This is a genomic window from Brevibacterium daeguense, assembly GCF_021729135.1.
Taxonomy (GTDB): Bacteria; Actinomycetota; Actinomycetes; order Actinomycetales; family Brevibacteriaceae; genus Brevibacterium; species Brevibacterium daeguense.
Genome location: NZ_JAJTWW010000011.1, coordinates 1 through 56671, shown reverse-complemented (window position 1 = coordinate 56671; position 56671 = coordinate 1). Strand labels below are relative to the sequence as shown.

The following is a 56671-nucleotide window of genomic DNA, read 5'->3' as shown; positions in this document are numbered from 1 at the left end:
GATCGGGCCGTGCTTGAGCTCGCCGGCGGCGAAGCCCTCGGCGTGGATGTACGCGAGCTCCTTGAGCTTGAGCGCACCCTCCATCGCCACCGGATACCCGACGTGACGCCCCAGGAACAGCACCGACTGCGTGTCCTGCTGGGAGTGGGCGAGGTCGATGACCTGCTGCTTGTTCTCCAGCACTTTCGCCAGCTTGTCCGGGATCGCCTGCAGCTCCGTGAGGATGGCCTGCACCTCGTCGCTGAACTTGTTGCCGCGCAGCTGGGCGAGGTAGAGGCCCAGCAGGTAGCAGGCCACGATCTGGGACAGGAACGCCTTCGTGGAGGCGACTGCCACCTCGGGCCCGGCGTGGGTGTAGAGCGCCGCGTCGGACTCGCGCGGGATGGTGGAGCCGTAGGTGTTGCAGATCGCGATGACCTTGGCGCCCTGCTGGCGGGCGTGCCGCACCGCCATGATGGTGTCCATCGTCTCCCCCGACTGGGAGACGGCGACGACGAGGGTCTTCTCGTTGACGACGGGGTCGCGGTAGCGGAACTCGTGGGCGAGCTCGACCTCGGTGGGGATCCGGCACCAGTGCTCGATCGCGTACTTGGCGACCTGACCGGCGTAGGCGGCGGTGCCGCAGGCGACGACCACGATCTTGTCGATCGACTTGAGCACCGACTCGTCGACGTTCATCTCGTCGAGGACGAGCTTTCCCGAGGCGTCCATCCGGCCCAGCAGGGTGTCGGCGATGGCCTGCGGCTGGTCGTGGATCTCCTTGTCCATGAAGGAGTCGAAGCCGCCCTTCTCCGCGGCGGCGGTGTCCCAGTCGACCTCGAAGGGCTCTCCGGCGACCGCGGTGCCGTCGATGTCGATGATGTTCACGGAGTCGGCGGTGATGGTGACGATCTCGTCCTGGCCGATCTCCATCGCCTTGCGGGTGTAGTCGATGAAGGCGGCGACGTCGGAGCCGAGGAAGTTCTCCCCCTCGCCCAGCCCGATCACCAGGGGCGAATTGCGGCGGGCGGCGACGACCCGGCCCGGCAGGTCCTGGTGGACCGCGAGCAGGGTGAAGGCGCCCTCGAGTTCGCGGGCGGTCAGCCGCATCGCCTCCGTGAGATCGCCGACGGCGCGGTAGTTCTTCGCCAGCTGGTGCGCGGCGACCTCCGTGTCGGTCTCCGAGCTGAACTCGACGCCGGCGTCCAGCAGATCCGCCTTGAGCGCGGCGAAGTTCTCGATGATGCCGTTGTGGATGATCGCCAGGCGGCCCTCGTCGGCCAGGTGCGGGTGGGCGTTCTCGTCATTGGGCCGACCGTGGGTGGCCCAGCGGGTGTGGCCGATTCCGGTCATCGCCTCCGGCAGCGGGTTGGCCTGCAGCTCCTCGGTGAGGTTGGTGAGCTTGCCGGCCTTCTTGGCGCTGACCAGCGGGCCGTCCTCGGGGACCAGGGCGACGCCGGCGGAATCGTATCCGCGGTACTCCAGTCGCGAAAGTCCGGCCATCACCACGTCGAGCGCACTGTGTCCGGCGGTCTCCGGGGTGGACGACGATACAAATCCTACGATTCCGCACATGACCGCAACTTTACAGAGTGATGGACCCGCCGGTCATGTCGCCGCTCCGCGCGCGCTCCCGCGCAGCTGTTCGGCGACTTCCCCGGCCGCCCGCTGACCGGACCGGATGGCGCCGTCCATGTAGCCGTTCCACACCTCGGCGGTCTCCGCGCCGGCCCAGTGGATCACGCCGACGGGTGCGCGCAGCGTCTGCCCGAGGTGCGTCCACAGCCCGGTGCCCAGCCGTCCGCCGTAGCAGCCGCGGGTGAACCGCTCAGCACTCCAGTTCCGCTGGAGCAGGTCGACCGGGTGCCGGGCCTCCTCCCCGAAGAAGGCGGTGAGGTCGGCCAGCACCCGTTCGGCCCGGTCCGCCTCGGAGATCTCGTTGAAGGCCTTGGCGTGGTGGCCCTCGACGAAGGCGACGAGGATACCGGCGGTGGAGTCGGGGACGCAGTTGTCGTAGACGAGCGAGACGTCGTGGTCGAGGCTGAGCACGGTGCCGCTGAGGCCGGCCGCCCGCCAGAACGGGGTCTCGTACAGGACCTGGAACTTGTGCACATTGCCCGCGGGCAGCTGCGCGGTCAGCGCGTCGCGGTTGGCCGGCAGCGGCGGCTCGTAGCGCAGGCGGCCGGCCAGCACGGGCGGCAGCGTGACGATCACCCGGCGCGCCCGGTGACTGCCGGTGAGGGTGCGGACCGTCGCCTCCGCGGGCCCGTGGTCGATCGCGATGACCTCGCTGCCGAGGCGGACCCGGTCTCCCAGCCGAGCGGCCAGGCGTTCCGAGATCTGGTGGGTGCCGCCTCGGACGCGTGCTTCCTGGGCGCCGCCGATCGTGATCATCATCCGGTGCAGGCCGCCGCCGGAGGCGAGGTAGAACAGAAGGTGCAGTGCGGAGTACTCCTCGGATTCGGCGGCGAAGATCGAGGCGAGCATGACGCCGAGGAATTCGCGGGCCAGCGGGTCCCGGGCGTTCTCGTCGAGCCACTGGGCGGCTGTCATCCGATCGAGCCGCTCCGCCTCCGGAGAGGCCCAGGGCCGATCGAGCATGATGCCGGCGGCGACCTCGTCGATGTGCGTGACCAGCCGGGAGAACTCATGGGCGGATTCTGCGGGCAGGCCGAAGGTGTCCGGATCACCCGTGATGATCTCGCCGCGAGCGGCCAGCAGCGAGGCGCCCTCGTCGTGGACGGTGAAGGTCTGCAGGCCCAGTTCGGCGATGAGGCCCAGGACCTCGTCCTGCGTGGGACCCACCCACTGCCCGCCCAGCTCGATCGGCTGGCCGGTGGCGAACAGCCCGTTCTCATTGCGCCCGGCGACCCGGTCGCGGGCCTCCAGGACGACAACGTCGAGTCCCTGCTCGCCGAGGCGGGCGGCGGCGGTGAGCCCGGACAGGCCGGCGCCGACGACGATGACGTCGTGTGTCCGAGGTTCCGGTGACGTTCCTGATGCCATTGCCACTCCTGACGCTTCTGGGCGGGGTCGCCTCGCCGATGGCACACATCGTAGCCGCGTCCGCTTCCCGGACCCCCGCCGAGGCGCTCCGGTGATTCGTGACACAATGGCACCCATGTCGCAGGAGAAGTCGCAGGTCAAGGACGACCTGGAAACGGAGCGCCGGCTCGCCGGGCTCGAACCGGCCCGACGCCTGGCGGGGCTGCAGCCGCGCAGCAGGTCCGAGGAATCGTTCCCCTCGCCGTTCTGGGAGTTCGACCGCGAATCCTGGGCGATGCTCGCCGAGACGATGCCGCTGCCGCTGACGGCCCCCGACATCGAGCGCCTCCGCGGCTTGGGCGAGACGATCGATCTGCAGGAGGTCTCCACCGTCTACCTGCCCGTCTCCCGGCTCCTCAATCTCTATGTGTCCGCCCGCGGCCAGAAGCACGAGCTCACGCGCGAGTTCTTCGCCCCGCTGCGCGACGTCGGCCGCGATCCCGCCCCCAAGCGCACCCCGTTCGTCATCGGGGTGGCCGGCTCCGTCGCCGTCGGCAAATCCACCACCGCCCGCGTGCTGCGGGCGATGCTGGCACGCTGGCCCGACACCCCGCGCGTGGAGCTGCTGACCACCGACGGCTTCCTGTTCCCCAACGCCGAGCTCGAGCGCCGCGGGCTGATCGGCCGCAAGGGCTTCCCGGAGTCCTATGACCGGCGAGCGCTGCTGCGCTTCCTGTCGGCGGTGAAGTCGGGTGCTCCCGAGGTGCGCGCCCCCGTCTACTCCCACCTCACCTACGACATCGTCCCCGGGGCGGAGATCACCGTCCGCTCCCCCGATGTGCTCATCGTCGAGGGCCTCAATGTGCTCCAGCCGGCCCGGCCCCGCTCGGACGGCCGAGTGGGGATGTCCGTGAGCGACTACTTCGACTTCTCGATCTTCGTCGACGCCAAGACCCCGAACATCCGCGACTGGTACATCGAGCGGTTCATGAAGCTCAAGAACGGCGCCTTCCGGGATCCGGAGTCGTACTTCCACCGCTACAGCCGGCTCAGCGAACCGGAGGCCCGGACTCTCGCCGCGGAGATCTGGGACTCGATCAACGCCCCCAACCTGCGCGAGAACGTGCTGCCCAGCCGGGGACGGGCCGATCTCATCGTGCACAAGGCCGCCGACCACTCCATCCGCCGGATCCAGCTGCGCAAGCTCTGAGCGGGCAGCACCTGCTCACGCGCAGGGAATAAACCTCCTCCTCGCGGCGGTTGTACTCCTTCGGACCGATCACCCGCGCCGCAGGAGGCCACTATGAGCATGCCGTCACCCCACATGATCATGCGGCGAACCATGGTCTCGCAGAAGACCTCCGCCAAGGGCTCCGGCAAGATCTCCGGCGACACGATCCGGCGCATCTTCCGCTTCGCCAAGCGCCATCGCGCCAAGCTCACCGCGTTCATCATCGTTTCGGTGCTGGTGTCGGTGATCGGCGTCATCACCCCGGTGCTGGCCGGCGACGTCATCAACGCGATCACCGGCGGCGGGCCGATCTCCGTGATCGTCTGGATCGCTCTTGCGATGGCCGGGCTGGCGCTGCTCGATGCCGGCTTCGGCCTGGTCAACCGCTACCTGTCGTCGCGAGTGGGCGAAGGCCTGATCTTCGACCTGCGCACCGCGGTCTACGACCACGTGCAGACCATGCCGATCGCCTTCTTCAACCGCACTCGGACCGGCGCGCTCGTCTCCCGCCTCAATTCGGACGTGATCGGCGCTCAGCGCGCCTTCTCCAACACGCTCTCGGGTGTCGTGTCCAACTTCGTCTCCCTGCTGCTGACCGTCGGGGTGATGGTCACGATCTCGTGGCAGGTCACGGTGCTGTCGATCCTGCTGCTGCCGATCTTCCTGATCCCCGCCCGCCTGATGGGCGGCAGGCTGGCCGCCCTCCAGTACGAGGCGGCCGACCACAACGCGTCGATGTCCACCCGGATGACCGAGCGGTTCTCCGCCGGCGGCGCCACCCTGGTCAAGCTGTTCGGAAAACCGCAGCACGAGTCCGAGGAGTTCGCCGACCGCGCCGGTCGCGTGCGCGACATCGGCGTCAAGACGGCGATGCTGCAGACCACCTTCGTCACCGCCCTGACCCTGGTGTCGGCGCTGGCGCTGGCCCTGGTGTACGGGCTCGGCGGCGTGCAGGCGGTGCTCGGCAACCTCAACGCCGGTGACGTGGTGACGCTGGCGATGCTCCTCACGCGCCTCTACACGCCGCTGACCATGCTCGCGAACGCCCGGATGGACATCATGAGCGCGATCGTGAGCTTCGAGCGGGTCTTCGAGGTGCTCGACCTCGAGCCGCTGATCACCGAGTCGGAGAACCCGGAGCCGGTGCCGGCCGGGCCCGTCGACGTCAAGTACCGCAACGTGCGGTTCACCTACCCGTCCGCCTCCGAGGTGTCGCTGGCCAGTTTGGAGGACGTCGCCACCCTCGACCGACGAGCCGGCACCGAGGTGCTCCACGGCATCGACCTCCACATCGCACCCGGGCAGACGGTGGCGCTGGTCGGCAGCTCCGGAGCCGGCAAGTCGACGATCGCCTCTCTGCTCCCCCGCCTCTACGACACGACCGAGGGCCAGGTGCTCATCGGCGGGGTCGACGTCCGCGACATCAGCTTCGCCTCACTCAAGCAGACGGTCGGCATGGTCACCCAGGACGGCCACCTGTTCCACGAGTCGATCCGTGACAATCTCCTGCTCGCCAAGCCCGAGGCGACCGACGCCGAGCTCTACGACGCGATCCACCGCGCCCGGCTCGACGACGTCATCGACGCGCTGCCCGACGGTCTGGACACCGTGATCGGCGAACGCGGCTACCGCCTGTCCGGCGGTGAGCGGCAGCGGCTGACGATCGCCCGCCTGCTGCTGGCCGCCCCACCGGTGGTGGTCCTCGACGAGGCCACCTCGGCGCTGGACTCCACGAACGAGGCCGCCGTCCAGCAGGCGCTCAGCGAGGCGATGAGCGGCCGGACCGCGCTCGTCATCGCCCACCGGCTGTCCACGGTGCGAGGCGCCGACGAGATCCTCGTCATCGAGAACGGGCGGGTCGTCGAGCGCGGTTCACACCTCGCCCTGCTCGGGATGCACGGCCGCTACGCCGAGCTCTACGAGACCCAGTTCGCCACTCAGGAGTGAGCGGGCCGGACCCTGAGGAGAACCGGAACCGGCCGCCTCAGGGCCGGAAGAGGCGGGAGATCGGCAGCAGGAGCAGGGCGGCCGGGACACACACCAGCAGGAGCACGATGAGCAGCGCCAGCGCGTCGGAGGAGAAGACCGCGGTCGGCACGTAGACGCCCAGCGGCACGGCAAGGCCGACGAAGGCCACCAGCGGCCAGGTGCGCAGGCGGCGGTGCTCCCGCTCGGCGGCGGCGCGCTCGGTCCGCCACACCAGGATCCCGATCACCAGGTTGGCGAGCGTCGCGACCGCCCCGAGCACGAGGACCAGCCGGGTCGCGTCCGCGAACCACGTCAGCGCGTTCGGCAGCTCCTCGGCCAACCCGAGCAGCAGCGACGCACCGCCCAGCGCCAAGGCCGCGACCGCCGTGAGCGCCGCGCTGATCCGGCCCACCCGGAACGCGCTGAAGACCGGGCCGGCCGGATCCGGGCGGCCAGGACCGGGCTCGGGCGCCTCGGCGTCAGGCATCGACTGCCCGCTCAGAGGGAGAGCTCGGTGCGGACCACCGCGGAGAGCCGCTCGGCCTGGGTCTGGGCGATCTCCTGGGTCTCCGCCTCGACCATCACGCGGATCAGCGGCTCGGTTCCCGAGGCGCGCAGCAGCACCCGGCCGGTGCGCCCGAGCTCCTCCTCGACCGCGGCCACCTCCGCGGCCACGGCCCGGTGGCCCACCTGGGTCTTGTCGACGTCCTCGACATTGATGAGCACCTGCGGCAGCCGGGGGATCTCCGCGGCGAGGTCGGCCAGCGAGCGGCGGGTGCGAGCCATCCGGTCGAGCAGGTGCAGCGCGGTCTGCACGCCGTCGCCGGTGGTGCCGTTGTCGAGCATGAGGATGTGGCCCGACTGCTCACCCCCGAGGGTGTAGCCGTCGGCGAGCATCCGCTCGAGCACATATCGGTCGCCGACCTTGGTCTGCACGGTGGCGATGCCGGCCTTCTCCATCGCCAGGCGCAGGCCCAGGTTCGACATCACGGTGGTGACGAGGGTGTCGTGGGCGAGCTCCCCGGTCTCCTTGAGGCCGAGCGCGAGGATGCCCATGATCTGATCTCCGTCGACGACCCGGCCGAGCGAGTCCACGGCCAGGCAGCGGTCCGCATCGCCGTCGAAGGCGACTCCCACGTCCGCGTTGTTGGCCCTCACCGCGGCGGCGAGGTTGTCGACGTGGGTGGAGCCGACACCGTCGTTGATGTTGTAGCCGTTGGGTTCGGCGGCGACGACGATGACCTCCGCACCGGCCTGCCGCAGCGCCGCCGGGCCGACGACGCTGGCCGCCCCGTGGGCGCAGTCGGCGACGACGGTGATGCCCGACAACGGCGACTCCCGCCCGCCGTTGAGCCGCTCGACGAGGTATTCGATGTAGTCGTCGGCCGCGGCCGGGAAACGGCCGATGCGGCCGACCTGGTCACCGGTCGGGCGCTCCCAGTCCTCACCGAGCAGTCCCGCGATGCGGTCCTCGAGCTCGTCGGGCAGCTTGGTGCCGCCGCGGCCGAAGAACTTGATCCCGTTGTCCGGCATCGGATTGTGGGACGCCGAGAGCACCACGCCGAAGTCGGCCCCGGAGCTCTGCACGACGTGGGCGACGCCCGGGGTCGGCAGCTCGCCGACCAGCAGCACATCCACGCCGGCGGCGGCGATGCCCGCGGCGACGGCCGAGGACAGGAACTCGCCGGACACGCGGGTGTCACGGCCGACGACGGCGAAGGGCCGGTCGCGGCCGGACCGCGGTGAGTCGGCGAGCACGCGGGCGCCCGCCTCGGCGAGGTCGAGGGCGAGGCGTGCGGTGATGTCGGTGTTGGCCAGACCGCGGACGCCGTCGGTGCCGAAAAGTCGAGACATGGGATTCCTCGTTGAGTTGGGGGCGCGACACGACTCAAGCCCCCGAACTCGAAAGTCCGGGGGCTTGAGAGGTCATGCCGAAGCGGGCATGGGTGCAGCGGCTGCGATCAGCGCTTCGAGAACTGCGGAGCCTTGCGGGCCTTCTTGAGGCCGGCCTTCTTCCGCTCCGGGACGCGGGCGTCACGGGTCAGGAAGCCGGCCTTCTTGAGCTCGGCGCGGTTGTTCTCGCGGTCGATCTCGTTGAGCGAGCGCGCCACGCCGAGGCGAACGGCGCCGGCCTGACCGGACGGTCCGCCGCCGGCGATGCGCACATGCACGTCGAAGCGACCCTCGAGGTCGAGCAGGCGGAACGGCTCGTTCACCAGCTGCTGGTGCATCTTGTTCGGGAAGTAGGTCTCCAGGTCGCGGCCGTTGATCGTCCACGTGCCGGTGCCGGGCACCAGGCGGACGCGGGCGATGGCCTGCTTGCGGCGGCCCACAGCGGAACCGGGAGCGGTCAGCGACTGTCCACGGCCACCGGCCACGGCTTCGCCCAGACCGGCCGATGCCGGAGTCTCGGTGGAATAACTGGTCAGTTCGACGTCGTCTGCGTCGGGGGTGTTGGCGGTCTCAGCCACGGTTCTCCTCGGAAAGTTCGGTTCTGCCCCGGTCGCTTACTGCGCGACCTGGCTGATCTCGTACGGCTGCGGATTCTGCGAGGCGTGCGGGTGCTCAGCACCTGCGTACACCTTGAGCTTCCGCATCTGGGCGCGGCCGAGGCGGGTCTTGGGGATCATGCCCCGCACTGCCTTCTCGACAGCCCGCTCGGGATCCTTGGCGAGGAGCTCGGCGTAGCTGATGCTCTTGATGCCGCCGGGGTGGCCGGAGTGGCGCCATGCGAGCTTCTTCTGCAGCTTGGCGCCGGTGAGGGCAACCTTGTCGGCATTGATGATGACCACGAAATCACCCGAGTCGACATTCGGTGCAAAGGTCACCTTGTGCTTGCCGCGCAGCAGCTGAGCCGTCTGCGAGGCAAGCCGACCGAGGACGACGTCAGTGGCGTCGATGACGTGCCACTGGCGCTGAACTTCGCCGGGCTTGGGGGTGTACGTACGCAAGAGTAGCCTTCTTTTCGTCTATTGATGTCAGCTCGTGCCCGCATTCCCTTGGGTCGTGATCTTCCGGGAATGGCCACTGCCTTGTTCGGTGCACGGTACGTCGACCACGACTGACCCCACCACACAGTGCCTGCAACGCGAATAGAGGCCTCGAGAGGAGCGTGTACTGACGTACGCAACAACGGACAAATCTACCCCGACCGGTGCCGGTCGCGCAAATGCACAGGTTCGGGTCGGTAGGATCGGATGGTGATGCGGACAGTGCAGGCGACCCCGGCTCGTGCCCGCCGGGCAGTCGTGCAGGGCCGCCGGTGGGTGCTGATGCCGATCCTGCTGTTCCTCATCATCACCGGTTTTCCGCTCCCCGGCACGTCCCCGGCCGCCGCCGCGCCAGCCGGCTCAGCGGCAGCGGACCAGGCACCGGCCGGCTCGGACGGCGCGGCGCAGTCCCTCGTCGTGATCGGCGCCTCGGGGCTGTCGCTGGGCGATATCGACCCCGAGACGACTCCCCGCCTCCACGCCTTCGCCGAGCAGGCCGCGATGGCCAATCTCAGCGTCCGCAGCCTGACCTCGTCGACCTGCCCCGCCTCCGGATGGCTCACCCTCGGGGCGGGCGTCCGGGCCGGTGCAGTCGAGCTGCCGGATCCGGACGAGCCCGCATCGCCCAGCACCCCGCTGCCGCCGCCCGGCCCGGCCGGACAGCCGGTCGTGACCCCGGACGCCGAGGAGCCCGCGGCGCCGGAGTCGACGGCACAGCCGACCAACTACGTCCGCGTCCCGCCGCGGCCGGAGGCGTCGTGTCCGGAGATCCGGACGCCGGAGGAGTCCGGGGAGGACCTGTCGATCCCGGGCTTCGAGCGCATCACCACCGTCAACGCCGCCTCGGGGTACTCGCCCGAGCTCGGCACGATGGCCGCCGCTCCCTACCGCCTCGCGGAGACGGCCGGCGACACTGGCGAGGCGGACGCTCCCCCAGCGCCTGACGGCATCGACAGGTGCACGCAGGCGATCGGGCCGGGCGCCGCCTATGCCGCAGCATCCCCGGAAGGCAGCGTCCGGCAGTGGCAGCCCGGCCCCGCTGAACTCGGGCGCTGCCAGCTCGCCCTGGTCGACGTCGGGTCCGTGGGGTCGCGCAGCTGGCTGCCGGAGAAGGTTCCCCTCGACCATGAGCCGCAGCTGCGCCGGACCGACCGGCAGATCGGCCACTACCTCGACCAGATCGACCTCGCCACCACGGACGTGGTGATCGTCGGGCCCGGCGACACCATCGCCCCCTCACGGCTGCGCGCCCTGCTGGCCGCCGGTCCCAGCTACCAGCCGGGCATCCTGTCGAGCTCGTCGACCCGCCAGCACGGCGTGGCCCAGCTCACCGACATCGCCGCGGCGACCCTGACCCGGGTCGAGGGCTACGCTCGCCCGGCGGGCGCCTCGGAGGCGGTGTTCACCGTCGACGCCGAGGGCCAGACCGGCCGGGAGGCGCTGGCCACCCTGCAGGCGGCAGCGGCCGAGGCCGGCACCGTCCACGCCCAGGCGCAGACCTTCTCGGTCTTCCTCGACGTCGTCCACTACCTGCTGTTCGCCGTGCTCGGGGTCGGACTGCTGGGCTCGGTCCACCGCCGCGTCGGCTCCACCGGCAGCCGCAGGATCCACCGGGGCCTCGGCTGGGCGGGTCTCGTACTGTCCGTGATCCCGATGGGGTCCTTCCTGTCCGGGCTGTTCCCATGGGCGCGGCTGCCCGATCCCACGCTCGGCCTGTGGCTGGCGATCGCGGCCGGCTCCGCGCTGCTGCTGGCGGTCGCGTTCGTCGGCCCCTGGCGGCGGACGTTCCGCGGTCGGGTGGCGGCGATCTGCCTGACCAGCGCGGCGGTGCTCGCCATCGACATCGCGATCGGCTCGCAGCTGCAGTTCAACTCGCTCATGGGCTACAACCCGATCGTCGGCGGCCGGTTCTACGGGCTGGGCAACCAGGGGGCGGCGCTGTTCATCGTCGCGCTCTTCCTCGGGCTCGGACTCCTCGCCGGACACCTCGTGCGCTCGGGCAGGCGGGGCTGGGCGGTCGGGCTGATCTCCGCGGCGGGACTGCTGTCGGTCGGCACGCTGGGCAACCCCGCATGGGGTGCGAAGTTCGGCGGGACCATCGCGACCCTGGTCGGCTTCCTCGTGCTGCTGGCCCTCGTCCTCGGCATCCGGCTCAATCTGTGGCGGCTGCTGCTCATCGGCGCGATCTCGCTCGCGGCGATCCTCGGCATCGCCGGGATCGACTACCTCCGGCCGCCCGAGGTGCGCTCGCACTTCGGGATGTTCTTCGGCCAGCTGCTCGACGGGGAGCTGTTCGCGGTGATCGGGCGCAAGCTCAGCGCCAACCTCAACATCATGGTCATCAACCCGGCGCTGGCGCTGGTCGTGCCGCTGGCAGTCATCGCGACCCTGTTCTTCCTGGCATACCTGGCGAAATTCCCCCGCACAGCTCCGCTGGCCCGCCCCTGGGTCGGCCGGCTGCCCGCTGTGCTGGCCGACCCGACCCTGCACGCCGGCTTCCTCGCCGCCGCGATCGGACTCGCCGTCGGCCTCGTCATCACCGATTCCGGCATCGCGGTGCCTGCCAGCGGGGCGATGATGCTCGTGCCCCTGCTCCTCGCCCTCTGCGCCGATGAGACTCCGGCTGATCCGCATGGTTCGGAGGCTCCGCAGGCGTCGGCCGCGCCGGCTTCGGCTGCCGCGCAGAAGAGGCGACGCGAGCCATGAGACCGCTCATCGCCGTCCTGTTCGCCGGCCTCGTGCTGGTGCTCGGCCTGCCGACCTCGGCTGCCGCAACGCAGCCGGTCGGCGCGGCGTCGCTGCCAGCCGCCACCACCCAGCCGGTCGGCGCCGCAGCACCGGGAGCGCCGCCGAGCGGCGACTCCCATGGACCAGTCGTGTTCGTCGGGGTCAGCGGCCTGACGTTCGAGGATCTCGACCCCTACCGCACGCCGAACCTGTGGGCGCTGGTCGAGGACGGAACCATCGGCACCATCACCCCGCGCAGCGTCCGCGCCACGAGCTGCCCGGTCGACGGCTGGCTGGCCGTCGGCTCCGGCAGCCGGGCAGCCGACGAACCGCGCCCCACGTGCCGGCGACCCGCCTCGCCCGTGGAATCATGGGTCCCCGATTGGGCGGTCTACCGGCTGCAGGCCGAGGACGACAACTATGAGGCCCCGCTCGGGGCGCTGCGCGAGGCGATCCCCGACGTCCACGCGATCGGCCCCGGAGCCGCGATCGCCGCGGCCGAACCCCGTGGTCGAGTCGGCTCCTACGACTCCGCCGGGGAGGACCTCGCCGGGCAGGTCCGCGCCGCGACGGGCCCGCACTCGCTGACCATCGTCGACCTCGGCAACACCCGCGAATCCGGCTACTCGCTGGCCGAGCTCGACGAGCAGCTCGGTCAGATCCGCGCAGCCGTCGACTCCCTGCCGGACGCCGAGGGCGAGCCCACCCTGCTCGTCGCCTCGATCTCCGACGGCTGGAACGACTCCTCCGAGATGCAGTTCGCGGCCGCCGTCGGCCCGGAACACCAGGGCGGGGTCATGACCTCGGCCTCGACCAAGCAGCCCGGTCTGATCCAGACGACCGACATCCTTCCCACCCTCCTGTCCGCCACCGGCACCGGGCCGACCGGCAGCATGCCCGGGGCGCGCATCACGGCGACTGCCCCCGACAGCGAGGCGTCCACCCGGTACCAGCAGATGCTCGACCGGCAGGTGGCCGTCGCTACGCAGGCCGCCCTGTCCGCCTGGTTCTTCCCCGTCGTCGCGACGATCATGGCTGTCCTGCTCGTCGTCGCCTATGCCGTCGGGCGTCGTGACCGCAGTCGTGTCGCCGGGCCGGTGCGCTCAATCGGACTGTTCTTCGCCGCCGCACCGGTATCGACCTATCTGGTCAACCTGGTGCCGTGGGAGCGCTCGACGAGCCCGGACGTCGCGATGCTCGCCGCTTTGGCCGGCTGGGCCCTGGCGCTCACTCTCGTCGGGCTGCTCGGGCCGTGGCGGCGCCACCCGCTGGGTCCGATCACAGCGGTCGCAGCGATCACCGTCATCGTGCTCGCCGTCGACGTCATCACCGGCTCCCAGCTGCAGATGTCGACCCTGCTGGGCGAGCCGCTGCTCATCGCCTCGCGGTTCTACGGGATCGGCAACTCGGCACTCGCCCTCTACTGCACCGCGCTGGTGTTCGTCCTCGTCGCCGCCTGCAGCGCGGTCCGCGGACGGTGGTCCCGGCTGACCGTGGTGCTGGTGGGGCTGGTGCTGTCCTGCCTGCTGCTGGCCACGCCCGGATTGGGCACCAAGTTCGGCTCGGTTCCGACCCTCATCATCGGCCTGGCGGTGCTCGCGCTGGCGGCCGCCGGCATCCGGCTGTCCGTCAAGCGCCTCGTCCTCATCGTCGGCACCGCCGGCATGGTGATGCTCGCTGTGCTGGTGATCGACTGGCTCCGGCCCGCCGAGCAGCGCACCCACTTCGGCCGCTTCTTCGACTCGATCCTCAGCGGTGAGGCAGGAGCGGTGCTCGTGCGCAAGATCGGGATGAACATCGATATCCTGACGCAGAGCTGGCTGACGCTCCTGCTGCCGGTGATCATCGCCGGGGTCTTCTGGGTGATCCTCGACCCACACCGGTTCTCGGTGCCGCACCTGCCAGAGCTGTATCGCCGGTTCCCGCTGCTGCGCGCCGGCATGGTGTCGCTGCTGGTGCTGCTCACCGTCGGCACGATCATCAATGATTCGGGCATCGTGGTGCCCGCGGTCGGCATCCTGTTCGTCATTCCGGCCTTCGCCCACCTCGTCGGCCAGGCCGAGGTGCAGCGGGCCCGCACGGACCTGCGCGAATCGCCTCGGGAAGGCCGAGCTGCACAGGATCGCCGTGAAGAGGACCGCAGCGACGCAGCGACCTAGCGCTCGTCCCCGGTCGTCGACTCCGAGTAGGGAATGGAGAAGGCCCGCACGAAGTCCTCGAGCAGAGCCGGATCCCCGTCGATGACCACGATGCCCTGTGCAATCGCCGTCCGCGGATCGAGCTCTCCGGCCAGCAGGTCGCGGAAGCGCGGACCTCCGGAGATCACGAGGTCGGGATTCGGATGCGCCCCCGGCTCAACGGTGATCCCGGTGGGGGCGACGGTGGCCTGAACCGCGACGTCGCCGATCGTGACGGAGTAGTTCGTCTCCGCCCTCTCGTGGTCGGCCTCCGGTCTGCCGGCGGCATCTCCGGTGATCCCTGCGCGCAGCGCTGAGACCAGCGACGCCTCGGTGACGACCTCGCCCTCGCGAGGTGCGCGCATTCCCGCAGCGCCCCAGCGCGCGAGAGCCCCGAGGGCCGGGGCGATCTCCGCACCCCGCTGCGTCAGCCGATAGACGATCGCCCTGGTGGGCCCAGTCAGGGCCTCGCGCACCACCAGGCCGTCCTCCTCCATCTCCTTCAGCCGGGTGGCAAGCATATTCGTGGGAATGCCCGGCAGGCCGGAGCGCAGCTCGGAGTATCTGCGTGGGCCGACCAACAGGTCCCGGAGGATCAGCAGCGTCCATCGCTGCCCCACCACCTCGGCGGCTCGGGCAAGACCGCAGAACTGCCCGTACTCACGTTTCCGCATGGTTCGAATTTAGCACTTGACTTGCATTTTGCAAGTGCTAACGTGGGCGACGCATCGAGCACTCGGCTCAGCGCAACCTCTGCTCGGTGGCAGATTCACCGCTCAACGAAGAGAAGGAGGAAGACCGATGATCGACTCACCGAGGACGAGGTCACCGGAGCTGCTGGTGGACTTCATCGTCTCGCTCGACGGCTACGGCACCGCAGACGGCTGGCCGGGCTGGTGGGGCCTGGAAGGCCCGGAATACCTGAAGTGGCTCGAGGAGCAGCCCGAAGGGGCGTACACCCTTCTGCTGGGGGCGAACACATACAGGCAGATGTCGGAGATGTCCGGCGCAGCGGCCGGCGGTCAGTCGGAGTTCTCCGACGACGAGGAGGCGAGCCTGTCCGGACTCGCGGCGGTGCCGAAGATCGTCTGCTCATCGACCCTCACCACTCCCCTGGCCTGGCCCAACACCGAGCTGGTCAGCGGTGACGCAGTGGCGGCGGTCGCCGAGATGAAGCGCACCGGCACCCGCTCCCTGCGCACCCTCGGCAGCGTCAGCCTCTGCCGCTCGCTCATGGCCGCCGGCCTGGTGGACCGGTTCCGGCTGGTGATCTTCCCGGTGATCACCGGCAGCACCGGTCAGGATCGGATCTACGACGGCTATCAGGACTTCGCGCTGGAGATGATCGACAGCCGAACATTCGACGGGCGGCTGCAGCTGGTGGAATACACTCCGACCGTTCTCACCGGCCCCCATGCTCACGCCCCGGCATCCCTCGGATGAATGAATCCGGCCCCCGACGCATCTGCATCGGGGGCCGGTCTCGGCTGCGTTCTCAGCTCACTGTGGAGTCCTGCTCAGGGCTGTTCGCAGCTCGGCTCGGTGCGGCTCAGACGGAGGAGCCGGTCTTCCGCCGCACCGCGATCACCGCGGTCGTGCCCGCTGCCAGCAGCAGGAGCGCCGCGCCGAGGGCAGCCGTGATCTCGGAGCCGGTCCGCGGCAGGTCGCCGCCCCGGTCCGAACCGCCCGCGGCCTGATCGTCATCGCCGCGCTGATCGTCGTCCGCTCCGGTTCCGTCATCCGCTCCGCGGCCGTCGTCCGACCCCTGATTGTCGTCGTCCGAGCCCTGATCGTCGTCGTCCGCGCCGCGGCCGTCGTCGTCACCACCGGGCGTCGCGTCCTGGTCCTCGGCGATGGTGAAGGTCACCTCGGTCTCGTGGACGAGCGGCATCGGGTTGTCGTCCCACCATTCCGCATCCGGATCGGCGACCACCGAGGCGGTGAAGGTGTACTCACCCGGCTCGCCGGTCACGGTGAACGGCAGTGCCGCGCCGCCGGCCGGGAGGCTGTCGATGCGTGCGCCGCCGTCGACTGCGTACTCGCCGAAGTCCGCGGACAGACCCTCGGGCAGGTCCAGGCTCAGCAGGAACGGCCCGGTGATCTCGTCCTCGTTGGTGGTCTCGAAGGTGAACTCGCCCGAGTTGTCGTCCTCGGTCGAGATCGTCGCCTCGGTCGTGCCGCCCAGCACGATGTCGAGGGCGGCGTCGGCCTGCCGCTCGTCGGTGTCCGGGGAGACCGGGGTGTTCTCGTTGAAGTAGCGCTCCCAGACCTCGAAGTCGGTCATGCCCGACTGCTCGAAGTCACCGTTGGCGAAGGAGGCGAAGTTGTCTCCACCGGCGGCCAGGAAGCTCAGCGTGGCCACCCGGTACTCGGCGTTCGGATCGATCTCCTCGCCGTTGACCTCGACGGACAGCACTCGCTCGCCCGCCTCGGCCTCGGAGTCGTAGATCACTTCGAGCTCCTCGGAGATACCGAGGTGGAGGAAGGGGCGCGAGGCGCCTGCGGGCTGCCACTGCTCCTCGAACAGGCCGATGACGTCCGAGCCCAGCATCGTGACGACGCCGTGGTCGTTGGCGAACGGCAGCACCTGGTTGAGCTCGCCGATCGTGACCTCGCCGGGGGCTTCGTCGCCGAACTGCCCGTCGACCAGCAGGTCGGTGCGCAGGCCGCCCGGGTTGGTGATGCCGAAGTCGGCCTCGCCGAGCTGCGTGTAGCCCGCACCCTCCTTGAGCGCGTCGGCCACCAGGTTGCCCAGGGTGGACTCGCCGCCGCGGTTCTCGGACCCGTCCTCGTTGAAGGCGCGGGTGATGTCCTCGGTGATCTCACCGGCGACCTCGGAGCCGATCTCCTGCGAGGCGGCGACCGCCTCGTCGATGATGCGCTCGGCCTCGGCGACGACCGGGGAGTCGTAGGTGACGTCCTCGGTGTCGAGGGTCGTGGCCTCGTCGGTGGTCCAGGTGCCGTCGCCCTCCGAGCTCAGGATCACCTGGCCCACGCGGTCGCCGTAGTAGCCGGACTGCACGACGGGGCGGGTGCGGTCGGTGCCGGGCACCTCGGCCTCGAAGGCGAAGCCGGTGTGGGAGTGGCCGAAGAACATCGCGTCGATCGACTCGTCGGCCTCCGTGACGAGCGTGCCGAACTCGGCGTTGGAGTCGACGGCGGCGCTCAGTGAGGAGACATCGCTGGGGCCGAGGTGGGCCTGGACGACGGTGGCGTCCGGGCGCTCATCCTCGGGCAGCTCCTCGAGGTCCGCGGCGACTCGGTTGACCGCCTCGGTCGGGTCGCCGAAGTCGATGCTCGCGATGCCGTCCGGGCTCACCAGGGATTCGGTGTCCTCGGTGACGACGCCGATCACTGCGACGCGCACGCCGTCGACGTCGAGGATCGTGTACTCCTCGAGGCCTGCGGCGACGGTGGACGTGCCCTCTTCGTAGACGTTGGCGGCCAGGTGCGGGAAGTTCGCCGTGTCCGACACCCGGCCGACGAGATCGTCGTAGCCGCGGTCGTACTCGTGGTTCCCGGTGGCGGTGGCGTCCAGTCCGAGCGCGTTGAGGTACTCCAGCGTCGGGGTGTCCTCCTGCGAGGAGGACTCGTAGGTCGACGCGCCGATGTTGTCACCGGTCGACAGCAGGGCGGTGCCCATGGACGAGTTCTCGGCCCGCTCCCGCTCGACGACGGAGGCGAGGTTGACTCCGCTGTCGGCGAGGCGGCCGTGGAAGTCGGTGATGCCGAGCAGCTGGATCTGGGTGCCTTCCGGCGCGTCCGCCAGCGCGGGGGCGAGCCCCAGCGGCAGCATCAGCCCGGCAGCGGCGGTTGTTCCGACCGCATACCGAAGGGCGGTTCTCTTCATTTTCGAAAGTCTCCTGAGGCGAGTGATGAGTCCGCCTCAGCTTCGCGGGGACCCATTTCCCATCGGGAAAATCCACATGAACTGCCCATGAAGCTCCCAGCCGGGAGTGTGGGATGGAACACTGTCGGGTCAGGCATCGACGCCGAGGCGCCGCGCTCGGGTCCGCTCCGCCCGCTGCGCCCACTCCCCCGCATCCGGGTATCCCACCGCTTCCAGCACCAGGCCCTGAGGGGGCATCACGTGCATGGGACCGACGTCCGCGGCGCCTCCCTCGGCCAGCGCGATGAGCTCGGCGGGCCGGGAGACGGGCCACGAGCCGGCGCCGACCTTGACCAGACCGCCGATCGTGGCCCGGACCATGTGATGGCAGAACGCATCGGCGCGCAGGCGGAGCAGGATCGCCGCGTCGGCATCCCGGTCGACGTCGAGGACGAACAGGGTGCGGATCGTCGTGCCCTCCGGCCGCGGGCGGCAGAACGGCAGGAAGTCGTGCAGGCCCAGCAGCTCACCCGCCGCCTTCGCCATCGCGTCGTGGTCGAGCCTGCCGCGCTGGATCGTCGTGCGCTCGACGGCCAGGGGGTCGAGGAAGGTGTCGTCATCGGCCACCCGGTAGGTGTACTCGCGCCAAATCGCGGAGAACCGGGCATCGAAGTCTGCGGAGACGGTCTGAGCGGAGTGGATGACGATGTCGGGACATCCGAGATGGCGCAGCGCCCCGCGGAGGCGGCTCACCAGAGCGGCACCGGGCTCCCGGTCCGCGCGCCCGATGAGACGGGCGACCGCCTCGGCGGACAGGTCCAGGTGCACCACCTGACGCCGAGCATGGACCCCGGAGTCGGTGCGGCCGGCGACGATCGTGCGGATCGGCTCGCCGCACACGGTCTCCAGCGCGGACTCGAGGCAGCCCTGCACCGTGCGCAGGCCAGGCTGGACGGCCCAGCCGTGGAATCCGGTGCCGCGGTAGCCGAGGTCCACCCGGAACCGGGTCACGGGCCCTCGCTCAGGCGGCCGGGCCGGTAGTCCTCGGAGAGCGTCTCGAGCGCCTGCTCGGATGACACGGCCGGATCGAATTCGAGATCGGAGTACGGCACGGGCGCGTAGCGGGCGAAGACCGCGCGGAAGGGCACGCAGAAGATCTGGGCGCGCCGCTCCAGGTACCGTTCGACGTTCTGGTTGTAATACCGGATCGCGGAGGCGATGCGCCCCTCGATCACGCGGATCTGGACGTAGAGGTAGCGCGCGGTGACGCCGGTGTCCTGCCCGGGGTCCGGGTTCTGCCCACGCTCGGCATCCCGCTGCAGGTGACAGCGCATCGTCTCCGCCAGCTCCTCGACGGCGACGGTGAGGTTCTCCTCCGCCCGCCCGATCTCCTCGGCCGTGTCGGCCTGCCGCGCCGCGGTGAAGGCGTCGCCGAGCGCCTGCACCTCGTAGGTCATGCCGATCTGCTTGCCGCACAGCTCGAGGAAGGCCGGAAGCAGCAGATGCCGGTCGGCGATGTCCGCATCGACCTGCCTGCGGTTCTCGTCGCAGAGGTCGCGAGCAAGACTGAGCTGATTGAAGCGGGTCACCAGCCCCCCGAGGACGACCAGGGCGATCACCAGCGCGATCACCGCAAGCAGCCACACCAATCCGGTTCCTCCGTTGCATCACGGCAGTCCTGCAGACTGCCTCCAGCCTCGCCGACGTACAGGTGGCCTCGACCGGCACGCTGTCGTGCTCGGTCGAGGCCAGGCCGCCAACAGTTTACCCCGGGTTCAGCCGGATTTCCCACCGGCCGGGTCGCCCCTTCACCCGTGGGGGTGATTCTGGAGGCGTGAGAGTAGCAATAGTTGCTGAGTCTTTCCTGCCCCAGATGAACGGCGTGACCCACAGCCTCCTCCGCGTACTCGACCATCTGGCCGAGCGCGGGGACGAGGTGCTCGTGATCTCACCGGGTTCCCGCCACGATGCCCCCCGCGAGGTCGCCGGCGCCCGCGTCGTCCGCGTCCCGTCCTTCGCAATGCCGAAGTACCGCAAAGTCCGCGTCGCCCCCGGCGGGGTGTCCCGGATCCGCAACCTGCTGGCCGACTTCGATCCCGACGTCGTCCACCTCGCCTCGCCGTTCGTCCTCGGGTGGCGCGCCGTGCTCGCCTGCCAGGACCTCGGCATCCCGTCCGTCGCGGTGTACCAGACGGAAGTCCCCGCCTATGCCGCCCGCTACGGCATGCGCGGCATCGAGGCGATGCTGTGGACGCACGTCCGCAACATCCACCAGCACGCCTCCCTGACGCTGGCGCCGTCGAGCTACACGATCGACCAGCTGGCGGCCCAGGGAGTCCAGGACGTCCGTCTCTGGGCCCGCGGCGTCGACTCCACCCGCTTCGACCCCACCCGCAGATCCGATGAGTGGCGGGCACGGGTGGCCCCGCACGGGGAGAAGATCATCGGCTTCGTCGGTCGGCTGGCCGTGGAGAAGCAGGTCGAGGACCTCGCCGTGCTCCACGACATGCCCGGCTCCAGGCTCGTCATCGTCGGCGAGGGACCCCAGCGCCGCCGTCTCCAGCAGCTGCTGCCGAATGCGCACTTCACCGGCTTCCTGGGCGGGGATGCCCTGGCGCAGGCGGTCGCGAGCTTCGACGTCATGGTGTCTCCCGGGGAGCTGGAGACCTTCTGCCAGACGATCCAGGAGGCCATGGCCTCGGCGGTGCCGGTGGTGGCGCCGGCGCGCGGCGGCCCGCTCGATCTGGTGAGCTCGTCCCACACCGGCTGGCTCTACAAGCCCGGGGACCTGGAGTCGATGCGCAGCTACGTGCGCGACCTCACCGGCGACGAATCGAAGCGGCTCACCTTCGGAGCGACGGCCCGGGCGACGGTGCTCGGCCGCAGCTGGAAGAGCGTGTGCTCACAGCTCATCGGACACTACGCCGCGGCGATCGAGAATCCCGCGCCGCAGGTCATCGGCCGGTCCTACACCGGCGCGCCGCGCTGGGCCCAGGACCGGGTGAGCTGAGCGGCACCGGCCTCCACCCCCGGGCTCACCCGAAGTACACGTCCCAATGGAGGGAGCAGCCCGGGTTGAACGCCGATGCGCACCCGGGGCACTCCTGCGCGTCCCGGTACTCGTCGATCGTCAGCAGGCGGCCGCAGACTCCACACAGCACGGCTTCGGCACCCCGCTGTTCGGCGGGCCAGGGAGCGATCGGGTGATCTGAGTCCTCCCGATGACAGTGCAGGCACGGGTAGAAGCGATCGCAGCACCAGAAGCGAATGGCGACGATGTCCGCGGGGCTGGAGTAGTGCACGCATCCGGTGACGTCGTTGACGACTCTGCCGTGCACCTCCGGCCCGGTCCGTTCCGCCACGTCAGTCCCCCAGCCCGCGGGCGTCGAGCGCGCGACCGGTGTCGGTGGCGTACTTCACGGCTCCCAGCACCAGCGGCACGGTCCGCGCCCGAACGCTCCGCTCCAGTCCCCTCGCCCGCGCGGAATCCGCGGCGATGCCGGAGAGGTCGGCGATGAACGGCAGGCTGCGCACCATCAGAGCGGCGGTGAGGCCGACCCGCTCGGGCCGGACGCCAAGGATCCGCATCGGGGTTGCCAGCTTCTCGAACACGCCGAGCAGCTGACCCACGGTGGAGGTCAGCATGAGCAGACCTGCAGCCAGCACGCACACCAGCAGGGTGCTCACGATCCGGTAGGCGGTCCACGCGTCGGTGATGACGACGTGGAACGCGATGATGATCACGACGATGAGCCAGATCCGGCGCACCGGAGCGAGGATCTCGCGGATCGGCAGCCGGGCGCTGAGTCCCATTGCCAGCACTGCTGCGATGAGGACCGTGCTCACGCGGGGATCGCGGAACACGAGCACCAGCAGGCTGAGGACCGCGACTCCGATGAGCTTCCACCCGGTGGGCAGGCGATGCAGCCATCCGCTCCCGGGCAGGTAGCGGCCGAGGAACTGCTGGCGCTTCTTCATCGCTGCCCCTCGCGCCAGGCCATCACTGCCCGCCCGCTGCGCCGAGGACCCGGGCCGTGTACTCGGCGATCACCTCGGCGGGGGTGCCGTCGGCGGCCAGGCGGCCGTCCTCGATGAGGAGAGTCCGGTCGGCGTCGGCGGCGACGTCGAGGTCATGGGTGGAGATGATGATCCGCACGCCCCTCTCCTCGACGAGGCGGCGCAGCGTCGCGCGCAGGAGCTCGCGGTTGGCGAGGTCGAGCAGGGTGGTCGGCTCGTCCAGCACCAGCACCGCCGGGTCGACGGCGAGCACCGCGGCCAGCGCGACGAGCTGACGCTGCCCGCCGGAGAGCTCGTAGACGCTGCGTTCGGCCAGATCCTCCACTCCGAGTTCGGCCAGCACCTCGAGCGCTCGCGTCCGCCGCTCCCGTCGGTTGCGCACACTCCGGCGCAGGGACAGTTGGACGTCCTCGAGCGGGGTCGGCATGACGAGCTGCGCGGCCGGGTCGGTGAATACGAACCCCACCCGGCGGCGCACCGCCGATCCGTCGCCCACGGTATCCAGTCCGTCCACGGTGACCCGTCCCGAGGTGGGGGCCACCAGCCCATTGCACAGGTGCAGCAGAGTGGACTTCCCGGAGCCGTTGGCCCCGATGATGCTGACCACCGGTTCGCTCAGGACCCCCGACACCTCGGTGAGGATGGGATGCCGGACGGTGCTCCGGTTGTCCGGACCGATCTCCTCGACACTCACTGAGACGCGTTCGAGCACAATGGCGGAAGCGGGATGAGAGGCGGAGCCGGGCCCGGTCGAGCCGGGAGCGGAGAGGTCACGGTCGGACATCGAGGAGCAGCTTTCGATCAGCGCCGGCGCAGGATCTGCGGGAAGGCGCGGTGGACCATCACGGCGAGGAAGGCCGCCACGATGTTCTTGACGATGTCACCGGGCCAGAACGGCATATCGGCGAACAGGGCCTGCTGCAGGGTGAGGTCGGCATTGATCGACATGCCGACGATGCCGAGGGGGTGGTTCGTCAGGAAGCTGGCGGCCAGGCCGCCGAGTGCCAGCACGAGCCACAGCCTGCCGCCGGCGAACCGGCGCACGGCGAAGGCGGCGACGAATCCGCAGGCGAGGGCGAAGATCGGGAAGGACAGCAGGTACCCGGCGGACGGACCGGCCAGCACTCCGAGCCCGCCGTTGAAACCGGCGAAGATCGGCAGGCCGATGAGCCCGAGCACGACGTAGAGGCCTGCGGCGGCGAGACCGCGCCACGGTCCCAGCACCATCCCGCACAGCGCAATGCCGAGCGTCTGCAGTGTGATGGGAACGCCGACCGTGCCGACGGGGATCGGGGGCATGGCCGCGAGCACGGCGATGAGCGCGGCGAACACCGCGATGAGGGCGAGGTCGACGGCGCGCCACGCGCTGCGCGCGGCAGCGGCAGGTGCCGGCGAGGAAGCGGTGGATACGGATTCGGACATGATGGTTCTCCAGGGTCGGGCGGCAATACCGCCTCAGCATACCTGAACAGTGTTCAGGACACTATTTCGCTTCCCCCGGCCGTGCCGTCACCTCGCCGGGCGGTGTCACTCCCACTCGATCGTGCCCGGCGGCTTCGAGGTGACATCGAGGACGACCCGATTGATCTCGTCGACCTCGTTGGTGATGCGGTTGGAGATCTTGGCCAGGGTGTCGTACGGCACCCGCGTCCAATCCGCGGTCATCGCGTCCTCGCTCGACACCGGGCGCAGCACGACCGGGTGGCCGTAGGTGCGGCCGTCGCCCTGCACGCCCACCGACCGGACGTCTGCCAGCAGCACAACGGGGCACTGCCAGATCTCGTCGTCCAGACCGGCAGCGGTGAGCTCCTCGCGGGTGATGGCGTCGGCCCGCCGGAGGATGTCGAGGCGCTCCTCGGTGACTTCGCCGATGATGCGGATCGCCAGGCCGGGACCGGGGAACGGCTGGCGGGCGACGATCACCTCGGGAAGTCCGAGTTCCCGGCCGATCGCGCGCACCTCGTCCTTGAACAGCGTCCGCAGCGGTTCGACGAGTTCGAACGTCAGATCCTCGGGCAGCCCGCCGACGTTGTGGTGGCTCTTGATGTTCGCGGTGCCCGAGCCCCCGCCGGATTCCACCACGTCGGGGTACAGGGTGCCCTGGACGAGGAACTCGATCGGCTCTCCGGAACCATGAGCCGCCTCGGCGACGAGGTCCGCCCCAGCGCCCTCGAAGGCGCGGATGAACTCGCGGCCGATGATCTTGCGCTTGGTCTCCGGATCGCTGACTCCGGCCAGGGCGCCGAGGAAGGTGTCGACGGCGTCGATGGTGACCAGTCGGACTCCCGTCGACTGCACGTAGTCCTGCTCGACCTGCTTGCGCTCGTCCTGCCGCAGCAGGCCGTGGTCGACGAACACGCAGGTGAGCTGGTCGCCGACGGCCTCGTGGACGAGGGCAGCGGCGACAGCGGAGTCGACTCCGCCGGACAGCCCGCAGATGACCTGCTTGTCGCCGACCTGTTCGCGGATCCGCGCGACCTGCTCGGCGATGACGGACTCAGGGCTCCAGTCGGACTTGAGCCCGGCGATGCCGTAGAGGAAGTTCTCCAGCACCTGCTGACCGTGCTCGCTGTGGAGCACCTCGGGATGCCACTGGACCCCGGCGCAGCGCCGCTCGGTGTTCTCGAAGGCGGCGATCGGGGTGTCGGGCGTGCCGGCGAGCACCGTGAAGCCCTCGGGAGCCTGTGCCACGGAGTCCCCGTGGGACATCCAGACGGTCTGCTCCGCAGGCTGGTCGGCCAGGAGCGAACCGGCCTGCTGCACGGTCACGGGAGTTGAGCCGTACTCGCGCTTGTCGGTCCTGGCGACCGTGCCGCCGAGCGAGGTGGCCATGATCTGGAAGCCGTAGCAGATGCCGAAGATCGGTACGTCGAGATCGAACACGCCGGTGTCGAGCGCGGGCGCCCCCTCCTCGTTGACGGAGGACGGACCGCCGGAGAGCACGATGGCCACCGGGTTGCGGGCCGCGAACTCCTCGGCGCGGGCGGTGTGCGGGATGACCTCGGAGTACAGCCCGGCCTCGCGCACGCGGCGGGCGATGAGCTGCGCGTACTGGGCGCCGAAGTCGACGACGAGGACGGGTGGCACGTCGGTGCCGGCTGCCGGGGCACCGGCAGGCGCGCTCCTCGGTTCGGGGGCGCGCGGGGCGGGAGCTGCCGTGCCTGCGCCTGCAGGACCGGGGCTCGCGGGAGTCTGATTCATGGCTGTCATCCTATGTGCGGATCCTCGGGTGTTCGTGCGGGTCCTCGGGTGTTCGGTTCGGTTGATCCGGTCGGGCTGTCTCCGGCGTCCGGGCCGGTCAGGTGATGGTGCGAGGCGCCACCACCACGGCGTCCTCGAGCTCCTGCTCTGCCTGGCGGTGGACGCGGCGCTCGAGGATGAAGGACATCACGGGAACCACTCCGGCCAGCGCCAGGATCAGCATCCGCTGCAGGCTCCAGCGCATCTGCTGATTGAGCCAGAAGCAGGAGATGAGGTAGACGACGTAGCACCAGCCGTGGCTGATCGCGATCGCCGCGGCGAGGTTGAAGTTGCCGAACACCAGCGCCGTGGACGCGTCCGGGGCGATGAGGTACTTGTAGATCATCTCCACGGTCAGGATCAGCAGCATCGTGCCGGTGATGATCGCCATCACCCGGTAGAACTTCAGCGCACTGCGGGCCGAGGTGAATCTCTTGACCGACCAGACGTCGTTCTCGTCGAAGTCCGGACGTGCGTCTTGCGGATCAGTGCTCACTGTTCATGTCCTTCGTCGTCAATCCAGCGGGCCGGCTCGCTGCTCCGGAATCCGGTCGCGAGCTCGCCTCCTCGGGTGTGTGCAGCTCGGTCTCCCCCGCCGCTTTGACCACCACGTATTCCGTCGCACCGGCGGGCTGCTGCGCGGCTTGTGCGCGGAGGTGCTCATCACGCAGCAGGCGCCACCAGATGTAGATGGCGAAGGCGGCGAAGATCAGCCACTCGATCGCATAGGCGGCGGACTGCCAGTCGAAGCCGCCCGACTCCTGCTTGTCGAGTTCCACTCGCGTCAGGCCGTCGGTTCCGGCCGAGGCGCCCGGTCCGGTGTCGCTCTCGGGGAAGACGATGGCGGAGTAGGAGTGGACGTCGAAGTAATTGACCAGCTGCGAGGTCGACACCGTCCGCACCTGGCCGGCAGGCAGCCCGGAGGTGTTCTCCGGGCCTTCGACCGGGCCGATGCGCCCGACGATCGTGGCCTCACCCTCCGCGGGCTGCGAGCTCATGGCGTGGTTCTCGTCGGCTGTCCAACCGCGGACCACGGGAACGGCGATCGGCTCCCGGGGCTCCCCGGCGAACGTCGCGTCAGCGCCGTACTCCGCGCCGTCCGGCACGAACATCGTCACCACCCAGAAGCCCTCTTCGCCGTCGAGGTAGCGGGCCGGGACGACGACCTGCGCGTCCGGCAGGTAGTGGCCGGTGAGCTCGACGCGCTGGTCGAGCAGGTAGGACGGGGTGGGGACCTGCGCCTCCAGCACGGTGTTGAAGTCCTGCACCACGTCGACTTCGCGGCCCGACAGCACATCGTTCTTGTGCTGGGCACGGTCGACCTGCCAGGCCGACAGCCCGACGAAGGCGGTGGCCAGCAGCAGGACCAGAGCGAGGAATCCCAGCCAGCGCGGGGTCAGTGCCAGTCGCAGCATGTCAGGGGCTTCCCTGCGGTGCGTCCGCCGGCGGCAGCGGTGGTGTATAGAGCAAGTTTCAGATCTCCATCTGAGCCTGGTACGGCGACACGACCACCTCGACGCGCTGGAACTCCTTGAGGTCCAGGTAGCCGGTCGTGGCCATCGCCCGGCGCAGCGCACCGGCCAGGTTGACCTCGCCGATCGCGGTGTGGCCGGGGCCGAACAGCAGCTGCTCCAGCGGCGCCACCGTGCCGATGTCGACGCGGCGCCCGCGCGGCAGCTCCGTGTGGTGGGCTTCCGGTCCCCAGTGGAAGCCGCGGCCGGGTGCTTCCGCGGCGCGGGCGAGGGCGGATGCGAGCATGACGGCGTCGGCACCCATCGCGAACGCCTTGATGATGTCCCCGGACAGACCCAGTCCGCCGTCGGCGATGACGTGGACGTAGCGGCCCCCGGACTCATCCATGTAGTCACGGCGCGCCGCGTGGACGTCCGCGATCGCCGTGGCCATCGGGGCGTGGATGCCCAGCGTCCGGCGGGTGGTCATCGCGGCGCCGCCGCCGAAGCCGACCAGCACGCCGGCAGCGCCAGTGCGCATGAGGTGCAGCGACGCGGTGTAGGTCGAGGCTCCGCCGACGATGACCGGCACATCGAGCTCGTAGATGAACTGCTTGAGGTTGAGCGGCTCCCGCGTGGAGGACACATGCTCCGCCGACACTGTGGTGCCCCGGATCACGAAGAGGTCGACGCCGGCGTCCACCACCGTGCGCCAGAACTCCTGGGTCCGCTGCGGGGAGAGCGCGCCTGCGACGGTGACGCCGGCGTCCCGGATCTCGTTGATCCGGGCGGTGATGAGCTCGGCCTTGACGGGCTCCGCGTAGATCTGCCGCATCCGGGCAGTCGCCTGCTCCGTCGACAGCCGGGAGATCTCGTCGAGGTACGGCTGCGGGTCCTCGTAGCGGGTCCACAGACCTTCCAGGTCGAGCACACCCAGGCCGCCGAGCTTGCCCATCGCGATCGCGGTGGCCGGGGAGGTCACCGAGTCCATCGGAGCGCCGAGGAAGGGAACATCGAAGCGGAAGGCGTCGATCTGCCAGTCGAGGGAGACGTCTTCCGGGTCACGCGTGCGGCGGGACGGAACGATCGCGATGTCGTCCAGCGAATAGGACCTGCGGCCGCGCTTGCCTCTGCCGATTTCGATTTCGATGCTCACCCCACCAGGGTATCGCAGGGCCCTGACACGCCCTCCGGGGACCGGACCACGGCTGTTCTCACAGGTGTGCTGAATTCCGGGGGTGGGCTCAGAGGTGGGCCGCGCGCAGATCGACGAGGTGGTCGACCGGGCCGTGGGCGCCCTCGGGCTGCAGCGCGATGGTCCACTCGGCCGCAGAGGTGATCGCCCGGTTGAGATACGCGAGCGAGTTCTCGACAGCGGACACGACATGGGACTCGGCGGGCGCCTCAGGTGCGGCGTGACGGGCGGCGGCCATGTGCGCGGTGATGGCCGCCGCGAGCGTGCAGCCGGTGCCGTGGGTGTGGCGGGTGTCCAGGCGGGGGTGGGCGACCTCGGTGATGTCGACGCCGGTGCCCGTGCTGGTCTCGCGGCGGACGGCCAGCACATCGACGAGCTCTCCGGAGTCGAGGTGTCCGCCCTTGAGCAGAACCGCCGAGGCGCCGCGCCCGATGAGCTCCGTCGCCTGCAGCCTCATCTGCTCGGGGTTCGTGGCCTCCGGCACGTCGTCGCCGAGCAGCAGCGCCGCTTCCGGCAGATTGGGGGTGATGAGATCCGCCTGCGGCACGAGCAGCGTGCGCACGGCGTCGACGGCATCCTCATCGAGCAGGCGGTGGCCGGAGGTGGCGACCATCACCGGGTCGACGACGAGGTATCCGAGGTCGCGTTCGCGGGCCTGCCGGCTGACGAGTTCGACGAGGCTGCGGGTGCCGAGCATCCCGGTCTTGGTCGCGTCGATCGGCATGTCGTCGGCGACCGAGGCGAGCTGGTCGGCGACGAAGTCGTCGTCGATGCCGTACACCCGGCTCACGCCGTGGGTGTTCTGCGCGACCAGCGCGGTGATGACGGTGGTGCCATAGACCCCGAGCGCGGTGAAGGTCTTGAGGTCAGCCTGGATTCCCGCACCCCCGGAGGGGTCCGTGCCGGCGATGGACAGCGCGATGGGCGGGCGCATCAGTCCTCCCCCGATTCGTCGGCGGCCGGCAGGCCATGCAGGAATGCCGTCCTCAGGGCGCGAGCCGCCGCTCGCGGGTCCGGCGCGGCGCAGATGGCGGACACCACGCAGATCCCGATGATCCCGGTGCCGCGCAGTTCGGCGGCACGGTCGGCGGTGATCCCGCCGATGCCCACGCACGGCAGTCCGGCGCGCGCGACGAGTTCGGCCAGGCGCTGCGGTCCCAGGCCGGCGGGCGCGTCGGCCTTGGTCGCGGTCTCATAGGCGGGGCCGACTCCCAGCAGGTCGACGACTCCCGAGGCGCGGGCCGCGGCGAACTCCTCGTCCTCGGCTGCCGACAGTCCGATGAGCGGTTCCGGGCCGAGCAGTTCGCGCACCTTGGTCACAGGTGTGTCGGTCTGGCCGACGTGGACGTGCACCTGGGTGCCCTCGGCGAGGAGATCGCGGGCGATCTCGACGCGGTCGTTGAGGAATACCGGGATCGGGCGGGTGATGCCCTCCCGCTGCCGGGTCCGCTCGACTGCCTCGAGCACCTCTTCGGTGAGGCGGCGGAAGGCGGCGTCCGTGGCCGTCTTGTCGCGCACCTGGACGATGCCCACTCCCCCGGCGACCGCCTCGGCGACGGTCTGCGCGACGCTGCGTCCGGCGGATGCGCACTGCGCGGTGTCGGTGACGAGGTAGAGCGCGGTGTCGAGGCCGGCGAGGCGATCGGTGGGGTGCTGGGAACCGGTGCCGTGGACCGTGTCAGTCATGCCGGCACCTCGGTCGGTTCGAAGCGCAGGTCCACGGCTTCCAGTTCGGCGTCGCCGACGGTGTACAGCGCATCCATGAAGGCGACCGCGAAGCTGCCGGGCGCCTGCGCGGTCTGCGCCGCCGTGTGCCCGGCTGCGGCGAAGTGGACGTGGGCCGCGACGACTGCTTCGAGTGCGGACGCCCCGGTGATGGGCAGCCCCGCGGACTTCGCGGCGGCGAGATAGGCGCTGGTGACCGCGGCCAGGGAGCAGCCGTTGCCGATCACCAGCGGCATCAGCGGGTGTCCGCCGCCGACGCGCACCACCTGGGCGGAACGGCCGTCGGGGCCGGCGAGCACGATCGCGTCCACCTCTCCGGACACGGCGACCACTGCACCGGTGGCGGAGGAGAGGGCCGCCGCGGCTCCGATGACATCGTCGACCGAATCGGTGGCGTCGACTCCCCTGCCGCCCAGGCCCATACCGGCAAGAGCGGCGATCTCCGAGGCATTGCCGCGCACCGCGGTGGGGTTCCTGCGGGCGGCGGCCCGGATACGACTCGTGCGGTAGTCGACCCCGCCCACGCTGACCGGGTCGAGGACCCACGGAGTGCCGGCGCTGACGGCCACCTCGATGGCGGCATCGGCTGCCAGGAACTGCTGGGAGGAGGCGGTGCCGAAGTTGATGATCACGCCGGAGGCCACCGCGGCGAACTGCGCGGCGTCCGCCTCGTGGTCGAGCATCGCCGGCGAGGCGCCGACGGCGAGCAGCACGTTCGCGGTGTACTGCTGCACGACTGTATTGGTGATGCACTGGATGAGCGGTTGGCTCGAACGCACGCGGTTGCGGGCCTTGACGATATCTGGAGTCGCCATGACAATCCCTTCGCTAGATTTAACCAGATCAGGTTCGATGGGTGTGATCTCAGCCCGGCGTCCTCTCGCTGCGGCTGTTCCGATGTTCATGCCGCGGCGATCGGGTGCCGAGCACCCCATGTCACTGGCGAATACCCTACCAGGGCTGGAATGGGTGTCATATGGTGCGGGTGCTCACCGGCCGGTGCCTGCGAACGGCGGGACCGCCCGCAGGCACCGGCGATCCCCCGTCTACTATCGGTTCAGTGTTTGCCGGTTGAGTGTCCGCCGGTTCAGTGTTTGCCGGTGCAGTGCCCGCCGGTTCAGTGTTTGCGAAGGATTCGATTCCAGTGTCTGGGAAAGGAAGCGCCATGGGCGATGTGCTGTTCAGCAACGCCGAGCCTCTGGAGGGCTCGTTCCTGGAGATGATGGAACTCGAGGAGATCGACACCAACATCTACCGCGCCGGATACGTGTTCGAAGAGCCCTACGCGCTCTACGGTGGACAGGTGGCGGCGCAGTCTCTGCTCGCGGCAGCGCTCACCGTCGACGAGGACCGCGCACCGCATTCGCTGCACGGCTACTTCCTTCGACCCGGCAATGCCTCGCGGCCCACGGTGTTCCAGGTGTTCCGGGACCGCGACGGCCGGTCCTACTCCGCACGCCGGGTGGTCGCCCTGCAGGGCGGGCAGGTGATCTTCAACATGTCGGCGTCCTTCACCATCGGCGAGGAGAGCCCGGATCTGCACGAACCGACCGCGGCGCAGCAGTCGGCCGTCCGGCTGGGCGCACCGACGATCATTCCTCGCATGTTCGCATTCGAGGGACGCAGCACCGATCAGGTCCGGCCAGCGCCTGACTACCCGATGCGCTTCTGGGCGCGATGCACCGAGGAGCTGGGCGACTCGCAGCTCATGCACACCTGCGCGCTGACCTATCTGTCCGACATCGGCAGCGGTCTGGGCTCGTACAACACGGACGAGTACAAGTCGATGTCGAGCTTGGACCACGCGATCTGGTTCCATCGCCCGGTCGACATGAATGACTGGGTGCTCACCGACTTCGCACCGCGCTCCGCCGCCCGCGGCAGAGGCCTCTACGGTGGCGACATGACCGCCCTGGACGGGACTCTGGTCGCCTCCGTCGCACAGGAGTCCCTCTACCGCCGCGTCCGGAAGTAGGTCGCTGAGCACGTCGCTTTCTCGAGCGGGATCTGAGCGACTGCGCCTGTCACCTGCCCGCCTCGATGCTCGATGCAATCGACGACACCGCCCATCTCGTAATCGATGATCCCGGTCTTCGTCAGATCAACGGCGCGAACCTGATGATCAACCTGAGTGTCGTCGGTGCGACGAAGTGCTCCCGAGAGCTCGGACGCTGCGGGCGAATCGATCGGCCTTCCCACGATCGACCGTTCCTGGAATGCCACCCCGTGGAACGCGGTGGTGATGCCTGCCGCACGAAGCCGCGCACCCGCGGACGCGACGGCGAACGAGGGATCGAGAGCGACACCCCGCCGGGCAGCACAGCGACCGCGTGGCCGATCACCAGATCGGAGACTGGGTCGGAGGTGAAGGATGGCATAGACAGCCAGCCTTCCATCCGGTCTTGCCCCTCTGATGGACGCGTCGTCAACGGAAGCTCACCAGAATGCGCTGTTCGCCCTCGGTTCACGAGCCGTTGCCCGGCGCCCCTCACGACGTTCGTAATTCCTCTATACCTTTGCAGACGAAATCGGTAGTCGTATAGAGGACTTCACATGATCGAACTCGTCGACGTCAGTAAGACCTACAAGGGCGGCGTGCAGGCTTTGGCACCCACGGACCTCTCGATTGAGGCCGGGAGAGTCACCGTACTCCTCGGCCCGTCGGGAGCCGGGAAGTCCACGCTGCTGCGGTGCATGAATCTGCTCGTGAAGCCGAGCACGGGAGCAGTGCGAGCGAGCGGCGTGTCATCGCTCGAATCGCGCCGCGACCTGCGACGACATCGCCGGCGCACCGGCATGGTGTTCCAGCACCACCAGCTCATCCCGCGCTACACGGCACTGCGCAATGTGCTGCTCGGCCGGGTCGGTTATCACGGCTTCTGGCGCAGCCTCCTGCCGTTCGGCCGCGCCGACGAGCGCATCGCCCTCGAGGCACTCGACCGTGTCGGTCTGCTGGACAAGGCTCTTACCAGGGTCGACAACCTCAGCGGCGGGATGCAGCAGCGCGTGGGGATCGCCCGCGCACTTGCCCAGCAGCCAGATTTGATCCTTGCCGATGAACCCGTCGCAAGCCTCGATCCCGCCACTGCCCGCCGTGTCATGGAGCTGCTGCGCCGCGTCTGCCAGGAGAGCGGAATCACTCTTGTCGCGAGCCTCCATCAGGTTGATCTCGCGCTCGCGCATGCCGACCGCATCGTCGGCCTCGCGCACGGACAGATCGTCTACGACGGTCCCGCCGCCGACGTCACCGAGGACGACCTCCGTGTGATCTACGAGGGCACCCAGGACGAATCGCAGATTTCCGACCAGTCCGAGCTCGCAGAAGACCGCGTCGCTGCCGAACGCCTCTGACACCGCCCACCAGCCACCCTGCAACCGAAAAGAATCCCATCACGATCACCTTCGATCGACACAATAGGAGTGAAAAGCAAATGCTCGGACGCCCCCGCCTCACCGCTGCCGTGACGGCAGCACTGACCGCCTCTGCCCTTCTCCTCTCCGGCTGCGGTGCCAGTTCGGATGCCGCCGCCGCCCCAGAGACCCTTCGAGTTGCGCTGCTGCCCGATGAGAACGCCTCCGAGGTCATCAAGAACAACGAACCCCTCAAAGAGCACCTGGAAGAGCAACTGGGGCTGGAGGTCGAGCTCGTGGTGACGACCGACTACTCCTCGATGATCGAGGCGATGGCCCATGGCCGCCTCGAACTCGGTTATTTCGGTCCGTTGTCGTACGTCCTCGCCCAGGAGAAGGCCGACATCGAGCCCTTCGCCGCCCTGCAGGAAGTCGAGGGCGAGGATCCCACCTACCAGTCGGTGTTCATCGCGAACGCCGATTCCGGGATCGAGACTCTCGGGGACGTCGCTGGCAAGACCGTCGCGTGGGGAGACCAGGCGAGCACGTCCAGTCATCTCATTCCCAAGGCGATGCTCGCCGAGGAGGCGGACCTGCGAGTGGACCACGGCGACTACGAAGAACAGCACGTCGGCTCTCATGACTCGGTGGCCCTAGCGGTCCAGAACGGCAACGCGGATGCAGGGGGCATGAGCCTGCCCATCTACGAGCGCATGGCCGAGGAGGGCCTCATCGACTCCGAGACGGTCGTCAAGGTCCAGGAATCCGAACCGTACGCCAACTATCCGTGGACCATGCAGTCGAACCTCTCCGAAGACCTCAAGGAGAATCTGCGGACGACATTCCTGGAGCTCGACGATCCCGCCGTGCTCGAAGCGTTCGACGCCGCCGGATTCGAAGAGGTCACCGACTCCGACTACGACGCCGTGCGCGAACTCGCGCCGCTGCTCGACATCGACCTGGAGGACTACCAGTGAGCACCAGCACAGCAGACATCCGCTTGGCTGACGGACCGCTCGACGACCCGCGCGAGCAGGAGTTCCTGCAGGTATCCAAGCGGGCACGGTCCGGCTGGCAGCGCTCGGCTGCCTCCACCGGTCTGGTCCTCGTCGTCGTGCTGGTGAGCGCGTGGGTCGTGGGACTGCTCGACGGCACGCGCATGATTACCGGCCTGGCAGATATCGCCGATCTGCTGAGCGAGATGTGGGTGCCGGACTTCAGCAACCTCAACAACTGGTGGGGACCGCTGTGGGACTCGATGACCATGAGCATCGCGGCCACCGCGCTGGCGGTGCTGCTCTCCGTTCCGCTCGCGCTGCTCGGCGCGCGCAATACCTCGCCGCACCCGGCTGTCTACTGGGTCGCCCGGCTGATCCTCAACGTGCTGCGCTCGGTGCCGGAGCTGATCATGGCTATCGTCTTCGTCGCGGCAGTCGGTTTCGGGGCGCTGCCCGGCGCGCTGGCGCTGGGGATCCACTCCGCCGGCATGGTCGGCAAGTTCTTCGCCGAGGCGATAGAACACGCCGATCAGGCCCCAGTAGAGGCGGCTCGCGCAACCGGAGCCGGCCCCGCCCAGGTGATCCTGCACGGCATCCTGCCGCAGGTGCTGCCGCAGCTGGCCGACACTACGGTCTACCGCTGGGAGCTCAACTTCCGAGCCTCGGTGGTCGTGGGCGTCGTCGGCGCAGGCGGCATCGGCTTCGAGCTCATCGCCGCCCTCCGCACCCTCCAATACGACGAGGTCGCCGCGATCCTGCTCGTCATCCTTGCAACAGTCACCCTGGTCGACGCCCTCGGCGGAGCGCTGCGAAAGAGGTTCCAATGACAGACACACACCCGATGGATGCACCATCAATGGACCGGCTCGCGACTGACGTGCCGCCTGCGGACATGGGCCGTCGCCCTGTCGTGGTCCTCACACACCGCGTGCATCGCCCGATACTCGATATGCTCAGCACCAGCTGCGAGGTGATCGCGAACCAGAGCGACGAAAGCCTCCCTCCATCCGAGCTGCGACGCAGAGCTGCGGGAGCCGACGGCCTCATGGCCTTCATGCCTGACCGGATCACCGCAGAGTTCCTCGACGAATGCCCGCGCCTGCAAGTGGTCGCCGGCGCCCTCAAGGGACACGACAACATCGACGTCGACGCATGCACGGAACGCGGAATCTGGGTCACGCGGGTCGAGGACCTTCTCACCGAGCCCACCGCCGAACTCGCGGCCGGACTGCTCATTGGACTTGCACGGAACATCCCCGCGGGAGACCGATCGGTGCGAGCGGGACGAGCGGGATGGCGGCCGACGCTCTACGGAACGACCCTCGTGGGGTCGACGATCGGCCTCGTGGGCGCGGGACGCCTGGGCCGGGCCGTGGCTCGGCTGCTCAGGGGCTTCGAGGCGACCATACTCTGCAGCGACCCTGCACCGGTGTCCTCCGCCGGCGAGGAGGGGCCGGAGATGGAGCGCGTGGAGCTATCGGAGCTGCTGGAGCGCAGTGACTCCGTCGTGGTCTGCGCTCCACTGAACGCGCACACCCTTCACCTGCTCGACCGCCGCCGACTGGAATCGATGCGGCCGGGGTCGCTGCTCGTGAACGTCGGCCGCGGTTCGGTGGTGGACGAGTCCGCCGTGGCCGAGCTGCTCCGCTGCGGGCATCTCGGCGGATTCGCCGCCGACGTGTTCGAGTTCGAGGACCTCTCGCGGTCGGACCGACCTGCCGGGGTCCCCGAGGATCTCGTCGCGATGCCGGACCGGACTCTCCTCACGCCGCACCTCGGGTCAGCTGTGGCGTCAGCTCGGATTCAGATCGAGGAGCACGCTGCCAGGGCCATCCTGCAGGTGCTTGCCCGCGAGGTGCCCGACGGAGCCGTGAATCGTCCCCCTCGCACGGGGTCCGCAGTTCCGACGCCTGCAGTATGATCAGTCCCATCAGCAGCAACGTCACGTCGAAGAAGTCCGCCGCTCGGGTCCCGTTGTACCTGTCCGCGGCGGACACACTCGCTGAGCAGATCGCGGACCAGCCGGTCGGGACTCGGCTTCCATCGGAAGATGAGCTCGCCGGTCAGCTCGGCGTCAGCCGGCTCACCGCGCGAGCGGCGCTGGCCGAGCTGGAGAGGCGCTACCTCGTTCGCCGGCGGCAGGGCAGCGGAACCTATGTCTCCCGCCGGGTCGACTATACGATCAGCCGCCATCATCCGCCGTCGTGGAGTCGAGCCGTCCGCGATGCCGGGCTCACCCCCGATCTCCGAACAACAGGATGGCGGCTTGAGACTCCGTCGCCCGAGGTGCGGCGGCGGATGAGGATGGGACCGAGGCGGCAGGTGCTTGCGCTCTCGCGCGACCGGTACATCGACAATGAGCTGGTCGGCTTCGCCGAGTCCTTCTTCGCCACACAGCTGGTGCCGGACCTGCCCCAGGTCCTCGATCCGTCCGCTTCACTGTACGACACCCTGGCTGATCACTATGCGCTCCAACCGGTTCGCGGATGGTTCGGCGTCTCAATCGATCCCGCGCCGCCCGCAGTCGCCGAACACCTCGGGCTGAGCGGCCGGCCACCAGTCATCTCGATCCGCTCGCGGACAGACGCCGCCGCACGGGACCACCAGCCGGTGGAGCTCACAGTCTCGTGGCTGCGCGTTGATGTATTCCGCGTCGAAATCGACTTCGACACGTAAGCCCGCCATCGAGATCACACACTCGGAAGGCCCGGGGCACCCGCCCCGGTCGGAGGTCGAAGGTCGCCACAACTGGCCGATGTTCAGCTCCCGGAGCGTCCTGCCGCAGGGTGGGTCATCATCGAGAATTCGGCCACTCCCCTGGTCGTCACCTCGAAAACTGCATCGACCAACGCATGATACACAAGCAGGTGGTCAGCTCTCACAGCTCCAGGTCGACGCGGGAGAATCGCCCTTCCTCCGGGATGAGCGTCGGCAGCTAACAGGCAAACCACGAGGTCGTTGCCGGCAGCCTTGACCACCGCCCGCTCGAACCGCGACGTGCCGCGCGCTCACCGAAGCCCGTAGTTCGGGGCCTCCACAGTCATCTGGATGTCGTGCGGGTGGCTCTCCTTGAGCCCTGCCGTGGTCAGCCGGACGAACCGGCCCTTGGCCTTGAGCTGAGGAATGTCGCGGGCGCCGACGTAGAACATCGTCTGCCGCAGACCGCCGGTGAGCTGGTAGGCGACGTTCTTGAGCTCGCCGCGGTAGGCGACGCGCCCTTCGACGCCCTCGGGAATGAGATCGGTGTCGGTGGCGACATCCGCCTGGAAGTACCGGTCCTTCGAGTACGACTTGCCCTTGCGCGGCGCCATCGCGCCGAGCGATCCCATACCGCGGTAGGCCTTGTACTGCTTCCCGTTGACGAAGATGAGCTCACCGGGGCTCTCGCTGCAACCTGCCAGCAGGGAGCCGAGCATGACGCTGTCGGCACCTGCGACGAGGGCCTTGCCGATGTCGCCCGAGTACTGCAGACCACCGTCACCGATCACCGGCACGTCCGCCTCGCGAGCGGCCTGGTAGGCGAGGTGGATCGCGGTCACCTGCGGGACCCCGACGCCGGCGACCACACGGGTGGTGCAGATCGAGCCCGGGCCCACGCCCACCTTGATGGCATCCACGCCGGCGTCGATGAGAGCCTGGGCGCCTTCACGGGTGGCGACATTGCCGCCGATCACCTGCACGTCCTTGAACTTCGGGTCCGACTTGAGGTGCTTGACCATGTCCGTGACGCCTCGGGCGTGGCCGTTGGCGGTGTCGACCACGAGCACGTCGACCCCGGCCTCGGCCAGCAGTCCGGCGCGCTCGAACGCATCGCCGTAGAAGCCCACGGCGGCACCGACGCGCAGGCGGCCTTCGTCGTCCTTGGTGGCGAGCGGGAACTCCTCGCTCTTGACGAAGTCCTTGACGGTGATGAGGCCGCGGATCACGTTGTTCTCATCGACGAGCGGCAGCTTCTCGACCTTGTGCTCGGCGAGGATCGCGAGCGCCTGCTCCGAGGACACGCCGACAGGGGCGGTCACGAGCGGCATCTTGGTCATCGTCTCGCCGACTGTCGTGGTCGCGAAGTCCTTCCGCGGCACGAACCGCAGATCACGGTTGGTGACGATGCCCAGCAGCACCTTGTTCTCGTCCACAACCGGCAGCCCGGAGATCCGGTACTGCCCGCAGATCTCGTCGAGCTCGGCCAGCGAGCGGTCGGGGGTGATGGTCAGCGGATTGTTGATCATGCCCGACTCGGAGCGCTTGACGTAGTCGGCCTGCTCCGCCTGGTCCTCTTTGCTCAGGTTGCGGTGAAGGATTCCGATGCCGCCGATCCGGGCCATCGCGATCGCCATGCGCGACTCCGTGACAGTGTCCATCGCGGCGGAGACGAGAGGGATGTTGAGGTCGATCTCACGGGTCAGCCGAGTTCGAGTCGAGGCCTCGGAGGGGATGACGTCCGTGTCACCCGGAAGCAGCAGCACGTCGTCGTACGTGAGCCCGGTCAGGGAGAATGGATCTCCGGCGGCCTCGAAGTGATCGTCCATTGCAGCCATCAAATACCTCTTCCCCGTGTGCGCTGTCGACAGATGAGCCAAGTCTAGGCCTTCCCCTACAACGTCACGACAGCGCCGGATCTTCCGCGCTGTGACGATCCACACGGCACGTCGCCGGCATCACTCCCGCCGAGGTGCCGGCCGGGTGCCAGCCCTTGCCGGCACCCGGTCACGCACGTTCCGCATCCGCCGCGAGCCGCAGACCGGTCTCGAACTCGCGCAGCTCACCGGTCAGCGGATCGCGGAACTCCAGCCGTGCGGCCAGCAGCTGCAGCGGGCTGCTGAAGTCGTACGGGTCCGGCGCCACATCGATCGGATACACCGGATCGCCCAGGATCGGCATTCCGAGCGCGTTCAGCTGCGCCCGGAGCTGGTGCGTCTTGCCGGTCAGCGGCCGCAGCTCGAATTCGCCGATCGAGCGGGGACCGCCGTGCTGCTGGGCTGCGGAATCACCACAGCGCTCGCCGGCCGCGCCCCACCACTCGCCACCCCCGCCCCGCAGCCGGAACCGCCGCACGAGATCGATCCACGTCACGGCATTCGGCGCACCCGGCACCTCGCGCACCTGCCGCTCCCCCTTGGTCTTCTCCAGGCGGCTCGCGTATTCGAAGGGGTACTCCCGGCCCGAGGCGGCCGTCCCGGGTCCCTTCGCCGGCAGCTCCGCGAGCGCCCGGTAGGTCTTGGTGATCAGCCGGTCCTGGAACAGCCGCTGGTAGATCCCGCGCGTCGCCGGCCGGCGGGAGAGCACGAGCAGTCCCGCAGTGACCCGGTCCAGCCGGTGGATCGCCACCAGGTCCGGCTCATCGCGTTCGACGCGCAGCCGGGTGACCGCGCATTCGCGGACGAATCTCCCGTTCGGCGTGCTCGCCAGGAAGTGGGGCTTGTCGACCACCAGCAGCTCGGAGTCCTCGTGGACGATGCCGATCTCGAAGGGCACTCGCTCCTCCGGCGGGACCGGGCGGTGGAACCAGTAGAACTCACCGGGGATCACCGGATCGGTGAGGTCGACCCCGTCGCCGGCGCTCGTCGACAGCTGCCCCTCGGTGACGAGATCGAGCAGGTCGGAGTCGGTCGCCTCGGGAAACGCTCCCCGCAGCCACGCGCCCACGGAATCCGGCACGGGCGCCTCGGCGAGGGCGTGCGTCTGGCGCCCACCGGGCGCCCGCAGGCGGGTCGCCGAGATCCCCTCCCGAGGCGCCAGCGGGCTCACCGGCACAGCCCACCTCCCATCCTCATCGGGTCGCTCCTCCTCCGCGTCGCCGGCGCAGCTCAGCTCCCGGCGGGTGCGGGGACCTCGAGCCGGACGTCCTCACCGGCCTCGGCGAGGATCTCCGCGATCGTCTGCTGGCGGCGGATCGTGGTCCAGGTGACCTCGCCCGCGTCGTCGACGGTGTAGGCGTAGACGGGGATGCGCGGCAGCGCGTTGTAGGCGAACGGGGTGGAGAAGTAGTACGCACCCGTGTCGTGGATGAGCGCGATGTCTCCGGGTGCGAGCTCGGGAATGACGTATTCGCGGCCGATCATGTCGCCGCTGAAGCAGCACGGCCCGGCGAGGTCCTGGATCCGGTTCTCGGTCCGGCTGGGGGTGCCGTCGCCCTGGAAGGCGCTGACGCGCAGTGGCCACGACTTGGGCATGAACACGGTGCGGGTGGCGGTCTGGGCACCGGCGTGGCCGATCGCGAAGTCCCGCTGCCCGACCTTCTTCGTGTACTCGATGATCGTCGCGATCGAACCGGCCTTCGCCAGCAGCGACCGACCGAACTCCGTGAGCACGGTGTACTTCCCGCTGAACAGCTCCGGCGCGGTCTTCTCGATGACGTCGGCGTAGTCGTGATAGGTGGGGGTGATCTCGTCGGAGGTGAAATTCACGCTCAGTCCCCCACCGATGTCCAGCCGCACGATCTGCTGGCGGCCGACCTTCTCGTTGACGGATTCGGCGAGCGCGACGATGCGGCTGATCCCCTCGGCCGCGAGCTCGAGCGGGATTCCCTGGGAGCCGGAGTGGACGTGGAGCTGGGTGATCCACGGCCGCGCCGCGATCGCGTCGACGAGCTCCTCGCGGGAGGCCTCATCGATGAGCGGGATGCCGAACTTGGTCGTCGTGGTGGCGGTGCTCATCTCCCCGATGGAGCCGGAGCCGACCACAGGGTTGACCCGCACTCCGATCACCGAGGCGGTGTCGATCTCCTCGCGCAGCCGCTCGACCCGGGCCATCTCCTGATAGGAGTCGATGTTCATCGCAGCGCCGACGGTCAGGCAGTGCCGGATCTCGGCGAGCGTCTTCGCCGGCGAGTCCAGGACGATCCGATCCGCGGGGAATCCTGCCGCCTCCGCCATCGCGAACTCGCCCGGACTGGCGACCTCGCACCCCATCCCCTGGTCGGCGAGGAAGCGCAGCAGCGGCACCAGGGTGACCGACTTGCAGGCGACCATGTGCATGGTGTCCGGGATCGAGGCGAAGGCCCAGTTGAGGGACTCGATCTGATCCCTGATCGCCTCGAGATCGACGATTCCGACCGCGGGCTGATCCGGGCTGATGAGGTTCTGCTGGGCCATGGACTGGACGGCGGCGTAGCGCCGGTCGACGAAATCTGCCATGAGGGCAGTCTAGTCAGCCGGGCGCTCACTGCTCGGCTCATCCGATCGAGCTGTGCTGCTCCAGGGCATGCCAGGTGCGGTTGCGGTACACCAGGGCGGGCGCCTCGGCGCTGCGCTCGCAGTCGGCGCATTCGAGGGCCTCCAGGAGGAACACGGTGGAACCACCGGCCGTCATCTTGTTGACGACCTTGGTCCGGATCCAGAAGTCGCAGTCGTGGAACACCGGGGTGCCGTCCGCCAGCCGGGTCCACTGCGAGCGGTCGGCGAATCGGTCGACTCCGCTGGTGGCGCCCAGCTTGGCGAGCTCGATCTGCGCAGGTGCCAGGAAGTGGACGACGACGGTCTCCGCCTGCAGCAGCGTCGGCGTGGCCGAGGACAGCGCGGAGGCGGAGAACGCCATGAGCGGAGGCTCGGCGCTGACCGAGATCAGCGAGGTGACGGTCATCGCGACCGGGCCGGAGCCGTCATCGGCGGTGATGAGGTTGACGCCGGCCGGGTGGGAGCGGAACGCGTTCTTGAGGTCGTCGGCAGCCGCCGGACGGGCGGAGACGGCGCCCGATTCGGGGGCGGTGCCGGATCCGGAGGCGGGTCGGCCGGTGGTGCCGGCCGGCGCAGTGGCGAGATCGACGTGCATGGCCAGTTCCTTTCGCTGGGCGGGAGCTTCGTGCTGGCAGTGCTGAAATGGATCACGCTGCGCTGAGCGCAACCGTGATTCCACCCACCTAACGCCCTTCCCGCCGATCTCGTTCCCCCAGCAGTCGCAAACCGTCACACGAAGTCACTGTGTGACATTCGCGGCGGCTGGGTGCCGCCTCACGCCCGCTCGACCAGCGCGTCGATGTCGACCCCGGCCGGCAGCGCGCCGTACTCCCTGCCCCGCTCCGGCCCCAGGCGCGCTGCGACGAAGCTCGCGGCCACCTCGGCGGGGGCGGATTCGATGAGGATCGCCGCCTGCAGGAGCAGCGCCATCCGCTCGACGAGCACCCGCCCGCCGCCCTGCAGTCGCGCCATGTCCTGGCGGTCGCCGCCGGTGACCGCCTGCAGAGCCTCCTGCAGGGAGGCGGCGAGCGCCTCGTAGGCCCGGTCGAAGTCGGCGTAGCGGCCCAGCCCGGTCTCCAGGAAGCCGAGGAACGCCTTGGCGCTGCGCGGCTCGCGCCCGAGGGCGCGCAGCACGTCGAGCACGATGACGTTGCCCGACCCCTCCCACACGGCCATCACCGGCTGCTCGCGGTAGCGGCGGGCCAGCGGGAACGCCTCGGTGTACCCGTTGCCGCCCAGGCACTCGAGCGCCTCGTAGGCGTGCTCGGGGCCGCGCTTGCAGATCCAGTACTTCGCCACCGCCGTCGCCAGGCGCCGGAAATCGCCCGCGTCGTCGTCATCGCCGTCGTGGGCCGCCGCGATGTGGAGGGCCGTCCAGGTGGCGGCCTCGGCTTCGAGCTGCAGGTCGGCGATCACCGAGCGCATCAGCGGCTGGTCGACCAGCGTGGCACCGAAGGCGGCACGGTGCCGGACGTGCCAGGCCGCCTCGGCGACGGACTGGCGCATCCCGGCCGTCGAGCCGAGGATGCAGTCCAGCCGCGTGCGGGAGACCATCTCGATGATGGTGCGCACTCCCCGGCCCGGCTCCCCCAGCAGCCAGCCGACGGTGCCTGCGAACTCCACCTCGGACGAGGCATTGGACCGGTTGCCGAGCTTGTCCTTGAGCCGCTGGATCCGGAACGGGTTGCGCTCCCCGCCGGGCAGCACCCGGGGCACCAGGAAGCAGCTCACGCCCTCGGGCAGCTGCGCGAGCACCAGGAAGGCGTCCGACTGCGGCGCCGAGCAGAACCACTTGTGGCCGGTGATGAGGTGCAGGCCGCCCGCCGAGGCGCCCCCACTTCCCGATGTGCTGGCACCGGACGCCTCTGCCAGGCCCGCCGAGGCGCCGTCGAGCGGCACGGCGTACGTCGTGTTCGCCCGGACGTCCGAGCCGCCCTGCTTCTCCGTCATCGCCATCCCGAAGGTGACCGCCGACTTCTCCGCGGGATCGACGAGCCGCGGGTCGTAGTCGGCGGCGGTGACCTTGGGCAGCCAGAACTCCGCGAGCGCCGGGTCGGCCTGCAGCGAGGGAACCACCGCGTGCGTCATCGACACCGGACACGCGTGCCCGGGCTCGACCTGCGAGAACAGCATGAAGCGCGCCGCACGTTCGGCGTTCGCTCCCGGTCCGGGCCGAGTCCAGGCCAGGGAGTGCGTGCCCGCCTGCAGCGAGTCGGCGATGATGCGGTGGTAAGCCGGATGGAACTCCACCTCGTCGACCCGGTTGCCCCACTGGTCGTGGGTGTTGAGGACGGGCCCGTGGACGTTCGCCAGGCGCGCATCGCGCTGGAACTCCGCGCTGCCCACGAGCCGGCCGATCCGGTGCAGCTCCTCGGCCGAGGCGCCCGGCGCGTACCGGCCCACCGCCTCCTGGAGTGCCCGGTCGAGCGCGTATTCGTCGACGTCGCGCCGAGGCGCCGACTGGTTGCGCACCTCGTGCGTCACGGCGGGGCCGCCCGCGATGATCGCCGGCTGAGGTGCCGTGCTGCTGGTGTGAGTTGTCGTGCTGCTGGTGTGCAAGGTCATGCCGCTCCTAATGCGCGTCGTGAGTAGGTGGAGATCTCGGAGATGAGGCGCTGGACCTGGTCGGGTGACGGTGCGGGCCCGTCACCGCTGAGGAGGATGAAGAGGTTCTCGAGCACGGCACCCATCAGTCCGCGCGCTGCGATCTCCGGGCAGATCCCCAGCCGTCCCGTGTCCGCGCCGCCCGCGTCAGCGCTGTCGGTGCCGGACACCTCGGCTCCGACCCGGCGGAAGCCCTCGGCGATGGCTGCGGCATACGCCGCCCGCGCCCGGATCCGCTCCCGCTGCACGGATTCGGGAACCGGCTCGAACAGGAGGGCGTACGCCAGCGTGCGGCCGGCGACGGCCCGCTCAACGAACACGCTCACCACCGCATCGGCGAGTTCCGCGAGCGTCGGCGCCTCCTGCGCGGCCGACTCGACGATGGCGAGCTCACGGGCGGAGGCACGGGCGAAGACCGCGGCCAGCAGCTCGTCGCGCCCGTCGAAGTACGAGTACACGAGCCCGGCGCTGCAGCCGGCCGCCGCGGACACCGCACTGATGCTGGCGGCCGTGAAGCCGCCTCGCGCGACGACCTGGCGTGCCGCCTGCTCGAGCCCCTCCTTGCGCTGAACCGCGTTGGCCCGCGTTCTGGCAGTCTGCCGATACACCCTCGTACCCTCCCCCGCGTCCCGGCCGTTCCAAACGCTCCCGGGTCATTCCGGACGCCCCCTGTCATTCCGGACGTCCCCGGTCGCTCCGGACGCCCCCGGTCATTCCAGATTCTCCCGGCCGTTCCGGACGCCGCCGATAGCGCTTTCCCCAAATTCTGAATCGTGGTTCAATACGGAGCAGTGTGGCATCCATCACTAGGAGAAGCAATGAAGCTCACCACCATGCTCGACTCCACCGTCCGCCGTGACCCGAGCAAAGAGGCTCTCGTCTACGGCGACGAGCGCATCAGCTACGGACAACTGCGGGAGACCTCGCTCAGAGCCGCCACCGTGCTGGCCGACAACGGCGTCCGGGCCGGCGACGTCATCGGCATCATGACCTTCAATGTCCCCGGCTTCGTCTACGCGGCGTTCGGAGCGTGGTACCTGGGCGCCACCGTGGTCCCGGTCAACCACAAGATGCAGGCTCCGGAGGTCGAGTACACGATCGGCCACTCCAAAGCCGTGCTCGGGGTCGTCAGCGCCGAACTCGCTCCGATCGCGCGCAACGGGGCCCCGGACATCACCTGGCTGGAGACCGAATCCGATGCGCCCGGCAGCTTCGATGCGCAGCTGGCCGCCGCTGCCCCCGCCGAGCCCGCCGACTTCACCGACGAGGCGGTCGCCCAGATCCTCTACACCTCGGGCACGACGAGCGCGCCCAAGGGCTGCGTGCATCCGCATCGGAACATCGCCCAGGTGGCCACGCTCATCAACCTCAATATGGGCTACCGGCCCGACGAGCGCTTCCTGCTGTGCATGCCGATCTGGCACTCAGCGCCGCTGAACATCATCCTCCTGCCGATGATCTTCATCGGCGGCACCGTCGTGCTGCAGCGCGAGTACCACCCGGTCGAGTCGATGAAGATCATCGCCGAGGAGAAGATCACCGCCTTCTTCGGGCCGACGATCGCCTACGTCGCCCCGATCATGACGGCCAGGAAGCTGGGGCTCGACTTCGAGGACTACGACTTCTCCACGGTCCGCTACTGGAACTACGGCGGCGCTCCGATCGACCAGCAGACCGCGCAGCTGCTCATCAGGACCTACAAGTCCGAGCAGTTCTACAACCTGTTCGGGATGAGCGAGATGGGCCCGACCGGCTGCATGCTGCGCCCGCAGGACCAGCTGCGCAAGGCCGGTTCGGTCGGGCGCGAGGCGATGTGGGGCAACCAGATGCGCATCGTCAAGGCCGACGGCACCGACGCCGACCCCGGCGAGACCGGCGAGATCTGGTTCTCCGGGGACTGCCGGATGCGCGAATACCTCGACAATCCCGAGGCGACCGCTGCCGCCTTCGAGGGCGACTGGTACAAGACCGGCGACATCGCCCGGCTCGACGAAGACGGCTACCTCTACATCGTCGACCGCCTCAAGGACGTCATCATCGTGGGCGGTGAGAACGTGTACTCGCTGGAGGTCGAGGAGGTCATCTCGAGCCACCCGCGCGTCGCCGACGTCGCAGTGGTTGGGCGGCCGGACCCGGAGTGGGGCGAGCAGATCGTCGCCTTCATCACCACGAGCGACGGGGACCCGCTCGATGTCGAGGAGCTGCGCGAACACCTCGGCGACAAGCTGGCCCGCTACAAGCTCCCCCGCGAGGTGATCGTGACCGAGGAGCTGCCGCGCAATCCGTCCGGCAAACTGCTCAAGCACCGACTGCGCTCCCAGGTGGCCGCCTCGGCGTGACCGTCCCTTGCCGGGGCGCCCGTCAGTCCGCGTCCTCGGCCGCGTACCGTCGGTGCAGAGTGTCGATCAGCTCTGCAAGCTGCCGCTGCTTCGGGAACGCCGTCGACACGGGCGCGAAGCCGCCGGAAGCAGTCTTCCGGATTGTCGTGACGGCGCCGCCGAGTATCATCCCCGGGCCGACGTGCCCGAAATTGGACAGCACTCTGTCCACCCCTTCCCGAGAAAGACGGATGACGAGCACCCGGACGGCAGGATTTCCGAGCGCGCGCTCGAAGCCGGCTCCGGTGATCCACTCCCACCGGATCTTCCCGGTCTGGGGCGTACTCACTCCGTCCCGCGTGAACACCAGCTCGTCGGTGCCGCTGTGCTTCTTCGTCCAGACAATCCCGAGGTAGATGCCGCCGACGATGAAGGCCACGGAAGCCAGCGCCACGACCGGATCGGGCCCGAGGGACAGGGCGACGAGCCCGAGCAGCATCAGGAAGCAGGAGAATGCCTGTGCGAACACGATTCGCTTCTTGCTGGCCTCGATGAGGAGGAATCCCTTGGAGTCGATCGTGGCGATCCATGAGTCGACGATCTTCGCACGATCATGACGAGTGTTCGGCCTGCTGCCAGGGTGCGGGGATGACATGGTGGCATCCTACGGCCCATGGTCAGGAGGCTTGTCGTCTTGCTGCGGATTCGGACTCCGCTTGTCGGCTACTCGTCTTCGGAGGTGCGCAGGTGCCGCCGCGCCGAGAGCAGCTCGACGTCGGGGCGGTAGGCGACCAGTCGCTCGATGCTGTCGAGCATGTCGACGACATGGGCCCGGTCCGGCGCGACGACCGCTGCGCCGATCCCGGCTCGCCGGTACAGGTCGAGGTGGTCGACTTCCGCCACGCTGACCTGGAAGCGCTTGCGCACCTCGGCGATGATCGGGCGCACCACCGAGCGCTTGGTCTTGAGCGAGCGCACCTCGCCGAGGCGCAGGTCCAGTTCGATCCAGCCGATCCACATCGCCCGGGCTACTGTCTCCAGCGGAATGCTGCGAACGCCGTCACCCCGGCCGCACCGCCGATCACCAGGAGCCGGCGGGCCATCGTCTTGGTGCGACCGCCGTGGCCTCCGGTCTTCCGGCCGCGTCGCCCGGTTGCGTCGTCGCCGGCCGCCCGGTCGAGGTTGCCCTTCGTGGGCGGGGCCGGCTGCGTGGCTTTGAGGTGCTTCCGGTGCGTCAGGGTCGCCATTCGGCGCTCCACGGCCTGCGGGAACAGCTTGTGCTTCGCCACCATCGCCTTGGGGATCAGTCCCACCGTCAGCTCCCGCTGCGGCGAGCGAGCCACGTTCACGATCGCCGCAGCGATCTTGTCCGGGCTGTAGGTGGGAGGGATCGGCCTGGTGTCCTGACCGGTGTAGTTGGCGACATGGTCGAAGAACGGTGTGTCGACCGCTCCCGGGGACACCGTGACGACGTGGATGTCCTTCACCCGTGCCAGCCTCAGCTCCGAGCGCAGGCTCACGCCGAGGGCGCGCACCGCGGCCTTGGACATCGAGTACGCCGAGGTGTACGGCTGCGGGATGATCCCGGCCATGGAGGCGACGTTGATCAGGACGCCTTCGCCCTGTGCGCGCATCTGCTCGAGCGCCTCCCGGGCACCGTGCACGACTCCCATCAGGTCGACGTCGACCACGCGCTGGATGTCTTCGAGCGGGGTGTCGAGGAAGGGCCCGAACACGCCTGTGCCGGCATTGTTGACCCAGATGTCGATCCGGCCGAAATTGCCGACCGCGCTCTCGCACAGCTCTTCGACCGCCTCGGGGTCCGCGACGTCGGTCTGCACGGCCAGCGCTTTGGCGCCTCGCCTGCGGCAGTCCGCCGCCAGAGTCTCCAAGGCAGCGGCGTCCCGGGAGGCCAGTACGACCCGCGCCCCCTTCTTGGCGAACCGGAGGGCAGTTGCCCGTCCGATGCCGCTGTCGGCACCGGTGATGACGACAGTCGAGTTCTTGATGCGCATATTCGCCTCCTGGATCGATCTAACGGCGGCCCGCCTTGTCATGTCAACGAGGCGGGAGCAGGCCCGGTCCACTCAGAAGAGAATACCGTCACCGGCGGACGGACCGGGCACGCGAACGGCCCCCGGGGAGACCAGTGGGTCTCTCCGGGGGCCGTACCGGGTGGCGGTCTCACCGTCACCCGACAGCCGAGGCGATCAGCAGCTGATCAGTCCTCGTCCTCGTCTTCCTGCTTCTCGACCACGAGGGTTTCGGTGGTCAGCACCAGGGCTGCGATCGATGCCGCGTTGCGCAGCGCCGAACGGGTCACCTTCACCGGGTCGATGATGCCGGCGGACACGAGGTCGCCGTACTCGCCGGTCAGGGCGTTGTAGCCCTGACCGGCGTCGAGCTCGGCCACCTTGGAGGCCACGACGTAGCCGTCCTGGCCGGCGTTCTCGGCGATCCAGCGCAGCGGCTCGGCCACTGCACGGCGCACGATCGTGGCACCGGTCAGCGCGTCGCCGGTCAGTCCGAGGTCAGTGCTGTCGAGTGCCTTGGCGGCATGCACCAGAGCGGAGCCGCCGCCGGCGACGACGCCTTCCTCGATGGCAGCGCGGGTCGCGGACACGGCGTCCTCGACGCGGTGCTTGCGCTCCTTGAGCTCCACCTCGGTGGCGGCGCCGACCTTGATGACTGCGACACCGCCGGCCAGCTTGGCCAGGCGCTCCTGCAGCTTCTCACGGTCCCAGTCGGAGTCGGTGTTCTCGACCTCGGCGCGGATCTGCGCCACGCGACCGGCAACATCCTCATCGGACCCGGCACCGTCGACGACGGTGGTCGCGTCCTTGGTGATGGTCACGGTGCGCGCGGAGCCCAGCTGATCCAGGGTCACCTGGTCGAGCTTCATGCCCATGTCCGCGGTGATGACCTGACCGCCGGTGAGGACGGCGAGGTCTTCGAGGATCGCCTTGCGGCGGTCGCCGAAGCCCGGTGCCTTGACCGCGGCGACGTTGAGGACGCCGCGGATCTTATTGACGACCAGGGTCGACAGGGCCTCACCCTCGACGTCCTCGGCGATGATGAACAGCGGCTTGCCGGCCTGCTGCACCTTCTCGAGGACGGGCAGGAGCTCCTGGATGTTGGAGATCTTGCCCTGGTTGATGAGGATGTACGGATCGCTGAGGACGGCTTCCTGGCGGTCGGCGTCGGTCACGAAGTACGGCGACAGGAATCCCTTGTCGAACTGCATGCCTTCGGTGAATTCGAGCTCGACCGAGGACGCCTGGCTCTCATCGATGGTGATGACGCCGTCCTTGCCGACCTTGTCGAAGGCCTCGGCGATGAGTTCGCCGATCTCCTGCGACTGCGCCGACAGGGCTGCGACGAAGGCGATCTCGCGAGAGTCGTCGATCTCGCGGGCGATCTTCTTGAGCTCCGCCTCGACGACCTCGACGGCCTTCTCGATTCCGAGCTTGAGCTGACTGGGAGCCGCACCTGCGGTCACGTTGCGCAGGCCTTCGCGGACCAGTGCCTGGGCCAGCACGGTTGCAGTGGTGGTGCCGTCGCCTGCGACGTCGTTCGTCTTGGTGGCGACTTCCTTGGCCAGCTGCGCGCCAAGGTTCTCGTAGGGGTCGTTGAGCTCGATCTCACGGGCGATCGTCACACCATCGTTGGTGATGGTGGGCGCGCCCCACTGCTTGTCGAGCACGACATTGCGGCCGCGCGGGCCGAGGGTGACCTTGACGGTGTCCGCGAGGACATTCACGCCACGCTCGAGCGCCTTGCGGGCGACGTCATCGAACTGAAGAGTCTTGGGCATACGTCACTTCCTAAGAATTGCGGTATGGAATTCGAAAGCGGAAGGATGTCAGCCGATGACGGCGAGCACGTCGCGGGAGGACAGGACGAGGAATTCCTCACCCTCGTACTTGACCTCGGTTCCGCCGTACTTCGAGTAGATGACGCGGTCGCCGACCTGCACGTCGAGCGGCACGCGGTTGCCGTTGTCGGCCACGCGACCCGGTCCCACGGCGACGACTTCACCCTCCTGGGGCTTCTCCTTGGCGGTGTCGGGGATGACCAGTCCCGAAGCGGTGGTCTGCTCTGCCTCAACCTGGCGGATGACGAGCCGATCTTCGAGCGGCTTGATGGAGACCGACATATTCGGACACTCTCCTTCTTCTTGGTCTTGTCGATGACGTCGACGGAGGACGCGGTGGGCGTCCGGGGCCGCTCGTCGTCGCGGGTGCCGAGTGGCCGGATCCGTCGTGCTGAGTATTAGCACTCAAAGTATCTGGGTGCTAAATCGACTCTAGAACCGGGGCTGGCACTCGGTCAACTCGAGTGCCAAACCGTGAGTCATTGGGCGGCCGGAAGCACCCTCACTCCCACACGAGCGGATCTAAAGGTCAGAGAAGTCCGGCCCGCCGAATCCGATGGTCGAAGGAGTTCGAGCAATCCGAAGATCCTCGCACGTCTGTGACCTCTGGAATCCGGGCCGCGCACTTTTCTGACCACCAGAAGCCGCCGGCGTCCCGAGAAGCAAGCCGAACCCGAGCACCCCCGAACCCACCGAGCACCCCCGATGCCGACAAAGAGTGGACGCCGCACTCGGCCGTCCTTTAAACTCAACTGATCGATCACTCGTTTTCGACCTCTGGGTTGCCGGTCCTCGCCGAACGCGACGCGGCCGGATACCCGAGTGGGCGTGACCGGGTGCGTCACTTCACTGAACAACGACGTTTGGAGAGTCCGAGTATGTTCGCCACCCCTGCCGAGATCTACGAGCACTCCTTCCGCGTCCACAGCGCGCTCACCGCCCTGCGCGAGGACGATCGCGAATTCACCTACCGCGAGGTATGGACCTGGTCCGACGCGACGATGGACCAGCTGCGCGAGCTCGGCGTCGCAGAGGGCGATGTCGTGGGCATCTTCGCCGGCAACCGCTCGGAGTGGGTGGTGGTCGACTCCGCGATCGCACGAATGGGCGCCGTCAAGACCCCGGCCAACTACATGTCGGCACTGGACACCGTCGCCTATCAGCTCGCCTTCGCCCAGGCCAAGGTCCTGGTGACCGACTACGAGCTCGGATCCGCGTTGCTGCCCCACCTCGACCCGGAGCAGGCGCCGATCATCGTGCAGCTCTCCGACCCCGCAGGCCGCCGCATCCCGGGATCGGTCCCCCACGTCGCACCGCCCGGGCCCGAGGTGGAGCCCCGCTCCTCCGGCTATCGCGGCAATCCGGATGCCCGCGCGAACCTCAACTTCACCGGCGGCACGACCGGCAAGCCGAAGGCCGTTTCCCACACGGCCCGTTCGGTCGCCGCGGCGCTCTACATCCAGATGATCGAGGCGGAGATCGGCGTCGGCGAGCGCATGCTCCTGATGTCGCCGCTGGCCCACTCGGCAGGCGCGTTCGCGATCGCCGGCATCGGCCGCGGGGCCAACATCCGGATCCTCAGCTCCTTCGACGCCCAGCGCACCGTCGACCTGCTCGTGGGCGACGACATCACCTGGACCTTCATGGTGCCGACGATGATCTACCGGGTCCTCGACGCCATCGACGAGCTCGACACCCTGCCCGATCTCAGACTCCGCACCGTCGTCTACGGCGCGGCCCCCATGTCGCCGACCCGCCTCGAGCACGGGCTGCGCGTCTTCGGCCAGGTGTTCCTCCAGCTCTTCGGCCAGACCGAGGCACCGCAGTTCTGCACTCGCCTGTCCAAGCTCGACCACGACCTTGCCCGCCCCGAGCTGCTGACCTCCTGCGGCAACGCATCGCTGTTCACCGAGGTCATGGTCACCGACGACGAGGGCAACGCGCTGCCGCCGGGAGAGCTCGGCGAGATCACGGTCAAGACACCCTTCGCCCTCACGGAATACGTGGGCAACCCCGAGGCGACCGCGGAGAAGTTCTGGGACGGGTGGGTCCGCACGGGCGACATGGGCACGATGGACGACAAGGGCTACGTCTACCTCAAGGACCGCCGCAACGACATGATCATCTCCGGCGGTTTCAACGTCTACTCCCGGGAGGTCGAGGACGCGCTGACCGCGCACCCGCAGGTCGCCCAGGCTGCCGTGATCGGCATTCCGCACGAGGACTGGGGCGAAGCGGTCCACGCCTTCGTCGTGTGCCGGGATGCCACCGCCGAGGCGCCTGCCGGCTCCCTCACGGACGCGGAGCTCATCGACTTCAGCAGGGGCAGGCTCGCGAACTATGCGCGGCCGAAGACCGTCGAGTTCGTCACCGAGCTCCCGCAGACGCCGTTCGGCAAGATCGACAAGAAGGTGCTGCGGGCGCCCTTCTGGAAGGACCTCAGCCGCGCGATCGGCTGAGCGCACAGCGTGGAGTCACCGGCCCGGGAGGAGCGCAGACCGCCAATTCGGCAGGGCGTTCCTCCCGGGTTCGGCGTTCACCAGCTGATGGTGATCTCGATCTCGTGCTTGTCCTCTTCGACCTCGACCTCGAATTCGTACTCGACGACATCGGCGACTTTGACGTCGATGTCGCGGTCGCCGTCGGCGACCCGGACGCTGTTCTGCCGCTCGAGCGAGTCGGCGAGCTCGCGCAGCTTCGCCGCGGCCTGCTCGCGGGAGATCCGAATGGTGGACTCGTGTTCGTAGAGTTCATCGCTCATGCGCCCATTCAAGCACGGCCGCGCCGGAGTGGGACCGCCACTGCCGGAGTGGGCCCGGCTGCGTCGGTTCAGCCCATCGCCTGGTGCTCCAGCTTCTCGAGGGACAGCTCACCGGTGCGCACGGCCTTGAGGACGCGGTGCGTCCTGATGACTCGCGGCAGGGTGATGATGCACAGCCCGCCGAGCATGTTGAACGGGATGACGAGGGCGAACCACCCCAGGAAGTCGAGGACCGAGATGTCGGCACCGGCCAGCATCGCCGCGAAGATCACCATCGCGTTGAGCGCTCCGTGGAGCATGCCGAGCCCGATGACCAGCAGACCGGAGATCATGCACGTCAGAGCCGCGACGACGTCGTTCTGCGTGCCCTGCTGCATCCGGGTGGACAGCGTGATCGTGGCCCCCGCGAGCATCGCCAGCGCGATCATCACGATGATCGAGGAGTGATCGAGATAGCTCGCCGCCGATTCGATGATCGTCCGGTGGTAGTCGGGAAGGCCGAGGACCATGATCCAGACGAAGACGAGGCCGCCGAGCAGGTTGGTCACGAGGCTCACGGACCACAGCCGGAGGATCTGCAGCCAAGTGCCCTGACCGGCGATCACGGCGTTGATGGGCAGCAGGAACTCCTCGGTGAAGAGCTCCGAGTGCGCCAGCTTGAGTGCCAGCAGTCCCACCCCGAAGGCCATGCCCGCCAGGATGTCGGAGTCGGTCGCCTGCTTGACCAGGATCATCGCGAGGATGCCGAGGCCGACGTCGATGCCGCCGAACAGCCCCGTGACGATGAGCTCGGTCCACGTCCGGTTGAGGCGCTCGGAACCCTCGATGACGGTGGTCGCCGCCTCCTGGAGCAGTTCGTCCTCGATGTCGAAGTCGGAGCTGCCCAATCGCTCTCGCTGCTGCTTTTCGTCCACCCGCTCACAGTAGTGCCGACCAGGTGCCTGCGGATAGGCCGGCGGAAGGGGCTGGAGTTCACCGACCCCGGCTGCTCAACGGCAGACGGCTAGAGTTCACCCACCCCTGTCGGGATCTCGGACTGCTCGGCGCCGCCGCGCCCGGAACGGCGCTTCTTGGTCGGGATCACGAGGACGGGGCACACGGAACGGCTGAGCACGGATTGACTGACCGAGCCGAGCAGAAGGCCGGTGAAGCCGCCTCGGCCACGGGTGCCGATCACCACCAGGGCCGCGGTGCGGGTCGCCTCGGAGAGGATGCCGGCGGCGGAGCCGTCGAACAGCTGCCAGCGGGTCGACACCTCGGGGTGCTTCTGGGCGACTTCCGCTGCGATCTGCTCCATGTGCTCGGAGTAGGCGGCGCTCACGCGACCGGAGTCGACGAGGTTGGCCCTCGCCGGGTTGGTGTACCAGCTGTCGGCGGCGACCCCGAGCGGCACGGCGGAGACCAGAGTCAGATTCCGGCCGTAGAGGTGAGCGGCCTCGGCGGCATGCTCCGCGACGGTCGAGGAGGCATGGCCGACGTCGATCGCGGCGACGACCTCGCCGTCGAAGTTGAACTCGTCTTTGACGTTCTCGAACGATCGGCGGTCGGAGCCCGAGGCGTCCGACTCCGCGACCAGCTCACCCGGGGCCGTGTCCGCTTCCTTCTCCTCCGGCCGCTCCTGCTGCGGGGCGAAGAGGCCTCCCGACTCCTCGGACTCCCATTTCGCGGGCACGACCAGTGTGGGGCAATGTGCGTGAGCTGCCAGGCGACCGGAGACGCTGCCGAGCAGCCGGCCCGCAAACCGTCCGCGCCCGCGCTTGCCGACGACCACGAGGCGAGCGCTTCGACTCTCGGCTGCGAGCACTCCCCCGGCGTCCCCTTCGATCGTCCGGGTGGTGACCGGGACACCGGCCTGCTCCGCCTGGGCGACGAGCGTCTCCAGGAATTCCTGCGCTGATTCCGCCGCCTGTTCCCGGTAACGCTCGGACACCCATCCGTAGGCTTCGTCAGCGACGAATGGAGCAGCGAATGCTGCCACCGCGGCGACCGCCCAGTGCTGACGCTTGGCGACCGACAGCGCGACGTCGAAGGCACGCCGGCTGTGGTCGGATCCGTCGATCCCGACGACTACTCTGTCCTGGGCCGCAGCCCCGCTTGCGTGCTCCATATCACAACTTTACCGACTGATCCAGCCGTGCGAAAGACACGATCTGCCCGCGCACTCCTCCTCCTCCTTCTCAGGGATCCTCCTCCTTCTCAGAACTTGACCTCCCGTCGAGCCCTTCACCTCCGCAGCAGTCACTGTCCTCCGCTGCGGGCACCATCGGTCAGGCATTGACCTCCTTATTGACAATCGATATATTGATTATCGATATATCGACATTCGATAAGGAGCGGTCATGAAGTCCCCTCGATCTCGAACCACCACCCGGCAGACCAGCAGATCGAACACCTCGAGTCTGATGGTGTGGGCCATCCTTCCGGTGGGCTTCCTCGTTCTGAACTCGGTCGCGGAGGTTATTCGCATCTTCGTCAGTCAGCGGGTCAGCGTCTCCTTCGACGCCGATCTCAGGGACGGCGTCGAGGCACAGTTCGCCGGTGTGGAGACGCTTCCGATCACCGGGCTATTCACGACTGAGGTGGCGCTGTCCGAGCTGGCGCCGGTGACGGTCGCTTTCCTGCTGGCGTCCCTGATCGTCTGGATCGCCGGGCTGGGACTGGCCGGGCTGTTCATGACCGGGGTCGTTCGCTGCATTGCGGCCGGAGAGCCGTTCGCTCAGCCGGCGTTCACCGCGCTGAGGCGTCTGCTGATCACTTTGGTCGCCACGCTGCTCGGCGTCATGATCTTCAAGGTCCTCGGCACCAATCTGGTCCTGCGCGATCTCGCGCTGGCGGATCTTTCCGTCACCAACGGAGTCACCCCGCAGATGGTCTTCACCGGGCTTGGGATTCTGTGTGGCCTGGAGCTGCTCCGGCAGACCCTCCATCGAGGCCGCCGGGCGGAGCAGGAACTGGACGGCCTGGTCTGATGCAGGTCGACGTCGATTCTGCGCAGGTCATCTGTCACCTCGACGCGCTGCTGGTCGACAGGGGAATGACGCTGACAGAGCTCTCGCACGCAGTCGGCATCACTTTGGCGAACCTGTCATCGCTGAAGAACAACCGAGCACGTGCGGTCCGGTACTCCACGCTGATCGCGCTGTGCCAGGCGCTCGACTGCCAGCCCGGCGACCTGTTCAGCGTGGTGCCGCCTCCCATATGATCACGTGGGCAAGCAGTGCGCCCGGGGCGCGGAGGCGCGCGCACGTGCTCTGCTGATCAACGGCGAAGCAAGCAGCAGGTGCGCTTCCAGGGATGCGAAAGCGGGCGGCAGATCATCTGCCGCCCGCCTCCGAATCGCCTGAGTCAGCTCACCCGATCAGGCGCAGGCCCACTGGCTCCAGCCTGCGCGCTCCTGCAGGATCTTGGCGCGCTTGAACTGCTCCTGCGGGCTGGCATCGACCGGGTTGCCGGAGCCGCCCACCGACTGCCATGTCGCCAGCTTGAACTGGAACAGGCCGAAGTGGGCGCGGTTCTGCTGGTTCACGGCCTTGGGATTGAACTCGGACTCGCACTTGACGATCTTGTACCAGCGGGTGCCGGGACCGCCGAGCATGTCGATGATCTCCTGCTTGCTCATGGTGCCGCCGGAGTCGCTTGACCCGGCGCCGGCTGATCCGGAGCGGTCATCGGAACGCGAGGGCGCCTCGGCGCGGGTGCCCTTGAGGACGACCTCCTCGACCGGCTCCTCGACGGTCTTCTCCGACTTCTTGACCTTCTTGACCTCGTCGCCGTCGACCACGCGGATGTCGTACACGACCTCGCGCTTGCCGTCCCGGCCCTGCTTCTCGACCTTGGTCTTGCCGCGGTCGAGCGAGGCGGTCTCCTTGACCGTGACCTTCTTCTCGATCTTCTCCTCGACCGTCTTCGTCTCGTTCTTCACGCGCAGGACATCGACGACCTGGCCGTGGGATACCGGGGCCGTCATCGGCGTCGACACGATGTCGTCGCCGTCGAGCTCGACCCCGGCCTCCGCCAACGCGTCCGCCACGGTCGCCGCAGCGGCATTCACGGTGTGCTTCTTGCCGTCGGCCATCACC

The 56671-nt window shown here is 68.8% G+C and carries 52 protein-coding genes and 1 riboswitch (1 of these 53 cut by a window edge); of the genes, 16 read left to right on the top strand and 36 right to left on the bottom strand.

Annotated features, from left to right (window positions below):
* Both glmS and LXN01_RS10695 read right to left on the bottom strand, forming a co-directional pair.
* A protein-coding gene (gene glmS / locus LXN01_RS10700) for a glutamine--fructose-6-phosphate transaminase (isomerizing) (RefSeq protein WP_236864951.1) crosses the window boundary here: on the bottom strand, window positions 1-1554 show its 5' portion. The gene continues 318 nt to the left of window position 1, outside the view; only the first 1554 of its 1872 coding nucleotides appear in the window; its start codon is at window positions 1552-1554; the stop codon falls past the left edge of the window.
* 33 nt (window positions 1555-1587) lie between these two features.
* Window positions 1588-2985: a flavin monoamine oxidase family protein gene (locus tag LXN01_RS10695; protein WP_236864949.1), complete on the bottom strand. Its 1398-nt coding sequence runs from the start codon at window positions 2983-2985 to the stop codon at window positions 1588-1590.
* A gap of 115 nt (window positions 2986-3100) precedes the next feature.
* Between LXN01_RS10695 and coaA the strand changes: the two genes are divergently transcribed.
* Both coaA and LXN01_RS10685 read left to right on the top strand, forming a co-directional pair.
* Entirely contained in the window at window positions 3101-4174 is a 1074-nt protein-coding gene (gene coaA, locus LXN01_RS10690; RefSeq protein ID WP_236864947.1) for a type I pantothenate kinase, read from the top strand.
* A 93-nt stretch (window positions 4175-4267) separates the two neighbouring features.
* Complete coding sequence (locus LXN01_RS10685) at window positions 4268-6142, top strand: ABC transporter ATP-binding protein (protein ID WP_236864946.1); 1875 nt, start codon at window positions 4268-4270, stop codon at window positions 6140-6142.
* 37 nt (window positions 6143-6179) lie between these two features.
* On the opposite strand, the gene LXN01_RS10680 is transcribed toward LXN01_RS10685, so the two are convergent.
* From LXN01_RS10680 to rplM, 4 genes are all read right to left on the bottom strand, one after another.
* On the bottom strand, window positions 6180-6650 hold the full coding sequence (locus LXN01_RS10680; RefSeq protein ID WP_236864944.1) for a hypothetical protein: 471 nt from the start codon (window positions 6648-6650) through the stop codon (window positions 6180-6182).
* Window positions 6651-6661: 11 nt separating this feature from the next.
* Entirely contained in the window at window positions 6662-8017 is a 1356-nt protein-coding gene (gene glmM / locus LXN01_RS10675; RefSeq protein ID WP_236864942.1) for a phosphoglucosamine mutase, read from the bottom strand.
* 107 nt (window positions 8018-8124) lie between these two features.
* Window positions 8125-8634, bottom strand: coding sequence for a 30S ribosomal protein S9 (gene rpsI / locus LXN01_RS10670; protein WP_236864940.1), 510 nt, complete (start codon window positions 8632-8634; stop codon window positions 8125-8127).
* A 36-nt stretch (window positions 8635-8670) separates the two neighbouring features.
* Window positions 8671-9114 carry a 50S ribosomal protein L13 gene (gene rplM, locus LXN01_RS10665; protein ID WP_236864938.1) on the bottom strand — a complete coding sequence of 148 codons (444 nt, stop codon included), beginning with the start codon at window positions 9112-9114 and terminating at the stop codon, window positions 8671-8673.
* Window positions 9115-9366: 252 nt separating this feature from the next.
* On the opposite strand from rplM, the gene LXN01_RS10660 reads away from it, so the two are divergent.
* Complete coding sequence (locus tag LXN01_RS10660; protein ID WP_236864936.1) at window positions 9367-11859, top strand: YML083C domain-containing protein; 2493 nt, start codon at window positions 9367-9369, stop codon at window positions 11857-11859.
* Window positions 11856-14039 (top strand): hypothetical protein, encoded by a 2184-nt coding sequence (locus tag LXN01_RS10655; protein WP_236864934.1) that lies wholly within the window; start codon window positions 11856-11858, stop codon window positions 14037-14039. The genes LXN01_RS10660 and LXN01_RS10655 overlap by 4 nt, the downstream gene beginning before the upstream one ends.
* Here the strand turns inward: LXN01_RS10655 and LXN01_RS10650 are convergent.
* The gene (locus LXN01_RS10650) at window positions 14036-14731 is read right to left on the bottom strand and encodes a winged helix-turn-helix transcriptional regulator (protein WP_236864932.1); all 696 of its coding nucleotides are present in this window, start codon (window positions 14729-14731) and stop codon (window positions 14036-14038) included. The two genes, LXN01_RS10655 and LXN01_RS10650, sit on opposite strands and share 4 nt — an antisense overlap.
* A 127-nt stretch (window positions 14732-14858) precedes the next feature.
* On the opposite strand from LXN01_RS10650, the gene LXN01_RS10645 reads away from it, so the two are divergent.
* Entirely contained in the window at window positions 14859-15500 is a 642-nt protein-coding gene (locus LXN01_RS10645; RefSeq protein ID WP_236864930.1) for a dihydrofolate reductase family protein, read from the top strand.
* A gap of 106 nt (window positions 15501-15606) precedes the next feature.
* Here LXN01_RS10645 and LXN01_RS10640 read toward each other — a convergent pair whose 3' ends face one another.
* The 3 genes from LXN01_RS10640 to LXN01_RS10630 all read right to left on the bottom strand — a co-directional run bounded on the left by LXN01_RS10640 (window position 15607) and on the right by LXN01_RS10630 (window position 19535).
* On the bottom strand, window positions 15607-17907 hold the full coding sequence (locus LXN01_RS10640) for a bifunctional metallophosphatase/5'-nucleotidase (RefSeq protein ID WP_236864922.1): 2301 nt from the start codon (window positions 17905-17907) through the stop codon (window positions 15607-15609).
* 129 nt (window positions 17908-18036) lie between these two features.
* The gene (gene truA, locus LXN01_RS10635; RefSeq protein WP_236864921.1) at window positions 18037-18897 is read right to left on the bottom strand and encodes a tRNA pseudouridine(38-40) synthase TruA; all 861 of its coding nucleotides are present in this window, start codon (window positions 18895-18897) and stop codon (window positions 18037-18039) included.
* Entirely contained in the window at window positions 18894-19535 is a 642-nt protein-coding gene (locus tag LXN01_RS10630; protein WP_236864919.1) for a LemA family protein, read from the bottom strand. The genes truA and LXN01_RS10630 overlap by 4 nt, the downstream gene beginning before the upstream one ends.
* Before the next feature lie 185 nt (window positions 19536-19720).
* Between LXN01_RS10630 and LXN01_RS10625 the strand changes: the two genes are divergently transcribed.
* Window positions 19721-20896 (top strand): glycosyltransferase family 4 protein, encoded by a 1176-nt coding sequence (locus tag LXN01_RS10625; RefSeq protein ID WP_236864917.1) that lies wholly within the window; start codon window positions 19721-19723, stop codon window positions 20894-20896.
* Window positions 20897-20921: 25 nt separating this feature from the next.
* On the opposite strand, the gene LXN01_RS10620 is transcribed toward LXN01_RS10625, so the two are convergent.
* The 11 genes from LXN01_RS10620 to thiM all read right to left on the bottom strand — a co-directional run bounded on the left by LXN01_RS10620 (window position 20922) and on the right by thiM (window position 30329).
* Complete coding sequence (locus LXN01_RS10620) at window positions 20922-21248, bottom strand: CHY zinc finger protein (protein ID WP_236864914.1); 327 nt, start codon at window positions 21246-21248, stop codon at window positions 20922-20924.
* Between the two features lies 1 nt (window position 21249).
* Window positions 21250-21864 (bottom strand): energy-coupling factor transporter transmembrane component T family protein, encoded by a 615-nt coding sequence (locus LXN01_RS10615; protein WP_236864912.1) that lies wholly within the window; start codon window positions 21862-21864, stop codon window positions 21250-21252.
* 22 nt (window positions 21865-21886) lie between these two features.
* Window positions 21887-22687 carry an energy-coupling factor ABC transporter ATP-binding protein gene (locus LXN01_RS10610; protein ID WP_236864910.1) on the bottom strand — a complete coding sequence of 267 codons (801 nt, stop codon included), beginning with the start codon at window positions 22685-22687 and terminating at the stop codon, window positions 21887-21889.
* A 17-nt stretch (window positions 22688-22704) separates the two neighbouring features.
* Window positions 22705-23325, bottom strand: coding sequence for a biotin transporter BioY (locus LXN01_RS10605; RefSeq protein ID WP_236864908.1), 621 nt, complete (start codon window positions 23323-23325; stop codon window positions 22705-22707).
* A 105-nt stretch (window positions 23326-23430) separates the two neighbouring features.
* Window positions 23431-25104 (bottom strand): glutamine-hydrolyzing GMP synthase, encoded by a 1674-nt coding sequence (gene guaA, locus LXN01_RS10600; RefSeq protein ID WP_236864905.1) that lies wholly within the window; start codon window positions 25102-25104, stop codon window positions 23431-23433.
* Window positions 25105-25201: 97 nt separating this feature from the next.
* A complete protein-coding gene (locus tag LXN01_RS10595; RefSeq protein WP_236864903.1) occupies window positions 25202-25639 on the bottom strand; it encodes a DUF3817 domain-containing protein in 438 nt (145 codons plus the stop codon).
* Window positions 25629-26558, bottom strand: coding sequence for an SURF1 family protein (locus LXN01_RS10590; protein WP_236864902.1), 930 nt, complete (start codon window positions 26556-26558; stop codon window positions 25629-25631). The genes LXN01_RS10595 and LXN01_RS10590 overlap by 11 nt, the downstream gene beginning before the upstream one ends.
* Window positions 26559-26616: 58 nt before the next feature.
* Window positions 26617-27750: a GuaB3 family IMP dehydrogenase-related protein gene (locus LXN01_RS10585; protein ID WP_236864900.1), complete on the bottom strand. Its 1134-nt coding sequence runs from the start codon at window positions 27748-27750 to the stop codon at window positions 26617-26619.
* Between the two features lie 88 nt (window positions 27751-27838).
* Window positions 27839-28723 (bottom strand): bifunctional hydroxymethylpyrimidine kinase/phosphomethylpyrimidine kinase, encoded by an 885-nt coding sequence (gene thiD / locus LXN01_RS10580; protein WP_236864898.1) that lies wholly within the window; start codon window positions 28721-28723, stop codon window positions 27839-27841.
* Window positions 28723-29475 (bottom strand): thiamine phosphate synthase, encoded by a 753-nt coding sequence (gene thiE, locus LXN01_RS10575; RefSeq protein ID WP_236864896.1) that lies wholly within the window; start codon window positions 29473-29475, stop codon window positions 28723-28725. Before thiE ends, thiD begins: the two co-directional genes overlap by 1 nt.
* Entirely contained in the window at window positions 29472-30329 is an 858-nt protein-coding gene (thiM, locus tag LXN01_RS10570) for a hydroxyethylthiazole kinase (protein WP_236864894.1), read from the bottom strand. Before thiM ends, thiE begins: the two co-directional genes overlap by 4 nt.
* Window positions 30317-30458: riboswitch (TPP riboswitch) on the bottom strand. Its footprint overlaps the gene before it by 13 nt.
* 221 nt (window positions 30459-30679) lie before the next feature.
* Here thiM and LXN01_RS10565 point away from each other — a divergent pair.
* The 6 genes from LXN01_RS10565 (at window position 30680) to LXN01_RS10540 (ending at window position 36539) form a co-directional block, all read left to right on the top strand.
* The gene (locus LXN01_RS10565) at window positions 30680-31489 is read left to right on the top strand and encodes an acyl-CoA thioesterase (protein WP_236864892.1); all 810 of its coding nucleotides are present in this window, start codon (window positions 30680-30682) and stop codon (window positions 31487-31489) included.
* A gap of 578 nt (window positions 31490-32067) precedes the next feature.
* Complete coding sequence (phnC, locus tag LXN01_RS10560; RefSeq protein WP_236864890.1) at window positions 32068-32865, top strand: phosphonate ABC transporter ATP-binding protein; 798 nt, start codon at window positions 32068-32070, stop codon at window positions 32863-32865.
* Window positions 32866-32945: 80 nt separating this feature from the next.
* A complete protein-coding gene (gene phnD / locus LXN01_RS10555) occupies window positions 32946-33842 on the top strand; it encodes a phosphate/phosphite/phosphonate ABC transporter substrate-binding protein (protein ID WP_236864888.1) in 897 nt (298 codons plus the stop codon).
* Window positions 33839-34690 carry a phosphonate ABC transporter, permease protein PhnE gene (phnE, locus tag LXN01_RS10550; protein ID WP_236864886.1) on the top strand — a complete coding sequence of 284 codons (852 nt, stop codon included), beginning with the start codon at window positions 33839-33841 and terminating at the stop codon, window positions 34688-34690. The genes phnD and phnE overlap by 4 nt, the downstream gene beginning before the upstream one ends.
* On the top strand, window positions 34687-35784 hold the full coding sequence (locus tag LXN01_RS10545; RefSeq protein ID WP_439098457.1) for a phosphonate dehydrogenase: 1098 nt from the start codon (window positions 34687-34689) through the stop codon (window positions 35782-35784). The genes phnE and LXN01_RS10545 overlap by 4 nt, the downstream gene beginning before the upstream one ends.
* Entirely contained in the window at window positions 35781-36539 is a 759-nt protein-coding gene (locus LXN01_RS10540) for a GntR family transcriptional regulator (RefSeq protein WP_236864884.1), read from the top strand. The genes LXN01_RS10545 and LXN01_RS10540 overlap by 4 nt, the downstream gene beginning before the upstream one ends.
* Before the next feature lie 332 nt (window positions 36540-36871).
* On the opposite strand, the gene guaB is transcribed toward LXN01_RS10540, so the two are convergent.
* From guaB to LXN01_RS10510, 6 genes are all read right to left on the bottom strand, one after another.
* Window positions 36872-38389: an IMP dehydrogenase gene (gene guaB, locus LXN01_RS10535; RefSeq protein ID WP_425547649.1), complete on the bottom strand. Its 1518-nt coding sequence runs from the start codon at window positions 38387-38389 to the stop codon at window positions 36872-36874.
* Between the two features lie 178 nt (window positions 38390-38567).
* Window positions 38568-39608 carry a pseudouridine synthase gene (locus tag LXN01_RS10530; RefSeq protein WP_236864880.1) on the bottom strand — a complete coding sequence of 347 codons (1041 nt, stop codon included), beginning with the start codon at window positions 39606-39608 and terminating at the stop codon, window positions 38568-38570.
* A gap of 59 nt (window positions 39609-39667) precedes the next feature.
* Window positions 39668-40996 (bottom strand): type III PLP-dependent enzyme domain-containing protein, encoded by a 1329-nt coding sequence (locus tag LXN01_RS10525; RefSeq protein WP_236864878.1) that lies wholly within the window; start codon window positions 40994-40996, stop codon window positions 39668-39670.
* 37 nt (window positions 40997-41033) lie between these two features.
* The gene (locus tag LXN01_RS10520; protein WP_236864876.1) at window positions 41034-41630 is read right to left on the bottom strand and encodes a flavin reductase family protein; all 597 of its coding nucleotides are present in this window, start codon (window positions 41628-41630) and stop codon (window positions 41034-41036) included.
* 179 nt (window positions 41631-41809) lie between these two features.
* Window positions 41810-43600: an acyl-CoA dehydrogenase family protein gene (locus tag LXN01_RS10515; RefSeq protein WP_236864874.1), complete on the bottom strand. Its 1791-nt coding sequence runs from the start codon at window positions 43598-43600 to the stop codon at window positions 41810-41812.
* Entirely contained in the window at window positions 43597-44247 is a 651-nt protein-coding gene (locus LXN01_RS10510) for a TetR family transcriptional regulator (RefSeq protein WP_236864872.1), read from the bottom strand. Before LXN01_RS10510 ends, LXN01_RS10515 begins: the two co-directional genes overlap by 4 nt.
* Window positions 44248-44457: 210 nt before the next feature.
* Here LXN01_RS10510 and LXN01_RS10505 point away from each other — a divergent pair, with 210 nt between their 5' ends.
* Window positions 44458-45978 (top strand): class I adenylate-forming enzyme family protein, encoded by a 1521-nt coding sequence (locus tag LXN01_RS10505; protein WP_236864869.1) that lies wholly within the window; start codon window positions 44458-44460, stop codon window positions 45976-45978.
* Window positions 45979-46000: 22 nt separating this feature from the next.
* Here LXN01_RS10505 and LXN01_RS10500 read toward each other — a convergent pair whose 3' ends face one another.
* The 5 genes from LXN01_RS10500 to groES all read right to left on the bottom strand — a co-directional run bounded on the left by LXN01_RS10500 (window position 46001) and on the right by groES (window position 50113).
* Entirely contained in the window at window positions 46001-46612 is a 612-nt protein-coding gene (locus tag LXN01_RS10500) for a hypothetical protein (RefSeq protein ID WP_236864867.1), read from the bottom strand.
* A gap of 68 nt (window positions 46613-46680) precedes the next feature.
* Entirely contained in the window at window positions 46681-46977 is a 297-nt protein-coding gene (locus LXN01_RS10495; RefSeq protein WP_236864865.1) for a DUF503 domain-containing protein, read from the bottom strand.
* Between the two features lie 8 nt (window positions 46978-46985).
* On the bottom strand, window positions 46986-47972 hold the full coding sequence (locus tag LXN01_RS10490) for an SDR family oxidoreductase (RefSeq protein WP_236864863.1): 987 nt from the start codon (window positions 47970-47972) through the stop codon (window positions 46986-46988).
* Between the two features lie 206 nt (window positions 47973-48178).
* Complete coding sequence (gene groL / locus LXN01_RS10485; RefSeq protein ID WP_236864861.1) at window positions 48179-49771, bottom strand: chaperonin GroEL; 1593 nt, start codon at window positions 49769-49771, stop codon at window positions 48179-48181.
* 48 nt (window positions 49772-49819) lie between these two features.
* On the bottom strand, window positions 49820-50113 hold the full coding sequence (groES, locus tag LXN01_RS10480; protein WP_236864859.1) for a co-chaperone GroES: 294 nt from the start codon (window positions 50111-50113) through the stop codon (window positions 49820-49822).
* Between the two features lie 596 nt (window positions 50114-50709).
* Between groES and LXN01_RS10475 the strand changes: the two genes are divergently transcribed.
* Window positions 50710-52290 carry an AMP-binding protein gene (locus LXN01_RS10475; protein ID WP_236864857.1) on the top strand — a complete coding sequence of 527 codons (1581 nt, stop codon included), beginning with the start codon at window positions 50710-50712 and terminating at the stop codon, window positions 52288-52290.
* A 77-nt stretch (window positions 52291-52367) separates the two neighbouring features.
* Here LXN01_RS10475 and LXN01_RS10470 read toward each other — a convergent pair whose 3' ends face one another.
* The 3 genes from LXN01_RS10470 to LXN01_RS10460 all read right to left on the bottom strand — a co-directional run bounded on the left by LXN01_RS10470 (window position 52368) and on the right by LXN01_RS10460 (window position 54699).
* The gene (locus LXN01_RS10470; RefSeq protein ID WP_236864855.1) at window positions 52368-52592 is read right to left on the bottom strand and encodes an amphi-Trp domain-containing protein; all 225 of its coding nucleotides are present in this window, start codon (window positions 52590-52592) and stop codon (window positions 52368-52370) included.
* Between the two features lie 68 nt (window positions 52593-52660).
* Window positions 52661-53506: a formate/nitrite transporter family protein gene (locus LXN01_RS10465; protein WP_236864853.1), complete on the bottom strand. Its 846-nt coding sequence runs from the start codon at window positions 53504-53506 to the stop codon at window positions 52661-52663.
* Window positions 53507-53595: 89 nt separating this feature from the next.
* On the bottom strand, window positions 53596-54699 hold the full coding sequence (locus tag LXN01_RS10460) for a universal stress protein (RefSeq protein ID WP_236864851.1): 1104 nt from the start codon (window positions 54697-54699) through the stop codon (window positions 53596-53598).
* Window positions 54700-54931: 232 nt separating this feature from the next.
* Between LXN01_RS10460 and LXN01_RS10455 the strand changes: the two genes are divergently transcribed.
* On the top strand, window positions 54932-55561 hold the full coding sequence (locus LXN01_RS10455; protein WP_236864849.1) for a hypothetical protein: 630 nt from the start codon (window positions 54932-54934) through the stop codon (window positions 55559-55561).
* Window positions 55561-55794: a helix-turn-helix domain-containing protein gene (locus LXN01_RS10450; protein WP_236864847.1), complete on the top strand. Its 234-nt coding sequence runs from the start codon at window positions 55561-55563 to the stop codon at window positions 55792-55794. Before LXN01_RS10455 ends, LXN01_RS10450 begins: the two co-directional genes overlap by 1 nt.
* Before the next feature lie 156 nt (window positions 55795-55950).
* Here LXN01_RS10450 and LXN01_RS10445 read toward each other — a convergent pair.
* Window positions 55951-56671 (bottom strand): resuscitation-promoting factor (locus tag LXN01_RS10445; protein WP_236864845.1); only part of this gene is annotated, 721 nt, incomplete at its 5' end.

Bases quoted from the DNA above. Each gene is read 5' to 3' on its own strand.
- LXN01_RS10695 (WP_236864949.1), bottom strand. From the start codon at position 2,985: ATGGCATCAGGAACGTCACCGGAACCTCGGACACACGACGTCATCGTC.
- coaA (WP_236864947.1), top strand. From the start codon at position 3,101: ATGTCGCAGGAGAAGTCGCAGGTCAAGGACGACCTGGAAACGGAGCGC.
- LXN01_RS10685 (WP_236864946.1), top strand. From the start codon at position 4,268: ATGAGCATGCCGTCACCCCACATGATCATGCGGCGAACCATGGTCTCG.
- LXN01_RS10680 (WP_236864944.1), bottom strand. From the start codon at position 6,650: ATGCCTGACGCCGAGGCGCCCGAGCCCGGTCCTGGCCGCCCGGATCCG.
- glmM (WP_236864942.1), bottom strand. From the start codon at position 8,017: ATGTCTCGACTTTTCGGCACCGACGGCGTCCGCGGTCTGGCCAACACC.
- LXN01_RS10660 (WP_236864936.1), top strand. From the start codon at position 9,367: ATGCGGACAGTGCAGGCGACCCCGGCTCGTGCCCGCCGGGCAGTCGTG.
- LXN01_RS10655 (WP_236864934.1), top strand. From the start codon at position 11,856: ATGAGACCGCTCATCGCCGTCCTGTTCGCCGGCCTCGTGCTGGTGCTC.
- LXN01_RS10650 (WP_236864932.1), bottom strand. From the start codon at position 14,731: ATGCGGAAACGTGAGTACGGGCAGTTCTGCGGTCTTGCCCGAGCCGCC.
- LXN01_RS10645 (WP_236864930.1), top strand. From the start codon at position 14,859: ATGATCGACTCACCGAGGACGAGGTCACCGGAGCTGCTGGTGGACTTC.
- LXN01_RS10640 (WP_236864922.1), bottom strand. From the start codon at position 17,907: ATGAAGAGAACCGCCCTTCGGTATGCGGTCGGAACAACCGCCGCTGCC.
- LXN01_RS10615 (WP_236864912.1), bottom strand. From the start codon at position 21,864: ATGAAGAAGCGCCAGCAGTTCCTCGGCCGCTACCTGCCCGGGAGCGGA.
- LXN01_RS10610 (WP_236864910.1), bottom strand. From the start codon at position 22,687: ATGTCCGACCGTGACCTCTCCGCTCCCGGCTCGACCGGGCCCGGCTCC.
- LXN01_RS10605 (WP_236864908.1), bottom strand. From the start codon at position 23,325: ATGTCCGAATCCGTATCCACCGCTTCCTCGCCGGCACCTGCCGCTGCC.
- guaA (WP_236864905.1), bottom strand. From the start codon at position 25,104: ATGAATCAGACTCCCGCGAGCCCCGGTCCTGCAGGCGCAGGCACGGCA.
- LXN01_RS10590 (WP_236864902.1), bottom strand. From the start codon at position 26,558: ATGCTGCGACTGGCACTGACCCCGCGCTGGCTGGGATTCCTCGCTCTG.
- thiD (WP_236864898.1), bottom strand. From the start codon at position 28,723: ATGCGCCCGCCCATCGCGCTGTCCATCGCCGGCACGGACCCCTCCGGG.
- thiE (WP_236864896.1), bottom strand. From the start codon at position 29,475: ATGACTGACACGGTCCACGGCACCGGTTCCCAGCACCCCACCGATCGC.
- thiM (WP_236864894.1), bottom strand. From the start codon at position 30,329: ATGGCGACTCCAGATATCGTCAAGGCCCGCAACCGCGTGCGTTCGAGC.
- LXN01_RS10565 (WP_236864892.1), top strand. From the start codon at position 30,680: ATGGGCGATGTGCTGTTCAGCAACGCCGAGCCTCTGGAGGGCTCGTTC.
- phnC (WP_236864890.1), top strand. From the start codon at position 32,068: ATGATCGAACTCGTCGACGTCAGTAAGACCTACAAGGGCGGCGTGCAG.
- phnD (WP_236864888.1), top strand. From the start codon at position 32,946: ATGCTCGGACGCCCCCGCCTCACCGCTGCCGTGACGGCAGCACTGACC.
- LXN01_RS10545 (WP_439098457.1), top strand. From the start codon at position 34,687: ATGACAGACACACACCCGATGGATGCACCATCAATGGACCGGCTCGCG.
- LXN01_RS10540 (WP_236864884.1), top strand. From the start codon at position 35,781: ATGATCAGTCCCATCAGCAGCAACGTCACGTCGAAGAAGTCCGCCGCT.
- guaB (WP_425547649.1), bottom strand. From the start codon at position 38,389: ATGGACGATCACTTCGAGGCCGCCGGAGATCCATTCTCCCTGACCGGG.
- LXN01_RS10525 (WP_236864878.1), bottom strand. From the start codon at position 40,996: ATGGCAGATTTCGTCGACCGGCGCTACGCCGCCGTCCAGTCCATGGCC.
- LXN01_RS10520 (WP_236864876.1), bottom strand. From the start codon at position 41,630: ATGCACGTCGATCTCGCCACTGCGCCGGCCGGCACCACCGGCCGACCC.
- LXN01_RS10515 (WP_236864874.1), bottom strand. From the start codon at position 43,600: ATGACCTTGCACACCAGCAGCACGACAACTCACACCAGCAGCACGGCA.
- LXN01_RS10505 (WP_236864869.1), top strand. From the start codon at position 44,458: ATGAAGCTCACCACCATGCTCGACTCCACCGTCCGCCGTGACCCGAGC.
- LXN01_RS10500 (WP_236864867.1), bottom strand. From the start codon at position 46,612: ATGTCATCCCCGCACCCTGGCAGCAGGCCGAACACTCGTCATGATCGT.
- LXN01_RS10495 (WP_236864865.1), bottom strand. From the start codon at position 46,977: ATGTGGATCGGCTGGATCGAACTGGACCTGCGCCTCGGCGAGGTGCGC.
- LXN01_RS10490 (WP_236864863.1), bottom strand. From the start codon at position 47,972: ATGCGCATCAAGAACTCGACTGTCGTCATCACCGGTGCCGACAGCGGC.
- groL (WP_236864861.1), bottom strand. From the start codon at position 49,771: ATGCCCAAGACTCTTCAGTTCGATGACGTCGCCCGCAAGGCGCTCGAG.
- groES (WP_236864859.1), bottom strand. From the start codon at position 50,113: ATGTCGGTCTCCATCAAGCCGCTCGAAGATCGGCTCGTCATCCGCCAG.
- LXN01_RS10475 (WP_236864857.1), top strand. From the start codon at position 50,710: ATGTTCGCCACCCCTGCCGAGATCTACGAGCACTCCTTCCGCGTCCAC.
- LXN01_RS10470 (WP_236864855.1), bottom strand. From the start codon at position 52,592: ATGAGCGATGAACTCTACGAACACGAGTCCACCATTCGGATCTCCCGC.
- LXN01_RS10460 (WP_236864851.1), bottom strand. From the start codon at position 54,699: ATGGAGCACGCAAGCGGGGCTGCGGCCCAGGACAGAGTAGTCGTCGGG.
- LXN01_RS10455 (WP_236864849.1), top strand. From the start codon at position 54,932: ATGAAGTCCCCTCGATCTCGAACCACCACCCGGCAGACCAGCAGATCG.
- LXN01_RS10450 (WP_236864847.1), top strand. From the start codon at position 55,561: ATGCAGGTCGACGTCGATTCTGCGCAGGTCATCTGTCACCTCGACGCG.